Source organism: Thermogemmatispora sp. (assembly GCF_019683635.1).
Taxonomy (GTDB): Bacteria; Chloroflexota; Ktedonobacteria; order Ktedonobacterales; family Ktedonobacteraceae; genus Thermogemmatispora.
Genome location: NZ_JADGIA010000016.1, coordinates 1 through 44,125 on the forward strand (window position 1 = coordinate 1; position 44,125 = coordinate 44,125).

A 44,125-nucleotide genomic window follows, 5' to 3' on the forward strand; every position below is an offset into this window, starting at 1 on the left:
GCCTGGGGCTGAGGGGGGGCGCGCATCTAGCCCCAGCAAATGGGGAGGGATGCCCAGAATCGCGGAGAGCATGCGCCGGCGCCGTGAGGAATCCAGATAGTCGCTGCGGTTCTCCATGCGGCGGATTGCCAGCTCTGACAGGCCGAGGGCCTCCGCCAGGTCAGCCTGGGTCCAGGAGCGCTCGCCACTCTGTTGCCGTTTGACTTGCTGCAGACGGTAATACTTGATGACCGCTCCTGGCAGCGGATAGCCGTCGTCGCCGGCGGGAAAGGCTGGGTAGCCCTCCTGTACCCACCAGGGCGGCGAGCCGATGAGTCGCCGACGCTGGGGATCAAGCCCCAGCAGCTCCGGTGGAATGGCCAGCAGCTCAACCAGTTGGCGCCGCCGCTTGAGCGAGTCAAGTCCCTGTTGCTGCTTCTCCAGATAGTAGATCATGCGCGCGTGAACGCCCAGCCGCCGTGCCAGTTCAGCTTGAGACCACCCCTTTTGTCGACGGTAATGCGCTACAACCTGTCCGGGATGTGGATAGTGACCGTGCTCGTCTTCGGGATCGAAGGCTCCGTAGCTCCGCCACCACTCAGCTGCCATGCTGGTACTGCCCGTCCTTTCTGCTTCTGCTCCTGAAAACCTCTGTGCTCCCGGAAACGTCTCTTCTTGATACACAAGAAGTAGACCGATAATTTGAATATTTCAATCTCAGCATATCATTGTAACTTTTCAGCCATAATTTTGCAAGCGGCCCGCATTCGGCTTGTATACTTCCTTGAGATCTGCCACTGAGCCTGCACTAGGGGAGCAGCAAAAGGCGTCCTTGAGCGACCTGAGCTGAAAGCTAGCACCTCAGCGGAGCGGTGGATGTCCTCTCTCCTGCGCGTGAGCCTTATCCTGCGGCTGATCACCTTCCCCTTGCAGCCATTGGAACAAGCGAGGACCAAGACGACTGGCCCGGGCCGTTGCTGGCAGCGCTGCCAGAGTAGCTGCACCCATACACAGCACAATCAGGCTACCGACCAGGAGTGTCCAGTTGGAGTTAGGGAGCATGGGAGTCCAGGAGTGGGCCAGGATCTCCAGCATGGCCAGGGTGCTGCCCGTTGCGCCCACCATTGTACCTGAGCGCAGCAGCCAGGAAGCTGTAGTTCTTCCTCCCAGGGCCAGCGGTGGCTGCTGATAGGAGAGCAGCGTCATCATATAGAAACAGAAGAAAGCGACGAACAAGCGCAGCAGAGTCATAGTTGCCAGTAGCAGGGCCATAGCTACTGAGAGAAAAGCCGCCTCTGATGGCACTGGGGGAAGTGCCAGTAACAAAACAGCGGCTAGGACACCAGTGAGTAGTGTTTGTGTCACGAAGGCGCGCCACGGAACTCGTTCCCGGTTAAGCAAGGCCAGTCCAGTTGGTAAAAGGCCGTCGAGGCTGGCCACGAACAGCAGGCGCGCGCCAGCGGAAGTATGAATGAGGGCGGCGCACAGATAGAATGCCAGCAAACTGACCAGGGCCATACTGCCGGCGGTGTGCCCCAGGGCCATCTCAAGTGCTAGGGCCGGTCCTCCGTTGGGAGCAACCAGAGCAGAGAGTGCTACCAGCAGATAGCTGCTGCAGATCAGAAAAGCGCTCCCAAGCAAGGGGCGGCCCGGAGCGAGGCCAGGACGCAGCTCGCCAGCCATGCTCAAAGGGGCGCTGTAGCCGAGATAGAGCAAAGCGGCCAGACTGCCAGGCGGGCGTGAAGACCCGTCGACGGGCCAGCCTGGGCTCCAGAAAAGTGGGAGCCGCCACGCTCGCTGCTGCAGCAGTACCAGGCTACAGATCCCGCTGAGGACCACGATGGTCAGTGTCAGTGCGCTGAAGGTGTTCACGATACGTTGCACCGTACGCTGCCGCTGCCAGCCAAGCAGTAGCAACAGCGCCAGCACGATCATGATGACCAGTGCCCGCTGCCACGGTTCAGCTAGCCAGCCTGCTTTCAGGCTCTGCAGCGTCGTCACAAAACTGGCCAGCGCGCTGACGGCAGCCAGCAGGCCGGGCAGCCAGTCGCTGATTCCCACAACCGTACCCCAGTACGGTCCGAGTAAGCGTGCGGTCCAGGTATAGAGCGCTCCCTCAGAGGGAGCCAGTGCCATCAACTGCGAGGTAGCCAGCGTCATGGGGAGCAAGAGGGTCACCGTCCCCAAGACGACGACCAGCAAGGCAAGCGGTCCTTCCCTGGTCAGCTGCAGGAGCGGGCCAGGGGCGAACAGCGCAGTGAAGTGTAGCAAGCAGAGATCAAGCGATCCGATAGGCCGTGGCAAAGCCCGTCTCGTGTAGTAATGGGAGAGCGCTGGCGGGCAGATCGCCCGGGAAACGCGGCCCGGCGGACCGCCGGTCCCGGTTTGAACAGTGGCATCCCTGCCGTTTGGTTGCTGCCCTATCATAATCCTTTCCTCCTTCCTCATTCTCCTTCCACCCTGCGCCTCCGTGTGCCAACAGATGAGGAGATAGGAACCAGACGAGCGGTCATGGCGAGTGAGAGGCCCGCATCATGGCCAGGCTCGCATTTTACACAAGAAACACCTTTATTCATATTGTACCGGAGAAGGTATAAGTAGCAGAAATAAATGGGAGCTGCTCCTCTCTGCCGTGCCTTGACAGAGGGGGAAAAGATGTGTTCTTATAGAAGGAACAAACAGCTGAGAGCGTCGAGCTGACGCCTCACTTAGGTTGTCAGGGAAGGGGCTGGCTGACTGAGGAGGGGGCCAGTCTGACGAAGCAACCGATGCGGAGGGCGGGCAGCAAGAGCACGAGTATCAATCAAAGAATTATTGTAGCTCAAGAAGGACAGGCGTCCTGCTTGCCGTGCTGCTCGAAGGAAGCCAGCGTAATAGCAGGAGCAGGAGACCTGAAGAAGGCGCCCTCTGAAAGAGACGTGAGCGTTTTCTTGCAAGCCAGAGGGAGAAGAGCCAGCGACCTCGCGGCTGCGATAGCGCAATCCTGTAGCGGTCGCACGGACAAGCCAGGCGAAGAGAGAGCAAGCCCGGCAGGAAGGTGTCCCGTACGTATCCGGTGCTCGTCTACCCTGTGCCAGAGGAACGAGTGGCCCGGCACAACAACCGATGGAACTCCACAGTGTGGAGGACGCGGGACCACGTGCCGGGCGTTTGCGTATGTTGAAGGAGGAAAGGAAGGAGAGCTATGGCCGAGGCTCATACAGCAGAGACCATCGACGACCTGCAAGCGCACCCTGTCATTGCACCAGTCGAGTTTGAGCTAGATGGGCGAGAGAAATTTGTCGGCGAAGGGTTGACCTTCGACGACGTCCTGATCATTCCGGCGGCCTCGCGGGTTCTGCCCCGCGACGTCTCGACCAAGGCCCGTCTCACGCGCACCATCAGCGTCAACATTCCTATCGTCAGCGCCGCGATGGACACGGTCACTGAAGCGCGCATGGCCATTGCCCTCGCGCGCGAAGGTGGTATCGGCGTCATCCACCGCAACCTCTCGATTGAGGACCAGGCGCGCGAAGTTGATAAAGTCAAGCGCTCCGAGTCCGGCATGATCACCGACCCTGTCACCCTCGGGCCAGAGGCCTCGCTGCGCGAAGCGTTGCAGGCTATGGAGCACTTCCACATCTCCGGCATCCCAGTGGTCGAGAACGGCAGGCTGGTTGGCATTCTCACCAATCGCGACATCCGCTTTGAGACCAACCTTGACCGGCCCGTCTCAGAGCTAATGACGCGCGAGAACCTGATCACCGTACCGGTAGGCACCACCCTGGAGCAAGCCCGCGACATCCTCCATCGCCACAAGATTGAGAAACTCCCCGTCGTCGACGAGCATGGCATGCTGCGCGGCCTCATTACCATCAAAGACATCCAGAAGAAAATTCTCTATCCCAACGCAGCCAAGGACGAGTACGGGCGCCTGCGGGTTGCCGCCGCTGTCGGCGTCGGACCCGACACCGACGCGCGTGCCGCGGCCCTGGTCGAAGAGGGGGCTGACGTCCTGGTTGTCGATACCTCGCATGCTCATTCCCAGATGGTCCTGGACACCGTGGCCCGTCTCAAGCACCTCTTCGGCGACCGTGTCCAGATTATGGCTGGCAACGTTGTCACCGGCGAAGCCACAGAAGCCCTGATTCAGGCGGGGGCAGATGCCGTCAAGGTGGGTATTGGGGCTGGCTCTATCTGCACCACGCGCGTCATCGCCGGCGTTGGCATGCCGCAGGTCACCGCCATCTATGAGTGTGCGCGGGTGGCCCGCCGCTATGGCGTCCCGATCGTCGGCGATGGCGGCATTCAGTACTCAGGCGATATTGCCAAGGCCATCGCTGCTGGCGCTGACACCGTCATGCTGGGCAGCCTCCTGGCCGGCGTCGATGAAAGCCCTGGTGAGCTGATCATCTCCCACGGCGAGCGCTTCAAAGACTACCGCGGCATGGGTTCGATCGCGGCCATGAAGCAGCGCAGCTATAGCAAGGATCGCTACTTCCAGGGTGATATCGGTGACGAGTCGCAGCTGATCGCCGAAGGGATTGAGGCCCGCGTCCCCTACAAAGGCATGCTGGGGCCGCTCGTGCATCAGCTAGTCGGCGGATTACGTCAGGCTATGGGCTATGCGGGCTGCGCCACTATAGAAGAGATGCAGACGCGTACGCGCTTTGTGCGCATTACCAGCGCCGGCCTGCGTGAGAGCCATCCGCACGATGTGATGATCACCAAAGAGGCGCCCAACTACGGAACCAAGTTCCGCTAGGATCAGCGAGCCTCGCGTAGTGGGTTGCAGTGGTTGCTGGCCAGGGCCATGACAGGGCTGCGACCAGCCACTGCAACCCACTCGTCGCTCCTCCCAGCCTGTCAGCAGCGCCAGGCGCGGAGACAAGACACAAGATGCGCAATCTGCTGCGCTAGCGCTAGCGCTTTGGCAGTCGGCTGCCTGGTGGCCTTTCCTGACCCTGAAGCCGAGCTAGCTCCAGCTCGGCGTTGATCAGCCGGCGCTGAAAATCTGCCGCTACCTCGCGCAACTCTTCCAGCTGCTGCCGCAGTCCAGCACAGACAGAGTCACTGTCGGCAACCGCGCTGGCGTGATCGGGAGGCTGGGAAAGCATCCGAGGCGTGGGCCTAATTTCACCAGCGGCCTGAGACTGGCTGCTACGAGCCAGGTAGGCAAAAAGTTCGTCCCAGGGGTAAGGCCCGGGGCAGTAGCTGCGTCCTTGCGGATCGAGCGAGAAATGACCGGTAATGCCCCCTTGGGCATCGGCTCGCCTCCGCGGAATGCCGTGCCGCTCACAGAGATGGTCAATCAATAAAAAGCTGGCTTGCTTTTGGGCCTCAGTCAGCTCGTCCCCGTTATCGCGCCTCAGCTTGTGATGCTCGATCGAAAGCGTCGCATAGTTGGGATTGCTGATCATTTCCCACCAGCGGTCATGTCCTCGACTCACTGCGCCATTGCCCCAGGCTGCATCGGCCTCGCGTACAAGCTGGAAGATGCGCCCATCGCGCGCAATGAGATAATGCGTGCTCGCCTCCGTCTCGGGACGCTGGAAAAAGGCTACCACCTCTTCGGCAGAGGAGAAACCGGCGGTCCCATGCACAATGATCCAGCGTGGTCGCTCTCCTCGCCGACCGGCGAAGTAATGAGGCGAAGGGCGCCACAGCGCTCCTGGTTCGTCCATAACTCCTCCTGGATTGGCTTGAGCGCGCATGTACCCGACATGGAGCGTGCTGCCTGCCGATGGGCCAGATAACCGCTCACCCTGCTCATCAGCACGGCCTGTCCTGCTCCTGGCCGGGTCAGATTCAAGACCGAGATAGCCGATGGCATTGCTTATCCATCTACATATAACCATTAGCCAAGAAGTCTCACCTGGTTGCGCTCTCAAGCCGTATCGTATACAATACCAGCAGTCCCCGTATGGCAGAGCATAGGCGGGAACAGGCTGGATAATTGGCACCGGCGTTCCCTTCATCCACCTGCCGCGAGGTGCAACCCGTTCATACGTGTGTGGCTTCTTTTGCTCGCTAGCTGATAGGCGAGGCAGAGCAGTTTTCTCTGTACGATCAATCGACCGACCTACCAACCGACCCGTTGCGGTGGTGCGTTCCGTGAGAGACGGAGGAGAGCATGGTTGACCTGAAGCAGGCGCTAGGCCGCTTCCTAACCATCCCAGGCGTGAGGATGGCCATCCTTGTTGGACGCGATGGCCTGCTGATCGAGGGGGTCCCCCGCGATAGCAAGGAGGACCTCGAAGCTGTGGGAGCCATTATGACGAGCGGCCTGAGTGCCGCGGAGGCTCTGGGACGGGAGGTCGCTCGCGGCGGGCTTGTTGGCGCTCTTGTCGAGTTCGAGCATGGCCTGGTGAGCGCTGACCCCCTGGGCGACTTCGCGCTGATCGTGACGGTGTTCGACTCCGCTTCAGCGCTGGGGCGGGTACGCCATCTGGTCAAAAGTAGCCGCGATGAGATCCTCGAAGCGCTCGATATCGCTTGATCAGGCTCCGTCGCTCACCCGCTCGCTCACTGGCTTGCTCGTTCGTTTCTCTTTCTGTTGTTCATTCTTGCTTCGGTTTGTTCATGACGCCCGCTGCTCGCTGGCGCTCATGAAGCTGTGCCTGTGCTGTGCACGCTAAGCTTGTTGTACCGGACCGGAGGCGGCGCGTACATGGAGCAATTATCAAATCTGGTTATTTCGGATCATGAACTTGAGGCTATCCGGGCGACACTGAGCAAGTTGTTGCACGATACCAGCGCGTCCACGGTGATGTTGCTCGATAAGAGCGGCCAGGTGATCTCTAACTTCGGCAATGGGGTGCGCCGCAATGTGACTTCCCTGGGCGCCTTGCTGGCCGGCGCGTTCTCTTCCTCTCGCCAGGTGGCCGAACTCCTCGGTGAAAAGGATTTCCGTACGATCTTCCAGCAGGGCATGCACGAAAATATCTATACTACCCTGGTCGAAGAGCAGTGGCTGCTGGTGATCGTCTTCGATAAACTGACCCATATTGGCCTGGTGAAGGTCTTGTCCAAAAAAGCTACCGATGAGCTGGTGCGCGTGCTCGCGCGCGTCAAGGCCGATACGTCTCGCCGAAAGACGTCGGTCATTAATGTGGAATTCCGTTCCTCTGTCGAGGATACCATCGATTTGCTTTTCCGCGATTAGGGCCTGCTTCCGAGGTAACTGGTTTCTATGGCTCTTATCAATATCGCTACTCACGAGATCCATTGCAAAATTGTTTACTACGGCATTGGATATTGTGGGAAGACTACCAATCTGCAGTACGTGTATAAGAGCATTAACCCCGCTATCCGCGGCGAGATGCTCTCTATCGCGACTGAGACTGAGCGCACGCTCTTTTTCGATTTCCTCCCCCTCGACCTCGGTACTGTGCATGGTTTCCGCACTCGTTTCCATTTGTATACGGTGCCCGGGCAGATTCTCTACGAGCGCACTCGCCTGGCTGTCCTCAATGGTGCCGATGGGATCGTCTTTGTGGTCGATTCTCAGGCGGAAAAGTTTGAGGAGAACGTCCAGAGCATCGCCGAGCTGGAGATGTATATGCGTCGCCTCGGCAAGGATCTCGGCCATTTCCCCTTTGTGATGCAGTGGAATAAGCGTGATCTCCCCTCGGCTTTGCCTGTCCACGTGCTCGACCGCTACCTGAATCGTCGGCGGGTGCCAGCTTTCGAGGCGGTGGCTTCCAGTGGCATCGGGGTCTTCGCGACCCTGCGCGCTATTAGTAAGAGTGTGATCGCGCAGCTCTAGCCTCGCTTGAGTAGGCGGCTGGGCTGCCTGCTCTTCCTTTGGCTGACTCCGGCCAGGTGCAGGCGGTTGAGGCCGTGACCAGGATCGGGCGCGTAATTTCATCTTCTGGTGGCCTTGTGGCGTTATGGGTGAAACGGAGGATGCTGCGCTGGGGTGGGTGGAATAGGATGAGGTGAGTGGCTCCAGGCAACGAGTGGTCTGCTCAGTGGCTGCTTGCTGTGCTCCTGCCTGATCAGGCTTGTTCAAGATGCGCATCTATGGCTGTGACTTCACCAGTGCTCCCTGCCGTCGTAAGCCGATAGTGGTGGCTGTTGGCCAGCTAGAGGGCAGGCGCCTGACCATCCTGGGCCTGGAAGACTGCTCCGACTGGGCTGCCTTCGAAACCTATCTGCGTCTCCCTGGCCCCTGGCTGGCGGCTCTGGATCTCCCCTTTGGTCTACCCGCCGCGGTTGTGAACGCGCTCGGCTGGCCAGCAACCTGGGCAGACTACGTGTCGCTCGTAGCTCGGCTGGAATTACCCGCCTTTCTGGCACTGCTCCAGCGCTATAGCGCCGGACAACCACCAGGTCAGAAGCTGCCACGCCGACCTACCGATGTTCTGGCTCAGGCGTGCAGTCCCCTGATGCGCCAACGCGTGCCTCTGGCCCGCATGTTCTGGCAGGGGGCGCCGCGTCTGCTGGCCAGCGGCGCCTGTCTTCTGCCCTGCCATCCGACGGAGGCCGAGCGCTTTATCCTGGAAGGCTATCCCGCCCTGGTAGCGCGACGCTGGCTGAAGCGCCAGCCCTACAAAGGAGAGGGCCGAGAGCGGAACACCGCCGTCCGTCGTCAGGCGCGAGTCCGTCTGTTGACGGCTCTGATGTCTCCCGAATTGACTCAGAGCTATGGTCTGACGCTCGTCCTCCCGGCAATCTGCCAGTCCGCCTGCCTAGATGATGCGCGTGGTGATCGTCTTGATGCCCTGCTCTGCGCTGTCCAGGCTGCCTGGGCAGCGCAGGCCAGCGGGGACGTGAGCGCTCTCGCTCCCCAACAGCTCCGAGAGCGTCTAAGGGCGCTTCTGCCCGCCGGCTGCAATCCCGATGAGGGCTGGATCTACGACCCCGCGCTTGTCGCCAGTGCTCACGTCAGCGGATCGCTTCCCTCGCAGCCAAGTTGTAGCCCCGCTTCACAGCAGCACACTGATGATCCCGGCCAGGGTCACAATGACGCCAATGATTGCTGTCAAGGAAGGGATCTCATGCAGCCAGAGAATGCCGAGCAAAATGCCTCCAGTCACCTCCTGGGTGGCGATCAGATTGGCATAAGTGGCGTGCAGCGTCCGTAGCGAGGCGTTGTAGAGCGTATGCCCCAAGCCGAGGGGCAAGACGCCCAAGGCAATCACTGCCCCCAGGGCTGGCAGTGGATAAGCATGGCGAAAGGCGAAGTAGAGCATTACTGGCAGCAGCCAAAGCGCTGCCAGGCCATAGACATAGAAGGTATAGCGGAAAAGCGGATGCCGATCTCGTTCGCCGCGCCCGGCGATCGAATAGATCCCGTAGCAGAGAGCCGAGAGCAGGGCCAGGCTATCTCCCAGGATCATGCAATGTCCTTCTTGAGGCTGGCAAGCGGTGTAGTGCGGCTCAAAACCGGCCATGAAGGCTACCCCGATTACTGCCACCACAATGCCGATGTATTTGCGCTTTGGCAGGGCCTCGTGCAGTACCAGGGCGGAGAAGAGCGTCACGAAAATCGGCGAGGTGTAGACGATGGCCAGGGAATGAGCGATAGTCGTAAAGCTCAGAGAGGCGATGTAAAAAATAAAGTGCAGAGCTGTCACCAGCCCATAGAGCAGGAAGCGCGGCAAATCCCGGGGACTCAGCAACAGTGACTGGCGTGTCACCAATCCCAATAGTAACACGAGCAGGGCTGCAATCGCCAGGCGCCAGAAAGCGATTTCAACAGAAGTAAAAGGGGTAGCAAGGCGAATAAAGACGGGACTTGTTGAAAAAAAGAAAACCGCTATACAGGCATAGAACAGACCCTGCCAGGAACGGCGTTCTGTACCGACGCCAGTGGGAACAGCGGCATCGGCATCGATCTCTTGGGGGGAATGGGACTGCATCATGCTCCTCCTAGCGTGGTCCACACCCGGTCAGTCAGGCGGCGTGGAGTGAGGCAGTATCTTCCACGGGGCTGAACGAGTGGGTGAGTGGGGACAAACAATCTGACCGACTGCAGGCAGCCCAGACCGCTTGCAGTCTGTTGACGGTTTGTTTACTGTCTGTTTGTCTAGCTGCCTGTTGCTCGCCAGGCCCATCGGCCATTCTTCAGGACTGAGCTGAGCGAGGCCTGGCAGCGGCTGGAACGGCTCGACCCTCTGCCAGCGCTCGCTCATGCGCTGTCGGTACTCTGAACATGCCAGAGCCGCTGACTCGACTCCAACCGTGCCCTGAGAAGCTAGGGACGGAGGGTAGCAATCAGACGCTTTGGATAGAAGAGGAGGTCGATCCCATCGATGGGGTTGCGTACCAGCACATCGGCGGCTTGCAAAGCCTCACGCGCCACTCCTTCGGGTCCCAGGACCGCCACGCCGATGGCTGCCCGGCGCAGCATTCCGGCATCGTTGACACCGTTACCGAAGGCGATCACATTGGCTGGACCTAGCTCCTCAACATAACGCGTCTTCTCCTCGCCCGTATCGATCACATGCAGCGGCAGGCCCAGGCTGCGCTCCAGGGCAGCGACCTGACCGTGTGTCGCCGCTGTCAGCAGGTGGATAGAGAGGAAGCTGGCCAGACGCTTCAAGCGGCTCACAGCCTCGGGCCAGGGCTTTCCATCGAAGGCCAAAGTACCGTTGATATCAAAGACAGCATGCTTCAGTTCTATAGTCTCTCTTTGTGGAATCTCGATCCTGATCATTTCTGTCAACTAATAAGCATCATACGCTCGGAGAATGATGAGCTGGCCGCTGCCAGCTTTGTCCCCCAGCTAGCGCAGCAACAAAGCCAGCCACGGGGTAGAACTGACGCGGCAGCCAACTGAACCAACCGGCAGGCTCAAGGGAGAGCAGTCCAGGCTCGTCCCATCTTGCCATCAACAGACCAGCACCGCCCACCCAGGCGGTGCGCTCTTTTTCTGGCCTTGTAGATCCCTCCCCCTTCCCACGCTAATCCCCGCTGGTATCGTTGCACCACACCATCAGAGGCGCCTCCATCATCCCTGGCAATTAGGCAGTGGGCCGGCTCCGGTGGACAGCAGATAACTCCCTCCAGCGATCTGGCTGAACAGGCGGGAGAGGTAGTCAGCCTGCTGACCGCTGAGGTCACTGACGCCGGCTTCTCTATCTGACCGCCCGATGGATGCAGCTGGCGGCATCGGCCAGACAAGCCTACTCAGATGCCTCTCTCTGCCTGCAAGGCAGACCATCCAGTAAGAATAAGAAGCAGAAGGGCTGGCAGCCCTTCTTGCCCAGGGAGGCAGAGCGAGGGACAGACGCATTCACCTCTCACAGCCGCTCCCAGCTTATGACCCTATCTCGGCAAATGGCCCCTCACGGCGGGCGACCATCTCCAGCAGTGCTTGTAAGCCCTCCCGAGCACCGCGACGCTGGGTCGCACTCAAATTCGTAGCTGCCTGAAACTCATCCTCGTCCAGCACCTGCACCCTCCCCTGACGGTCAACCCAGACGTCGAGAAAAAGATCGACCTGCTCAATACGATCGTCCTGAATCACCGCTGGCTCGGCGATGTTGCAATACCAACCCTTGCGCTTGCCATCCTTCCCCGCAATGGCGAAGATGTTGAACCAGCGGTCAGTATAATAATACTCTGTAAAGCAGTCGCCCGTTTCGAAGCGCGCGTAGCCAAGATCGCGATCGGGCCAGGTCCAGAAGGCGCGGATGATGCAGGTACGCGAGGTAGCAGCGAGCACTTCACCCTGATAGGAGAAGAGCCTCTCACCTTGCGGATTTTTCTTAATAACGGTGATCATCGTATGCGCTCCCCGCGGCAATCCCACACGGGCCGGATCACGGCCTGCATGACTCATCCGTCCTGGGAGAAGGGTAGCAGCAAGAGTCTGCCTTGTCAAGTGGCGAGAGCCACAGGAGAAAGCCGTCGGAACGCAATGGAGAGCACTCAAATGGCAGAAGATCCTATTCCCATCGGAAAGGTGAGCATGCTGATGAGATTGAACAGCAGTGACCAGAGAAGCAAGGCGCTGGCGTTCTGGCCCGGCTCCGCTTTCCTGGTCAAGAAGCGCGCATTAAGCCAGCGCCTGAACTGTCTTGCTCCACTCGCTTGCTATGCTATACTAACAGCGTATGCTGAGTCTTGATTTACTGCGCCAGCATCCCGATCTAGTACGGAAAGGACTCCAGAAACGCCAGATCTCTGTTGCCCTGGAGGAGATCGTGCGCCTCGCCGAGCAGCGCGATGGCCTTGCCAGGCGCTGCGAGGGACTCTATGGATCGCTCAAGAATCTGCGAGAGCAATGCCGGACAGCTCCAGCCAGCCGACGTGCCGGGCTTGAACAGCAAATCACAAGCATCGAGGAGGAAATTCGAGCGCTGGAATTGCAGATCGCTGATCTGGAGACGCGCCTGCGCCTGTCGCTCTTGCCATTGCCCAATTTGCCCCATTCTGATGTCCCCACCGGCTTCTTGCGTTCGGCCAATCGCGAGCTGCGCCGCTGGGGCGTCCCCATGAGCTTCTATTTTCCTCCGCACTCATATCGCGAGCTGGGTAGTAAGCTGGGCATAATCGACAACGTCGCTGGCAGCCGCCTGAGCGGTAGTCAGTTTATGGTCGTAAGCGGCTCGGGGGCCAGGCTGCTGCGGGCGCTGGTAACCTTTGCCCTCGACTTCTTCACGCACGAGTGGGACTACAGAGAGATCCAGCTGCCCCTTCTGATGAAATACGGTGCCCTGCTGGCCGCCGGACAGTTTCCACCCCTGGAGACCCAGAGCTATAGCTGTCAGGCCGATGAACTCTATCTGAACCCCGGAGGCGCAACATCCCTGGTGAATCTGTACAGCGATATGGTGCTTACTGCCGAGACTATGCCCGTGCGCCTGGTCACCTGGACCCCGGTCTTTCACCGCGATGGTGGCTCGGCCTCGCTTCCTCCAAGTGCGGCTCGCCTGTCCTGGCACCAGCTCAGCGAGGTACAACTGCTATGGTTGATTGCCCCGCACGAATCATACACAGTCTTGCAAACACTGTTGTTTCAAATTGAAACACTGTTGCAGCGTCTGGAGCTGGCCTATCGAGTCGTCATGCTCTGTAGCGGCCTGTTGCCCTTCGCTGCAGCGATGACCCTGACTATTGAAGCCTGGCTACCAGCCCAACGCCGCTTTCTCCCTCTGGCCTCCGTAAGCAATTATGAAAGCTTTCAGACACGCCGCGCCAACATCCGCTATCGAACCCCCAGTGGACAAATCGACTATCCCCACAGTCTAGGCGCCTGTGCCCTGAGCATTGAGCAGACGTTGGCCACCATTCTGGAGGTCTACCAGCAGGCAGATGGCAGTGTGGTAGTGCCCAAGGTGCTCCGCCCCCTGATGGGCCTCTCCTTACTCACTCCACACTGAACGCTATTCTAACAAATGTTTGTTCTCGCCATGACAAAGTGTCCACGATGTTGCCAATCCTTGTTGTGCAATGCATAAGACAATGACCCAAATGGTATGCTCGTAGCGGCCCGAACCTTCCAAATTGAAACCGGTTGTGGTAAACTATCTAGCGGAGGGGTGGCAGAGCGGTCGAATGCAGCCGTCTTGAAAACGGCCGGGCGATGAGCCCCGGGGGTTCGAATCCCCCCCCCTCCGCCCTGCGTTGATAGATAGCGGCTGGCCTGTGTCCATAGCCCGGGGGGTGCTGTGGGGACAGCGCGATTTTGTGTTTATGCGGCTGTGGCCCGTGGATGGATAGGGTCATACTCACGCTATCGAACAAGGTCGTTTGATGCCAACGCTGCTCAACGTTGTTGAATTTGACTCGGGTCGTATTCTGTTTGTAGATATTGCTGATGTCTCTCACGCATGCCGTGCTTGCTAGAGGCGAGAATTGCACTTAGATATACACGCATGCACGCACACGCGCAGCAGGGGCATTGCGACAGGCGGTGAATTGCTGTGTCTACGGTGAGTTTTGCGACGACATTAGATCGGGTCAATCTGGCTGATCTCTTGCGGCGCCTGGAGGCCCATGAGAAGAGCGGGGTGCTGATCGTAAAGCAAGGTGCTCTCTGGGTGGAGCTATATTTTAGCCAGGGGCGCTTGCTCTGTATCGGCCCAGTGCGCGCTCAGCTGACGCTGGGCGACCGCCTGGTACAGGCTGGTGTGATCTCCCAGGCTGCTCTCTCCAGCGCGATGACAGTTCTGCGGGAACGCGGTGAGGAGCCTGGCGAGACTCGCATCGCTCTGATCCTGATGGAGCTGGGCTATGCGACGCGCGAGCAGTTGCGTGCCTGGGCCGCGCGCGAAGCCTCTCGCGTGCTTGAGGTCCTCCTCTCGTGGCGTTCAGGTGAGGTGTATTTCGAAGAGGGGCGCACACCTCCTCCGTCTCGCTTGCTGGTCTCTCTCTCCCCTTCCGCTCTCTTGCCTGCCTCGCCCGCTCACTCTGCCCCTGCGCCGTCGTTGCAGCTTGCCCAGAACCAGGGGTCGTCTTCCGGGTCCGAACCGGTGCCCGCGCCTGCTGCCGCTTACCCTGGTTCGCTGCCTCCCTCTCAGGTGCCCTATGAGCAGCCGTTGCTATCACAACCTCTCCCTCCTTTGTCACAGTCCCAGCCGCCTCAACTAGCCGCCCAGGGGCCGGGGCAGATCTCCCAGCAGCTTGCCCCGACTCCTCAGCCGCGTGTAACTCAGGCGCTGCCTGAGACGGGCGCTGCTCCTCAGCGCCAGGAGCGGGCTCGCCTCGATCTCAGTTCGCTCTTTGACCCCGATGCCCTGGCCCGCCTCTCGGCGGTCGCTTCTGACGCTTCCTCTTCGACTGCACCGGCCAATGCCGCAGAAATGGCCTCTGCCCAGCGACAGCCTGCTGGGCAACAGCAGGCTGCCCCAACCTCCGGGGCCTTGGCTAACCTGCCGGCCCCTCGCCCCATTATGACGCCCTATACGCCGCGGCGCGTTGATGTCTCTTTTATCCATCCCGAGGTCAAGCTGATCCCGCCTGATCTGCAGGCCCTGCGCTCTGGCAGCGTAGAGATTCCGCTGACCCCCGATGAGTGGCGCGTCTTTGGCTGTATTACTGGAGAGACAACGCCGCTGCAGATCGCTCAGCGTCTGGGGATGCCGCTAGAGCAGGTCTATGTCGTGATCGGAGAGTTGATGGCGCTGGGCCTGATCCAGCATCCTTACAGTATGCAGCCGCAGTATCCTGTCCAGGAGTTTTCTCCTGCTGCCCTGCCTCCAATGGCTGATCCCTATGCCGCGCAGTCGCAAATGTCAGGCTCGTCGCCTTGGATGCCAGCCCAGGCGCAGGCGTGGTCAGCTCCGCCTCAGACTCCCCAGGTCACAGGTGCGTTTGCTCCCACTGCCCCCGCGGTCCCCCAGTCGCCGATCTATGTGGAGACTGAATCGCAGTGGGGCAACGGCGGCAATGGCGCCCGCTTCATCGTGGGTCGTGGTTGGGGCGTCCAGCCGACACGACCGCTCTCGCCTGGTAGTCCCGCCCAGCCTCCATATCCTGCCTCGGTGCCCGTTGGAGGCTCCCAGCCCGGCAGATAGCCCGGCTGCATGCAGGTGAGCATGGTGCCGCTGACAGAGGAGACCTCACCAGTAGGGAGGCCGCTCCTGCTCGCCTGGTCATGGCAATTCCATAGGCCGCTGGCTCCCGGACAAGCCGAAATGGCGGCCTCCTGGTGGACTGAATTGGAATGGAAGGGTGGGGGACGATGTCGCAGGGTTCAGGACCTCATTATGGCTCTCAGCCCGCTGCAAGCTCGTCTAAGGCACATGAGGATGAGGCACTGCTGATCGAGTTGGAGCGCTTCGGGCTGGTCATTGGACGTAGCCAGTCAATGCGCCACATCGCGACGCTCATTCGCCAGGTGGCAGCTTTTCCAACCACGACAGTCCTGCTGCAGGGGGAGAGCGGCACTGGTAAAGAGGTCATCGCTTACGCTATCCATGCCCTCAGCGGCGGTTCCGCGCGCCAGTTTGTGGCCATTAATTGTGCGGCCATTCCCGAAACCTTGTTAGAGACAGAGCTGTTCGGCGTGGAGGCTGGGGCCTACACCGATGCTCGGGTGACGCGCGACGGCTACCTGGCGCGGGCCGATGGCGGCACGCTCTTTCTTGATGAGATCGCTTCGATGCCCCTGATGCTCCAATCCAAGCTCTTGCGCTTCTTAGAAACGCGCTCCTTCCGTCGCGTTGGTGGCACCACTGAGATTCAGGTCCGCCTGCGCGTGATCTCAGCCTCGAATGTCGATCTGGCAACGGCAGTCGCCCGGAAGGAGTTCCGTGAGGATCTCTTCTATCGCCTAAAGGTCTTCACCATTCATATTCCCCCTCTGCGCGAACATCCTGAAGATATCGCCCCGCTGGTTGAGTACTTTTTACGTCAGCAGCTGGGGGAAGAAGGCCGAGCGCTCCGCCTCAGTCCCGAGGCTCTGGCCCTATTGGAACGCTACAGCTGGCCTGGTAATGTGCGCGAGCTACGCAGTGTCGTCCAGCATGGCCAGATTATGTGTGAAGGCGATGAGATCCGCGTTGAGCATCTCCCAGCCTATTTGCAGTCTGCCTGCAGCAGTGCTCTCCAGCGCTTGCAGGAACTCAAAGAGCAGCTCCATCTCCCTCCCGAAGGGATTAATTTAGAGGAGTTTCTCGCTGAGATCGAGCAGCGTTTTATCTGTGAGGCCCTGGAACGCTGTAACTATAACCAGGTGCGAGCGGCAGCCCTGCTGGGCCTCTCGCGCGACCGGTTGCGCTATCGCCTGGCCCGAGTTGGCACCGGGAGAGGACGGCAGCGCCGTTAGAGCACGAATGTCCCACGGACAGGCCCATGCCCCGCCGACCGCATAGCGTTCTCTCGATGGCGGCTGCCGTCAGCTCAGTTATTCCTCCGGCCAATCGAGCATGAGGGCTTGGGCCGTCTCTCCTGGCTTGAGAATCTTGCCCCCTTCCGGGACGATCACCAGGGCGTTGGCGTTTAGCAGCGAGGTGGTAATATGTGATCCCTGGTGACCGGTGGTCCGTGCTACAAAGCGGCCCTGCTCCCGGCGTACATGAGCACGTACGTAATGACGGCGTGGCGTGCGCTCGCTGACGCCGTCCTCGACCGTGACCTCTACCTGGGGACGGTGCAGGCGGCGATGCCCCAGCAGCTTGCGGATCAGAGGCCGCCCAAACAGCTCGAAAGTCACAGCGGCTGAGACGGGATTGCCTGGCAGCCCTAGCAGCGGGACCTGTCCAATGCGCCCAAAAGCCAGCGGCTTGCCAGGACGCATGTTGATTTGCCAGAAGTCGATGACCCCCTGCTCATTCATGATGCGCTTGACCAGGTCGAACTCACCAACGGAGACGCCTCCCGAGGTAATGATGAGGTCGTGTTGCATGGCCTGACTGAAGACCTGGCGCAGGCTCTCCTCGGTATCGCGTGCCACTCCCAGGCGCTGAGGCTCGGCCCCGGCGCGGCGCACTGCCGCCTCCAGCAGATAACCGTTGCTGTTGCGAATCTTGCCCGGTTGCAACGGCTCCCCCACGTCGATAATCTCGTCTCCTGTGCTGACAATCGCGACGCGCGGGCGACGAATAACCTTCACACGGGCCTGTCCCACAGTGGCCAGGACACCGATCTCCCACGGGCCGATCTCACTTCCCTGGCTCAGCACGCGCTGCCCGCGGCGGATGTCTTCACCAGCAGCGCGAATATTATTCCCCGGCGCTACTTCCTGGAGGATCTCGACCCAGCTGCTATCGCTGGGATCGCTGCGCGTCAGCTCGATCTGGATCACAGCATCGGCCCCGCGTGGTACCGGAGCACCAGTCATGATGCGCATGGCGGTGCCTGGCTCGATAGCCTGCTCTGCCACATAGCCCGCGGCGATCGTCCCGATGACGCGCAGACGGGCAGGACGACCATTCTCCATGCGCGTGTCTACGCTGCGCAGAGCGTAGCCGTCCATTGCCGAATTGGCGAAGGGCGGAAGATCCTCCTGGGCAATAATATCCTCAGCGAGGACCAGTCCCGCGGCTTCCGCCAGCGCGACGGTTATAGCTGGCAGCGGTTGAATCGCGGCCAGCATACGTTCCTGCGCTTCCTCTACACTGATCATAGGCCCTCTTCCTTTGCTCTGTCTTGGCTCACGCCTGCCAGGGTGGAGGAATGTGGCAGGGCGAGCGGAAAGAACAGTACGGCCAGCCAAAAGCAAAGAGCCTGGCAAACCAGAAACAGAGGCAGGTCTGCCAGGCTCTTCCCACGATTGCGCTGATACCTCGTACGGGATTCGAACCCGTGATCTCCGCCTTGAAAGAGCGGCGTCCTAGTCCGCTAGACGAACGAGGCCCACTGACTGCTGCGCGCCAGCGTCTGGTAAAGCGCTGAGATGCTATCGCGCCTGCGTCATCTGGATTGTACTGTATCTGGCTCGTTTTGTCAAGCGGCTTTTGACGACAGCCTCCTCCGAGCTGCTTAAGACTGACGAGCGCCGACCGCTGACCAGTGCCATTGCTGAGGGCAGGTATAGTCGAGAACCGCAACGTTGCCAGGCTCTGCGATGGCCACCACAACGAACTGGGGAACGCTCGATTCCTGCAGCTGATTCGCTTGATCGGGGAGCTGGACGCTAATGCCATCCAGCTCATGAATATGTGAGATGGTTGCCTCGACGGTGGCCAGCTGGCGCAGAATAACGGTAACACTGAAACTGAGGCTGTGGTCAGAAGCATCGATGGCCACAAAATGCGGAATAATTGTATCCTGTGCCTTACGAAAAGGATCTTGAAAGGTAAAGTCTGTCTTGTAGGGATTGTCAGGGGTGGCGCGCAGATAGGCATAAGCTTCGGCACAAAGATGATACTTGTAGGCACTGTTAGGACTGCGTACCAGTTGGACGTGCGGAGATGGCTGGTGCCTAGACGCAAGGCTGGGGCCTAGCTGGTGGATCAGGACCAGCACACCCACCAGTAGGAGCGCCGCCGCGAGTGGTACGAGCAGAAGCCCCAACTGCCAACGCTGCTTCATGGCTTCTCTCCCCTTCCAGGAACTGGATGGAAAACTGGCTTTGCCTGCCTGACGCCTCCATTCCTGGCAAGGGAGAGACGCTTCTTTTCAGCAGGGGCCAACAACCCTCTTCCGGCGGCGAAACTGGCGCTCACCTTGCCAGTCAGTCAGGAGCCTCCGCTTGGCTAGAGGCTGACTGCTGTCTCTCCTTCTCAGCGGCTCCTGCGGTCAGATACAGAGATATGTATCTATCTAGCGACCAGCCCGAGAAGAGCGCGGGCGTGAGCGAGCAAGCGTTGTGGACGGAGCGGAAGAGGGGGGCTGAGGTGCGCCTGCCTCCATCTCTGGCTCCGGTTCCAGCCACCTGGCCAGGCTGATCAGGAAAGCGATCAGGATCAAGACATGAAGAACGGTACACCAGAGACAAATGGCATGCAGGCGGACTAGCTCGACGTAGACCAGGTAGAGCACAGTGACCATACCGGCCAGCGACCAGAGGAACTGAGCGGGGCGAAGCCAGGCAGGCTCTGTAGGACGCAGCAAGCTCACCAATGCCAGCCCAGCCAGGATCAGGCACCAGCCCAGGCCAGGCAGCGAGATAGGAAGCGTTGTCCCGGGCAGCACCGCGTAGCTGCTGCTGAGCACATGTGCGCAGTCAATGGCACCTGAAGCAGGGCAGACCAGCGGCGCATCTTGATAATGCACGATAGTCAGGTAGATTGCATCCCCCATGCCTACCAGTGCGAGCAGAAGAACCAGGAGCTGCAAGCCTGAACGTCGTAGTAACAGTTCCATCAAGTCAGACTCTTCGATACAAAATCGGTGACAACAGCACTCTCTGTAGAGAGGATACTGCGCGCTTCCCCCTCTGTCAAGGGTCAATCAAGTGCTACAATGGAGACGGCCTTTCGCGGCCCTGGCTGTGAGGGCGCTGCTTGATATGAAGGAGACTGAGATGGGACAGCGCATTGTCCAGGTCGATGCTTTTACTGATCGTCCTTTTGCCGGTAATCCGGCGGCAGTTTGCTTGTTAGCAGAGCCGCGTGACGAGCGCTGGATGCAGCTCGTCGCGCGCGAGATGAATCTCTCGGAAACGGCTTTCCTACTCCCAGAAGGAGATGGCTATCGCCTGCGCTGGTTCACGCCGACAGTAGAAGTCGATCTCTGTGGCCATGCTACCCTGGCCAGTGCTCATATCCTCTGGGAAGAGGGGCTGTTGCGGCCAGATGATCTGGCTCGTTTCTATACGCGCAGCGGCCTGCTGACCGCTCGTTGTCTGGATAGCTGGATCGAGCTGGATTTCCCGGCGACGCCGGCCACAGCTACGACCCCGCCGCCGGGCTTGAGCGAAGCCCTGGGCGTGACACCGCTCCTGGTTGCCAGGAACCAGTTTGATTATCTGGTTGAGCTGGAGAGCGAGGAAGCGGTGCGTACTCTTCAGCCGGACCTGACTCGCCTGCTGACTATTCCCGCGCGTGGCTTCATCGTAACCAGCCGTGCCAGTGGCCAGGACTATGATTTCGTCTCGCGCTTCTTTGGACCCGCCGTCGGGGTTAACGAGGACCCAGTCACTGGTTCTGCTCACTGTACACTGGCGCCTTTCTGGTGTAGCCGCCTCGGACGTCCGGCTTTGACAGGTTACCAGGCTTCCGCTCGCGGCGGTCTGGTGCGCGTGCGTCTGGCGGGAGAGCGGGTCTTTCTCAGCGGCCAGGCGGTCACAGTGCTGCGCGCCGAGTGCTTTTTTTAAGGGAAGCCACCGGGGGTCTGCTCTCCCCTCTGGTCTGGGTAAGGAAGGGGGAGAGCGTTGAGCGTCGACTGCCCGGGCTAGCGGAAGACGTAGCCCACGCCGCGCACGGTCTGAATCAGCTTGGGGGAAGCCGGGTCCTCTTCTAATTTCTCGCGCAACCAGCGGATGTGAACGTCGACGGTGCGGGTGTCGCCGGCGTAGTCGTAACCCCAGACGTGGTGCAGGAGTTGATCGCGGGTCAGCACCGTTCCGCGATTGCGCACAAGATAGACCAGGAGATCGAATTGCTTCGGCTGCATTTCGATCTCCTGATCGCGACACCAGACCCGCCGCCCAGGCAAGTCGATGCGTACGGGGCCGGCGATCAGCTCCCGAGCACTGCGCCGCGACTGGGCAGCGGCCTCTTGGGTCATGCTGCCCCCTTCAGGAGGCGCCTGCGTAACGGGATAGGCGGCACGGCGCAATAAAGCTCGCACGCGCGCCAACAGTTCGCGGCGCCCGAAGGGTTTGGTCACATAATCGTCGGCCCCAACTTCAAGGCCCACAACTCTATCGATCTCTTCCCCTCGCGCTGTCAGAAGCATAATTGGAGTGGTAGCTGTTGCCGGCTCCCGTCGGAGCTGTCGGCAAACCTCCAATCCGTCAATCTCTGGCAGCATGATGTCTAGAATGATCAGCTGCGGTCGCTCGCGCCGCGCCAGCTCCAGGGCGGCTCTGCCGTCGAGGGCCGTGAGCACCTGGTAGCCCTCCTGCTCCAGGCTGTAGGCGATGGCCTCGACAAGCACCTCTTCGTCATCGACCACCAGTATCTTCTCGCGTTGACCTCTGATCATAGTGACGCTCTCATCCTTAACTGAAGCGCCCGCTAATGTAGTCCTCTGTCTCTCGCTGCCGCGGTCGCTTGAACAGCTCGGCGGTCGGCCCATATTCGATCAATCTGCCATTAAGGAAGAAACCGGTATATTGGGAAACGCGTGCAGCTTGTGACATATTATGGGTGACAATGACAATAGTGTATTCCTTGCTGATCGAGAGCAGCAGCTCCTCGATCTTGAGCGTTGCGATGGGGTCGAGCGCCGAGCATGGTTCATCAAGCAAAAGCACCTCGGGGCGCAGAGCCAGGGCACGGGCGATGCAGAGCCGCTGCTGCTGCCCGCCCGAGAGACCGAGAGCGGAAGCTTTCAGGCGGTCCTTGACCTCATCCCAGAGCGCTGCGGCTCGCAGACTGCGCTCGACCTCTTCCTGAATCTGCCGGCGCGGCTTCCTCTGGATGCGCAGGCCATAGGCGATGTTTTCAAAGATCGACTTTGGGAAAGGGTTGGGACGCTGAAAAACCATGCCAATGCGCTGACGGAGGCGGATGACATCGATGGCCGGATCATAGATATTCTCGCCGTCAAAGATCGCTTCTCCCTCGATGCGCGTCTCGGGAATAAGATCGTTCATGCGATTGAGTGTGCGCAGAAAGGTGGATTTCCCGCAGCCCGATGGCCCGATCAGGGCGGTAATCTGTCGCTGGCGAATCGGTAGCGAGATATCGAAAAGAACCTGGCGCATCCCGTAGTAGAAATTAAGGTGCCTGACATCAATCGCAACCCCGGCGTTCTGGTCCAGCGGCTGACCCGGCTCAGCAGCCCCGAGGGCATGGCTCAGCCGGAGATCGACAGGGGGCGTCTCGGATTGCTGACTGGCGAGACGCCCCTCCGTCGCTGGCAGCCGCGAGTATGGCCCACTCATATTGCTCTCCATTGCCTTTCCTCGCAGCCGCATCAGCTAGAGAAGCTGATACTCCTTATGAAGAGGAATAGCGGTATCTACGATCAGACGATTGTTCGTCACGATGAGACGAATGTAGCGCCCGGCGAGGGCTTTGCTGATAAAGTACGGGCGCCCTTCGTAGGAAATGTGACCGCTACGGGCCACTTTCCGTGAGAAGATGCTGACGCCCTCTGGGAAGGTGTTACCCGTGGTGCTCACCGTATTCGTGCTCTCTGCTGCGGTATCCTTCACGGTAATCCCCTCTCTTGTAGTTGAGTTATCTTGACTAACTCGACTAGCCGAAACGTCCACTGATGTAGTCTTCGGTCTCTTTCTTGCGCGGGTGAGTGAAGAGCTGTTGAGTCTCTCCCTCTTCGACAAGGTGGCCCTGCAAGAAGAAGGCCGTGCGGTCCGCGATGCGTGCGGCCTGCTGCATGTTATGGGTGACGACCACAATGGTGTACTGTCGCTTCAGATAGGTGATCAACTCCTCCACCTGGAGGGTGGAGATAGGATCAAGGGCCGAGCATGGCTCGTCCATGAGCAGAACCTCTGGCTCCAGGGCCAGGGCGCGGGCAATGCACAGACGTTGTTGTTGCCCGCCCGAGAGACTGATGGCCGGGCTATGCAGGCGGTCTTTGACCTCCTCCCACAGCGCGGCCTGCTGGAGACTGCGCTCGACCAGTTCCTTAAGCCTCGATCCACGCAGCCCCAGATTGAGCCGTGGCCCGATAGCCACGTTCTCGAAAATACTGCGTGTCGGCAGCGGATTGGGCTGTTGGAAGACCATGCCGATATGGCGCCTGACGTTCATGGGGCGAATGCCGCGCCCATAGATATCGAGGCCATTAGCGATCACCCTGCCCTCAACGCGGGCGCCGGGAATGGTCTCATGGAGACGGTTGAGGCAGCGCACGAGCGTCGATTTGCCGCAGCCGGATGGCCCGATCAGGGCGGTGACACTCAGTGGGGGCACCGTCAGGTTGATATCAAAGAGTGCCTGCTTACGTCCGTACCAGGCATTGAGCTGCTCGATGCTGAGCGACATCCCCATCGGCCTTAACACGCTCCTGTTTGTCTGCTCTACGGTTGCCTGATCCATTGGCGAACTCCCTTCTTGTCCTCCTACCGGCCTGAACCTTGCTGCTCATCGTTGTTTGAAGCCGCCTGTGGCCAGGCGCACGGCCAGGGAGGCGAGGAGGATCAGGACGATGAGCACGAAGGCGCCTGCGTAAGCTTGATTGACCTGTTGTTGGTAAGGGCTGAGCGTGAACTGGAAGATGCGCAGTGGCAGGGCATCCATCGGCTGGGTGACGTCGGTGTTCCAGAATGTTGTTCCGAAGGCGGTCATCAGCAGAGGCGCTGTCTCTCCAGCCACACGTGCCATGGCCAGCACCACGCCTGTGATGATCCCATTGCGCGCCGCGGGGAGCACTACTTGCAAGATGGTGCGTGCCTCCGTGGCTCCCAGCGCTAGTGAGGCCTCGCGTAGCTCGCGTGGTACCAGGCGTAGCACATCCTCCGAGGTACGCGTCACAATGGGAATCATGATCATGCCGAGGGCGAAACCGCCGGCTAGACCCGAGAAGGTTTGCATAGGGATGACGATCAGAACCCAGGCCAGCAGGCCAAAGATGATGGTTGGGATGCCGTTGAGGACGTCGACTAGAAAGCGCACTCCCTGGGCGAAGGGACCGCGCCCGAATTCGGCCAGGTAGATGCCAGTGAACAATCCCAGCGGTACGCCCATCAGCGAGGCCAGGGCGATCAGGATCAGACTACCCTGAAAGGCTTCTCCCATGCCGCCACCCGGCTCGCCGTTCGGGGTTGGGAGTTGCGTAAAGAAGTCGAGGTCGATGTAGCGTAGGCCCTGACTCAACACGTAGTAGAGTAGATAGATCAGTAGTCCGGCGGCGAAAAGAGCCGCCAGGGTGGTGGAAAGAACAACCAGGGCGTTCACCAGGCGCCGCCGTAGATTCAGGGAGGAGCGTGTGGTCAGGAATGGGTGAAGGTGGCTCTCCCCTGACTGCAGGGTTGAGGAAGGAGATGTTGGCATAGGCACGCTCATGGGCGCCCTCCTCTGCTTCCTTGGGCCTGGCGTTGGAGGCTGGCGATCAACCAGCGCGCCAGGATATTGGTGATCAGGGTAATGATGAAGAGGATGAGGCCGGCTTCGATAATGGCCGAGAGGAAGAGGCCGGGCGTCGCTTCGCCGAACTGGTTAGCGATGACGCTGGCCAGGGTATAGCCTGGTGTGAAAAGGCTAAGGCTTGGCTCATTGGCCTGGTTGCCGATGATCATGGTGACTGCCATCGTCTCGCCAAGGGCTCGCCCGAGAGCCAGAATGACACCGCCCAGGATGCCCACGCGCGCAAAGGGTAGCACAGCGTGACGAATGACTTCCCAGCGCGTGGCCCCGAGTGCGAGCAGGGCCTCACGTTGAGCGATGGGGGTCACTAGCATTACTTCGCGTGAGACTGAGATGATGAGGGGCAGGATCATCATTGTCAGGACGATACCGGCCCCAAGGTAGCCGACGCCCTCCGGTTGCCCTGTGAATAGCGGCAGGAAGCCCAAGTGTTGCTGGAGCCAGGGCTCGCCGGCGTTGTGCAGCCAGGGAGCAAGCACGAGGAAGCCCCAGAGGCCGTAGATGACGCTCGGGATGGCGGCCAGCAGGTCAATCAGAAAGGCCAGAATGAGCCGCAGCGGACGCGGACAGAAGTCGACCAGGAAGATGGAGGCTCCCAGGCCCAGCGGTACGGCGAAGATGAGGGCGAACGCTGAGGTCATCAGGGTGCCGAAGATGGCCGGCAGGACCCCGTAGACGTCATGCACTGGATCAAAGGCTTTGTTGGTCAGGAAGCTGAAGCCGAAACGTCTGATGGTGGGCAGTGAATTGCTGATGAGAATCCAGGCTGTGCCCGCAACTAGCCCGAGGACGATCAGAACGAATAGCAGGGTAATGCCGCGAAAGAACAGGTCCCCGGGTCGCTGAACTCGCAGCATCCGTTGCCAGCCTACCCACTGCTGGCGTGCTTTGCTAAGGCTGACTCTCTCCTGGCTCATGCATCCTCCCCTGGCTCTCTACTCCCTAGGTGATGAGGCAGGGGCTGATCTTTGTGAGATACAGCTCCCTGCCTGTGCTGTGCTTGCTTTGCTGGTCTTTTTCGTCAACTCGACGGTGGCTTTTCAGGAGCCGCTGTAGCAGGCGCTACTGCCGCAACGCATGGCCTTGATCTGGGCCTCGTCCTTGCTGACGATCGTGTCTGGCAAGGGCACATAGTTGAGCGGCTGTGCGTACTGCTGCCCGTCATGCACCATCCACCAGAGCAGCCGCGCCAGGGCCTGCCCCTTATCACTGTTGCTCTGGTTCTGGTAGACTACGACCCATGAGAAGCCGGTGATTGGATAGGCGTTGTCGCCGCTGCCGTTGACGATGTAGAAGCGCAGGTCCGCCGGGATGTTACTGAAGCTCTCGGCGTCGGCTTTGGCGCTGTCGAGCGAGGGCGCGACAAACTTGCCGGCGGCGTTCTGGAGCAGGGCGTAGGGGATGTTGTTGGCAAGAACGTAGGACAGCTCAACGTAGCCAATGCCGCCATCGGTATTCTTGACCTGCCCGGCGACGCCGGAGTTTCCTTTGGCTCCGACACCCGTGGGCCAGTTAACAGTGGTACCGGCTCCGACCTTGCTCTGCCAGTCTGAACTAACCGCCGAGAGGTAGTGCGTGAAGATGCTGGTGGTGCCGCTTCCGTCAGAGCGGTGGACGACGGTGATGTTCTTGTGGGGCAGGTTGATGCCGCTGTTGATGGCCTTGATCTGCGGGTCGTCCCAGGTGGTAATCTTGCCTTCGTAAATGGCGGCCAAAATCGGCCCCGTCAGCTTGAGCTGGCTGACTCCGCTGAGGTTATAGGAGATGGCCACCGCTCCAATGGTCACCGGAATGTGCAGAATTGGCCCGCTGGTGCTCTTGTTCAGCTGATCGTTGGTCATAGGTGCATCAGTGGCACCAAAATCGACAATATGCTGTAGCAGGTTATTAATACCAGCTCCACTACCTACCGCCTGATAGTTTACGTTGATACCACACTGGACTTTGGGATACTCCTGGAACATTTTTGAGAATAAAGGATTGTCAAACGTCGATCCAGCGCCCGTAAGCTGCTTGGTCGAAGGGCAGGTACTGCCGCTTCCTGTAGTCGTGCCTCCGCTGGAGCTGTTGCTGTTGCCGCAGGCTGCCAGTAGGGCCAGCAAGCCCAGCAACAGGAGGGCACCGAGATATCTCAGTCGCGGGCGCCCTCGGTGGCTGGTTGAAGGTGTGAATGGTGTCATAGCGCTGGTTTCCCCTCCTCAGTGACGCTGCCGTGGCGCGACGGCAACGGAAAATAGATAAGCTGGTCGGCGGACAGGCCGCGCTGCCGGCCTTAGCCAGGCCACTGTTCCGTTCGGGCGTGCCCTGGCTCTTTTCCGCACCACCCGAATTGTACAGTTATCGCTTTAATAGTCCTTTAACTGGGAGTTAAGGGCCTTTAAGCGGCGGTTAAAGTTTGCCGAAAGGATAGGAAGGCTCTGTTAAGGAGATAGGGGGTCACTCTGCCGGGAACCCCTGGAGTGGCTCCGCAGGAAAGCTCTTGCCGCGAGCGACGAGGAAAGAGTGCAAGAGGGCGCCCGCCGTGGGGACTATAGCGTTTGAGCGGAATGAAGCTGAGTGCTGACCGCCAATGCTCTCTTCCACGGCGGGCCTCTGATGAGGAAGGCTATACTGTTTAGATGTTCAGGCTGCGCTGTGACCAGGTACCTCCGACCAGGATAGGGCTACTGAGCCGCGGGAGCTGTCTGTTGAGGAAGGATGCGGCTCTATCGATGGCGATTGGCCCCTGCTCCTAGCCTGGGGTACTCGTTCCAGACGCAGATGGCTGCTCTCGCTGTCGGGGACCAGGAGAAGGTGGTCGCCCCTTCCGATCTCGCCTCGCAACAGCGCCTCACTGAGGCAGTCTTCCACCTCGTGACGCACAAGCCCTCGCAGAGGACGGGCCCCCTCGATGACGAGCTGCCGCTGACCGCGGATGAGCAGGTAATCGCGTGCGGCTGGGCTGATTTCCAGGTTGATGCCGAGTTGGGCCAGGCGTTGGCAGCTAGCGCCCAGCAATTGATCGACAATCTGGCCTAGATGCTCTCTCTTGAGGGGGTGGAAAGGAATAATGGCATCGAGCCGGTTGAGCAGCTCTGGCCGGAAGCTATGCTGAAGCTGAGCGAGGAGCTGCTTCCACCGGCGTATTGGCGGCAGCCCTCCCTGGGGCAGGCCGCTCCCGAAGCCGGGGAGGGCTGCTTGATCCGAAGAGGTGGGCAGATTGGTGGTGAGGATGATGATGGCCTCGCGGAAATCCACCAACCGGCCCTGGCCATCGCTCAGGTGCCCATCTTCCAGGACCTGCAGGAGCAGGTCAAACAAGGCCGGGTGGGCCTTTTCCAGGCCCTCGAAGAGAACAATACTGGCTGGTCGCTGGCGAAGGGCCTCGCTCAGGAGGCCAGACTCCTTGTAGCCCTGATAGCCCGGTGGGCTGCCGAGCAAGCGCTGTACCTGCTGGCGCTCCGTGAAGGCGGCCATATCCAGCGCAATTAAGGAGCGTTCGTCTCCTGTCAGGACCTCGGCCAGGGCCGTTGCCAAATGGCTCTTGCCGACGCCGCTAGGGCCAACGAAGAGAAATGAAGCCGCGGGTCGTCGCGGATCACGCAGGTTGCTGCGCGCGCGGCGCACGGCTCGGGCGACAGTAGTGATGGCCTCTTCCTGGCCGGCAACTCGTTGCTGGAGCAGGTGCTCAAGGGAAAGCAAATACTGAGCCTCTTCGCCTCCTGGGAAGGTCACCCGCAGTCCTGTCCACTGCGCTACCACCGCGGCCACAGCCTCCTCGTCAACGTGCGGGCGCGCGGCTGAAGTAGCTGAGTCCGAAGCTGCGATATCTGGCAACCTCTGCGTCAGCCACTCACTCTCGATGGCCAGGGCACGGCGCCGGAGCTGCTGCTCTTGTCGGCGCAGCTCTAGAGCCGTGGAGAAGTGCTGTTGAAGTATGGCGGCCTCTCTTTTCGCACGCAGGCTGGCTAACTCCTCGTGAAGCTGGCGCAGAGCTGGTGGCGGCAGGGCCTGGCGCAGGCGCAGCGTGGCGGCAGCTTCGTCGATCAGATCAATAGCCTTGTCGGGCTGGGCGCGTCCGGCAAGGTAGCGTCCTGAGAGGCGCACCGCCGCCTTCAATGCCTCGTCGCTGATGGTGACGCGATGGAAGGCTTCGTAGCGAGGGCGCAAGGCCCGCAGGATCTTCAGCGTCTCGATGGCATCCGGCTCGGCAATGAAGACGGGCTGGAAGCGCCTGGCTAATGCTGCGTCCTGCTCGAAGTGGCGGGTGTACTCCTCAAAGGTGGTGGCTCCGATGCATTGCAGGTGCCCGCGGGCCAGCAGAGGCTTGAGCAGGTTGGCCACGTTCGGGGCGCTGGCTGGCCCTCCAGCGCCGATGAGCATATGAATCTCATCGATAAAGAGGAGAATGTCGCTGGCACCTTTGATTTCCGCCACAATGCCCTGTACACGCTCCTCCAGGTCGCCGCGGTAGCGTGTACCGGCTATCAGCAGGCCGATGTCGAGGGCTACAACCCGTTTGTCTCGCAGACATTCTGGCACGCTGCCGGCGACAATGCGAGCGGCCAATCCCTCAACAATGGCCGTCTTGCCGCTACCAGCTGGCCCAAGAAGCAACGGGTTGTTTTTGGTATAGCGCAGCAGGATCTGGATGGTGCGCGTCAGTTCGACCTCGCGTCCGATCAGGGGGTCCAGGTGCCCCTCTAGTGCCGCCAGCGTCAGATCGTGGCTAACGCTGTTCAGTTCCGGGGTGCGCTCATAGCGCTCACGATAACTCGATTGGAGGTCACTGGCTGGGCTGACTGACAAGCCTGAAGGAAGATCAGGGGTGGAGCTGCCTTGCGCTCCTGACTCACTGGTCTGTGCAGACACGAAGCTGGCCTGGTCGGGCAGTGAGCCAGGTGTGGCCAGGGCCTGCAAGCGAGCACGTACACTGGCGCAGGTGACGCCGAAACCCTCTAGCAGACCCAGCAGTAAAGCGGCTTGGCGATCCTGGACGCTGAGGAGACCCAGGAGCAGATGCTCTGGCGCAATGGAAGGCGCTCCTAGTTTCCTGGCATGGAGAGCAGCGGCATGTAAAGCCGCCCGCGTCGCCGGAGAAAGTATCTGACGGGAGGCATGAGCACGCTTGCGCGGTCTGTCCAACGCCTCAATCATGTGGCGGAGCAGGGCAGGCCGCAGCATGAAGGAGGTCAGGAGTTGCCCGATGAGGGGATCGTTGAGGCGCAAGATGCCTAGCAGGAGTTGCTCATTGCCAATTAACCTGCGATGCCGTTTGCTGGCCTCTTCTCGTGCGTAGTGCAGGGCCAGACGAGCAGCAGGGGTATATGCTTCATACACATGTTTCATTGATCTGGCCTTGTTAACCATCTCCTACAAAAATAAGCTCACCAGGTAGAAGAGACCCACTGCTTCCTCTCCCGGGCCGCTGGTAGGGCGCTGAGGCGGCGGAAGGCAAGCAGGGGCCTGTGGACATCAATCAGCAATAATTGATATGGATACATACCTCTACAATATCTCTTGTCGGCAGGAGGAGCGTCAGTCATAAGGGGGAAAGTAATCCCATCCCCAGATACTGGTATGGCGGACGGGCCATGCTGGGCTGGATGGAGAGGGCGGGAGGAGAGCCAGACTGCTCTGACGTGAAGAAATAAAGGTCGCCTGCTCATAGGTGTGGGCGTCTGGCGTCCCTGGACTCTGTGCCGTGGATATGCTACGATTCTCTCGCAAACTTCATCCGAAGTTGCAGTTCAAGTAGCGTATTGGTCAATAAAGCAGAGCAGGGACAGCCTCGCCTGTCTCTGCTCTCTTCTTGCTCGCGGGCTGTGCCTCAAGCCAGCTCGCTCTGGCCTGCTGACTTTCCTTGTTCTGACTGAAGAATCGGAGGTCGTTCTCATATGAGTGAAGAGCAGCAACAGACGCGTGTGCCGGGACGCTACGGGCTGGATGAGATTGCCGCCAATCGCCTGGAAGCCTGGCCCAATCCGAACCCCGAGCGCGACTACGTCGTTCACCTGGAGATCCCCGAGTTTACCTGTCTCTGCCCGCGCTCGGGCTTCCCGGATTTCGCCACGATCGTCATCGATTATGTCCCTGATCGCTCGGTAGTTGAGCTGAAGAGCCTCAAGCTCTATATCAATGGCTATCGCGATCGACAGATCAGCCATGAGGCCGCCACCAATACCATTTTGAACGATCTGGTGACACTGCTTGGGCCGCGCTGGATGCGCGTAGCCGGGGATTTCAATGTGCGAGGCAATATTAAAACGATTATCTTCGCCGAGCATGTCGCTCCCAACTATAGCGGCCCCCGCCCTGAATATCGGCGTCACATGACAGGGAGTAGCCTGTAAGCGGCTCCGGCTCCGGCGCGAGAGGGACCCGACCAGTTGCCCACCTTCCCGGCTGACCGGTGAACTGCCGAGAGCGCCCGGCGGGCCGGGAAGAGGAGTGGGCAAGATAAAGCCTCTCTCGCCGACCAGAGCCCTGAGCTGATCCTGTCAGTGTTTGCTCAATCAGCGCGAGAGCAGAATAGGACTAAAATTCGTATTGTAATCGAATGTGTCGATCTTTTCATGCTTCTTGAGAAAATTAACGACAGCGTAAGTCAGTGGCGTCGCCACCACCTCGTAGCCGACCTTGAAAAGCCACTGCGTGAGCATTGCCGTCAGCAGCTCAGCGGGTGGAATCACACCCCAGAAGGCGATCGTAATAAAAATCAGCGTATCCAGCCCCTCCCCTACGAGCGTCGAGCCGATGGTCCGCGTCCAGAGCCAGCGCCCTTTCGTCAGAATCTTGAGCTTGGCCAGAACGAAAGAGTTGGCAAACTCGCCGCAGAGATAGGCTACAAAAGAGCCGAGCAGCAAGCGCGGCGTAAAGCCGAGAATAGCATTGTAGGCGGCCTGCTGCTTCCAGAAAGAAGCGGCGGGGGCCAGTCCTCCCACAAAAATAGCGATCACTGCCAGTAAATTGCAGGCGAAGCCAAGCCAGATAACACGCCGCGCAGCCGCATAGCCGTAGACTTCTGTCAAGACATCGCCGAACAGATAACTCAACGGAAAGACGATGATGCCCGCGGGCACGAGCAAGCCCGCCAGGGCGATGATCTTGACAGCGATAATATTAGCAGTAATCAAACAGGTGACAAATAAAGCTGCAATTGTCACGAACCAGAACGATACTCGCAATGCACTCATCCTTTCTTAGCGCTCACTCCACCGACACCTGTCTGTCCGTCTGCCTGTCTTCAGATCTTCACAGGCTGTGCGCGCCTGCGTAGAATATCAAGAGCAAACGCCAGCGCGAATATATCCCGGTGACTTCTGCTCTAGCAGGCAGGTGGCAGCCGGTGTCATCCATCGTTGGTGAGGTCACCCAACAAGCTGCGACCGCGAGCGCCCTGATCACATACCCGACTCACCTGATCAGGCCAGCATGAGGGTGAACAACTGGAAGGAGAAAGCAAGCATGGCTCGTCCCAAAGCGATCGCCGTTGTCAGTGGGGGGCTTGACAGCGTCACTCTGGCCCATCTACTCCATGCCCAAGGGTATCAGCTCCATCTGCTCTCTTTTGACTATGGCCAGCGTCATCGCAAAGAGCTGTTCTTTGCCGAGCGCTGCGCCCAGCGTCTAGAGGCGACTTTTTCTCTCCTCGATCTGCGCCAGCTTGGCCAGCACTTCAAAGGTTCGGCTCTGACCGATGAAAGCGTGGCCGTTCCTGACGGGCACTATGCTGCTGCGAACATGGCCATCACAGTCGTACCCAATCGGAATGCTATCATGCTCTCCATCGCCTATGGAATCGCCGTGGCCGAAGAGGCGGAAGTGGTCGCCTTTGCTGCTCACGCTGGAGATCACTTTATCTATCCTGACTGCCGCCCGGCCTTTATCGAGGCTTTTGGCGCGATGGAGCGTCTGGCTGTCGAAGGGCACGGGCACCCACGCCTGCATCTGGAAGCGCCCTTTGCCCACCTCAAAAAAGAGCAGATTGTCAGCCTCGGCGCGGCTCTCGGTGTCCCCTTCGTTGAAACCTGGAGCTGCTACAAGGGGGGCGAGAAACATTGCGGTACCTGCGGTACCTGTAACGAGCGCAAAGAAGCCTTCCAACTGGCTGGCATCCCTGATCCCACCGACTATCTCCAGTAACCTGGCCCTGGGTGAGGAAGAAGGAGGCTTCACCCAGGGCTTGCTTAGCAGGCGCAGCTCAGGTCAAGCGCGGGAACTGCCTCTTCGACGGCCTCCTCCTCAGGACTATACCCTGAGAAGGCTTGCGGATTCTCCAGGGCCTGGTAGATGATAGCCTCCACCTCCGCCAGGCTATTGACACGCACCAGGGCATTGCGGACATACTTGGCGCCTGGGAAATGGCCCAGGTACCAGCCCATGTGCTTGCGCAGCTCGACGAAATGATCCTCGCCCTTGAGTCGCGTATAGACGCGCGCGTGCTCCAGGGCCATCAGCAGGCGCTCCTCTCGGCTCGGATTGGGGGGAGGCAGGTCGGCCTCTGTTGGCTCAACACCTGCATTGAGCAGGCTCTTCATGCGCTCACGATCGCGGAAGATCCAAGGATTGCCCAGGGTGGCGCGCCCGATCAGCACCCCATGTACGCCCGTCTCGCGGATGCGCTTGGCCGCCTCGTAGAGCGAGTGGATGTCACCATTGCCGAGAATCAGGGTATCCGTCTGGCGCACGATCTCTGCGGCAGTAGCGATCGCCTCCCAGTTGGCCTCACCCTTGTAATGTTGCACCAGCGTCCGCCCGTGCAGCGAGATAGCAAACGGCTCGGTCTCTAGCAGATGCTGCACCCAGTCCTTAATAACGATTGAATCGTAGCCCAGGCGCGTCTTCACCGAGACCGGAATCAGACGTCGCTCGCTGCGCGGCTGGTCTCCCCACAGACGGATGCGCTCCTCATTCATCTGCCGGATGCGCTGGATGCGCTCCGGCTCCATTCCCAGATCCTCTAGCGTCTGGCCATTGGCCCAGTCGCGCACCCCGCGCTGGGTGGCACGGATGATCTCTTTCGCCAAGTCGGGCGTGCGGATCAGGGCCGCTCCGCCACCACGACTGGCCACGCTCTTGGCCGGGCAACCCATATTGATGTCGACGCCGTCGAAGCCCAGCTCGCAGACCACGTGAGCGGCGCGGTAGAAGGACTCCGGGTTATTGCCGAAGATCTGCGCGACCACGGGCCGCTCGGCGGGCGTGTAGAGAAAATCGCGAAAGATACGGTCACTGCCTCGCCACAGACCCTCGACGTTGGTAAACTCGGTAATCACAAGATCGGGCCGCCCATAGAGGCCATGCATGGTCCGGCATGGCGCGTCTGTTACTCCATCCATCGGGGCTAGCCCGACAATCGGTTGTGGTATCTTCTCCCAGAACGATGGGTACCTCGTCATATCTCCCTCTGGTGCCACCTTCCCCTAATGGGTTGGCTAGGTGCTGAATATCCAGGTACCAGGCACTGAGGACTGGATACCAGGCGCATGGCAGGGCAGCACCTGTCAAGCCCTTCTCTCTACCGACCTTATCATTGGGATTATAGCCTTGCTGCGCCCAATCTGGCAAGTCGGCCCTCTGTTTCTCTGGCCGTCTGGCACCCGGCGGCGGCCTTGGGATATAATGGGCCGCAGGAGCAGTGGCGCTCGTTGCCGCTTCGGAACAGCAGAGTCCCTTGCTCTGCTCATCCTGTCTGGATCTCCGGCTGCAGTAAAGGAGTCTACGCGCGATGAATTTCTACTTGACTGAAGAGCAGCAATTAATTCGCGACACCGCTAGACGCATCGCCAGGGAAGTCGTTGCGCCTCGCGCCCCCGAGCTTGATGATACCGGGATCTACCCCGAAGATATTTTCCAGGTCTATAAGGAAACCGGCCTGCTGGGCCTGGGCTTCCCCGAAGAATTAGGAGGCAGTGGCGCCGGCATCTTTGGGCTAGCGCTGGCGATAGAGGAGATTGCCAAGGCCGACAATGCCTGTGCCCTCATCCTTCTCCTGACGCGCCTCTCCACCAGCGCCATTCTCAAAGCGGGCACTGAGGAACAGAAGCGAAAATACTGTGCTGGAACAGCACGCGGAGAGTTGCGCGGCGCCTTCGGCCTGACCGAGCCAGGGGCCGGCTCCGACTCGGCCAATATTGCCACTCGCGCAGTAAGGAAGGGAGACGAATATATCCTTACCGGCACCAAATGCTATATCTCAGGTGCCAGCGTTGCCGATTTCTTCCTCGTTGCCGCCAAGACCGATCCCCAGGCTGGCTCTCGTGGCTTCAGCGTCTTCATCGTCGATCGTGACACACCCGGTTTCCGCGTTGGTAGAGAAGACCGTAAGATGGGCGTGCATGGGGTCCCTACCTGTGAGCTGATCTTTGAGGAGGCGCGGGTGCCAGCCCGCAACCTGGTAGGCCGTGAGAACGAGGGCTTCAAGCTCATCATGTGGAATCTCAATTCGGTGCGCCCTTGCGTTGCGGCGCGCGGTGTTGGCACTGCCGAAGGCGCTATTCAATATGCCGTTGACTACGCGCGTCAGCGTCAGACCTTCGGTCAGCCGCTGATCGAGCATCAGGCCATTCAAATGATGATTGCCGAGGTGGCGATGCGCATCGAAGCCTCACGCCTCCTTACCTACCAGGCTGCACTGCTGGTCGATGAAGGAAAAGCCGATCGTGAGCACGCACACTTTCTCTCGATGGCCAAGGCCTTTGCCACAGAGACCGCGGTTGAAGCTTGCGATAAAGCTCTCCAGATCATGGGGGGCCTGGGCTACATGCATGAGTCACTGACCGAGCGCTTCTATCGCGATGCGCGCCAGCTGACGATCGTTGAAGGGACAAGCCAGGTTCAGCGGCTGATCATCGCGCGCGCAGTCAAAGATAATCTGCTGAACTGGTACTAGGGGAACCAGCCACTTTCCCTCACAGCTCCGTAGCATCTACCCTGATCTCAGCGAGCTGGTTGCTGGCCTGGTCGTGGGTCGCCTGAGAGACAAAGGCTGCTGGTATCCCAGCCCAGCTCAGGTCAGGCCCTGGTAATAGGAAGAGACACATCCTGGCAGCGGCAGGCAAGAAAGAGTAGCGCCGGCTCCTCACCCGCATGGGTGAAGCCAGTTCTCTCTTGCCTGCTGTTACCTCCTTAGCCTGATCAGGCTGCTCTATCAGGCGGCTCGCGCCTGGGTGGCAAGCTGGCGCTGGATAAAAGCACCAATATGCTGGATAGCGCGGGTAGCCTCGGGCATCCAGGGGGCGCCGATTTGCCAGACATGCCACATGCCTTCCCAGACCTCCAGCTCTACGGCTACACCGGCCTGGCGTGCCCGCTCAGCGAAAGCGATCACATCGCTGAGCAGAATCTCATCGCTCCCTACCTGCAGAAACAATGGTGGCAGGCCGTGTAAATCAGCGTAGAGCGGGGAAAGCAACGGCTCCGTCGGATCGTGGTTCCCCACGTAGGCAGCGACCAGGGGGCCAACGGTCTCGACACGCAGAACTGGATCGCGCTCGGCATGGGTGCGCAGCGACTCGCCCTTGCCATCGAGGGCTGTCGCGGGCGATAGGCAGACCGCCGCAGCTGGCAGAGCTTCGCCAGCTGCTCGCAGGGCTAGCAGGGCCGCCAGGACAAGGTTGCCGCCGGCGGAATCGCCGACCAGAACAGCCTCTGAAGCCTGGCAATGCTCCCTGAGCAACCAGCGATAGGCAGTCAGCGTATCCTCAAGCGCTGCCGGAAAGGGATGTTCAGGGGCCAATCGATAGTCAATGACAAGGGCCTGCAGCTGCGCTGCTGCCGCAATGCGGGTTGCCAGGCCACGGTGGCTGCGCGGTGAACCCATAACAAAGGCCCCTCCATGAACGAACAAGACCGTACCGCGGCGGCGCTTTCCCGGTGGCAAGACCCACTCTGCTGGAACTCCACCTGCCGAAACCGGCTTGGCCACTGTGCCACAGGGAACCGAGAGAGAAAGAAACCAGTCCCCTTTCTCCATACTTGCTCGTAGCTGGGCGACGCTCACGTCTTCTCGATTGCTGAGCGAGCCAAGGCGCACAAGGTGACGAAACAGGACGCTTCGCAGGCTGGGCATAACGCGCTCTTTTCCAGAAGTCTTTCGCTTGTATCATAAGCCAGCCGACCACTTATTGGCAGGCCGGCTGGGAGGGGGCCAGAGCATTATCGGCTCCCTCGCTTTGATAGTCTACAATTCTCCACTGATGATTGCTATCCTCCTGCAGCGTTAGCGTCAGGCGATAGCTATGCTGGAGCTTGCTACGAGTGATCTCGTAGGTAGAAGTCCAGGTATTGTCCTGGATAACGGTTGTGCCCTCGACCTGCTTATAGTCCACCACAGTGCCAAAGCAGGCGTCGTAGCGTTGAGCTTGAGCAATAAAGTTGCTCTGGGAGCCTGGTTGGAGTGTCATCGGGGGACCAAGATAGTGATAGGCCTGAGCGTAATCCTGGGTCCCCAGAGCGGCAAGAAAGTTGCTGGCGGTGACTGCAGCATCCTTGCTGAGGCTCACGCCGATACCCAAATTGACGGCGGCGAAGGTTCCCATGAAGCCACAGATTCCGCAGATGACCAAGAAGGCCACAGCCAGCCACCACCAGTGCCATTTCCGTCTGCGAGGAGGCTCTGGCTCGACATCCACATCATCAGGAGGTGGCCAGGCGGCAGGTGATCGCGACGCTGCCGACCGACGGCGGTGGCGGCGGTGGTGACCATTGACCCCATCGGCCATCTCAAACTCAGCAAAATCCTCTTTGTTGCGCTCCTGAGACTCTTCATCCCAGTCCCTGCGTCCTGGCATGCGATCCTCCTGCCATGTGCTATTGCATCACGATAGCTCTATCCACATGTCTTGCTCTTTGGCTGCGTGCAGCAGGCCGCGCTGTGCTGTCACAGGCGACACCTGTTCCCGAGCTTACTCGCTTTCAACTCGCTTCTCTGTAATGACATTATGAATGGAGAACCACCTGAGAGGCAAGCCAGGCTGACCCGCTTGCAAGAAGCGAAGCAGGGAAAAGCGCCACCAACTTATCCCTGGGTGAGAATGACCCCGCTCAGGCGGGCGCGGGCGCGTTGGAGCTGCTCACTTGCCTTCTTCGTGGCCATCCGTGTACTGCGCCCCAGGACAACTATCAGGAAGGTCTGATCAACGCAAGCACCCAGCAGCGAAGCATCGGCGCCTTCCAGAGCGGGGGCTCCATGCACCACCAGCAAGCCAGGCTGGCCCTGGCCCTCCTCTAGAAAGCGGCGCAGACTCTGGAGCAGCTCGGGTAAACGAGCTGCATAAGGAGCCAGCCCGTGCGGCATCTCTCCTGTACCGCTGCTCAGCAGCCAGAGGTGAGGTATAAACGTTGGCAGCAGGTAGCGGCTCACCTGTTGTGGAGTCAAAGCCTGGTCCTGCAACAGCATATCCGAGAGACCCGGGCCCTGACTCAGACCAAAACGCTGGCTCAGTCCGGGGTGGCGCATATAGGCTTCAATCAACACCGTCGGCAGACCGCTTTGAGCCGAAGCGATGGCCAAATTAGCTGCCACTGTCGCCTGTTCCTCTGGATGAGACGGACTGGTCAACAGTAGCGCCAGAGAACGCTGCTGGCTCTCCCAGTTCAGGCGGATGGTAGCGAATAGCGAGAAGACCGCCTCCACATAGGCTGAACCAGGATCATAATCCGATAACAAAGGCTGCATCTGTGTATGTGATTCACCCACGATACAATCTCCCGAGCTGCCAGAAGGTCAAGCTGCCAGGCTGCCAGGCTCGCTTGCCAGCGAACCCTAAACGACCCGCCTGCCAGCCATTCATCGTCGTCGCTCTCACCTCGCATCCTCCCCCTTATCCGTCCTCTCGATCGTTAGAGCAATCGCAATTTGCCAAAGCATGGTTGCTCACACACTTACTGAGGGATTGCCTGCCTTCAGGCGCTAGCTTGAGTGAGCAGCTCAGGCCACCGGGGCGGGCGGGACCCGCCGTCGCTCTCGCTGCTCTCCAGCGCGTGGCGCCCGGGGCAGCTCGCCATATACCGGCAACTGTAGCAGCTCAACGACCTCCTCGGCGCTGCGCAGGCGATCATCCAGGTAGTCTACCAGGAAAGCCAGCGCCAGACCAATAATCAGAGCCACGAGCATGATCGCGGCCAGAAGCGTCAAACGGTTCCCCGCTGAACCGGCGCCAAGGGCGGGATCGGAAGCAGGACTGACCAGGCGCCCAATGGCTGCCGGCTGCAGCTGCTGGGCAGCGGGACTGGCTCCTGGCGTTCCCTCAATGATGTAGTCAAGATAGGTATTCAGATGGCTCGTCAGAACCTCGCCCACAGCATTGGCAATGGCCCAGGCGCCGGGGGCAGTAGGCCAACTGACGTCGATGGTCACCAGGTTATGCGACCGGCTGGCCGAAAGCGCCCCTCCAATTGTGCTCGGATCCTGCCAGTTGCCCAGATCAGGGTTATTCCCGTAACGCGCCTGGATCGTCTGCATATCCTGGCCGATCTGGTCCGAGACGGCCTTGTCGAAGCCAGGCATAGTAACCACGCTCGGCACAGCGTCGGCCAGCGACTCGGCCACCTGCATATCTTCGATATAGCTAGGTATCATGCTGCGAGGCTCCGGTTGCAAGCCCACCTGAATCGTCACCGTCGAGTGGTAAGCTTTCAGCGCTCCGGGCGTCTTCCAGAGGTGATAGCCCTGGTAAGCAACATAGAGAGCGGCGATAACGACCACCAATATAACGAGCCAGAGACGGCGCCTGACGACACCCCAATAAGCTCGCAATTCCACGATTAACTATCCTTCCTCTCTTCTTGGCTTGGCATATGTAAGAGAAGCCAGCAGTTGCGGACTGCTGAGCTGCCAGGCTATGGCGCTCTAGGAGTCCCTGCCTCACCCCGTGATTTGCCCTTCACTGTGACCGAAGGGAGAGCAAGAGTCTGCTCGTGTGACTGGCGCTCTGCCAGTTTCGCCTCGATGAATTGCAGCATGCGGCGCTGGAAACGTGGCTTATCGAACTCCAGTGCGTGCTCACGAATCCTATAAGGATCGAAGACCCGTTCATCGAAAGTAGCCAGCACGGCGGCCAGGCTCTCCACCGTCTGCTCGTGGAAAAAGACCCCGGTCACGCCCTCAATCACGGAAGCCAGAGCGCCGCCGGCTCCATAGGCGATGACCGGGCGGCCCGAGGCCTGGGCCTCAAGCGGCGTGATACCGAAATCCTCCTCGCCCGGAAAAATCAGGGCCCGGCAGTGAGCAAAATAGTCCAACACCTCCGCATCGCTAAGTTGGCCAGCGAAGCGGATCGTTGGGCCGGCCAGCCGCTTCAAGCGAGGCAGATCGCGCCCTTTTCCAATAATGACCAGGGGCAGGCGTAAAGCATTGCAAGCCTCGATGGCCAGATCAATGCGCTTGTAAGGAACCAGGCGGCTCACAATCAAAAAATAGTCGCCACTGGCTTGCGGCTCAAACTTGAAGCGGCTGGCCTCGACTGGCGGCGGAATGACCACCGCCTCGCGGCGATAATACTTGCGGATGCGCTCCGCTACCACGGGGGAATTGGCGATAAAGTAGTCAACGCGGGCAGCCGTCACCTGGTCCCAGAGGCGGAGCCTGCTGATCAAAAACGGCAGGAGGCTGCGAGCCAGGCGACCTAGCTGCTCACGCTCGACGTATTCCTCATAGTTCCAGCACCAGCGCATTGGCGTATGGCAATAACAGATATGCAGCGTCTCCGGGCGTGTAATCACCCCTTTGGCGAAAGCACTAGAACTGCTCAGCACTAAATCGTAGCCGCGTAGATCCAGACTTTCCATTGCATAGGGGTAGAAGGGCAAATAGGGCTGGTGATGGCTCGTCACCAGAGGGAATTTCTGCATAAAAGAGGTGCGGATATCCATCCGCCGAAATGCGGGATCAACCCGTTTCGGATCGTAAATAGAGGTATAGAGGGGGGCGTTGGGAAACAGTTCATGTAGCGCCAGAACAACGCGCTCCGCACCCCCCATCTGATTCAGATAGTCATGGACGAGCGCCACTCTCATCGTTTTTAGTATGCACCCCGCCTGAAAATGACCGCTGGAATCGTACTCAACAGGATCTGGAAGTAGAGGCGCAGCGACCAGTTCTCAATGTAGTAGAGGTCGAGCAAGACGCCCTCGTCAAAGCTCAAATCGCTCCGTCCGCGCACCTGCCAGAGGCCGGAGATCCCCGGTTTAATAGCCAGTCTACCCTTCTGCCATTCCTCGTACTGAGCGACTTCGCGGGGCAGCGCCGGGCGGGGGCCGACCAGGCTCATCTCGCCTTTGAGGACATTGATGAACTGGGGGATCTCATCCAGGCTCAGCTTACGCAGAAGGCGCCCAACGCGTGTTATGCGTGGATCAGAGCGCATCTTGAAGAGTGGTCCCTGCGCCTCATTGCGATCGAGCAGAGCCGCCAGCATCTGGTCAGCGTTCTGATACATCGAGCGAAACTTATACATCTGGAAAGGCTTACCATTCAGCCCGATGCGCGTCGACTTATAGATCACGCTGCCGGGCGAATCCAGGCGGATGGCCAGGGCAATGCACAGCCAGAGCGGGGCGCCCAGAAGCAGAATCAGGCTGGACACCACGATATCGACCGCGCGTGTGACGGCCCGCTGCCAGCGGTTGAGCGAAGACTGCTTGATGCCGATGAGGGGAATACCCTCGATCGACTCCATATCGATGCGCGAGAGACTCAGCTCATAGAGATCGGGGATGAGTTTAAAAGAGGTACCTAGCCGCTCGCAGAGGCGCACGGTCCTGATCACCTGCTCATGCAAGTGAGAGGGCAAAGCAATGATCACCTCATCGACCTGCATCGAGCGGATGGCCATGCCCAGGTCATCCAGCGTACCCAGCATCTTGAAACGACCGAAATCGCCGGGGGCGTTCTCCAGGTCGTGGAGAAAGCCCACAATGGAGTAGCCCAGGCTGGGGTTGGCCGCGATGTGCTGCATAATCATCTTGGCCAGGCGACCTGAGCCGACCACCAGCACGCGGGTCTCCCCCAGACCGAGCTGGTAGAGCGTGCCCATAATGGCCGAGGCGATCAGGCGCCCGAGACAGAGCAGCACGATCGAGGTGGCCCAGACAAAAGGTACCAGCAAACGCGAATTAGCGGTCGGCTGAAAGACGAAGTAGTAGGTGATCAAGAAAGCCATGCCGATCGTGGCCGAGCTGATAATCGTCCACATCTGGCGGAACCAGGTACCGGTCAGGCGCAGCCGATAGAGGCCGCGGACGGCGAAAATGGCAATGGCTCCGATCACGATGCCAACCTGCATCTCGGTCAGCTTATCGAGAGGGATAAATGTGGCATGGCTAGGACCGGCATCGGTCAGGGCACGACGCAGACGATCGAGCCAGGGACTTTCAAACAGCAGCTGGAAACGGATAAGGTAAGCGAGATAGAACGAAATTGCGACCAGGATGGCATCCAGCAGCACCATCACGAGGCACTCAAGAATGCGCCACTGGCGGCGGTGGGAGCGCCGCTGTGAGATAATACGAGTCAGCTGGCCGGTAGCTCCCGTCACACCCATGACCCCTGTATTGCCTGCCATCATACTAGCGCCTGCCGCCGAAGCTGTGGCCTCTGCCGGGGACTTCGGGGTTGCGCTCACCGGACCCGCTGCTGGCGTTCTGGAGAGCTGTGCTTGTGAGAGTTCGCTACCTTTCACGGCCATATTCCTGCTTTTTTGAACGTTTTGTCACTCCAGTGAAGAAACATGTCGCTCCTTGCGTTGCGACCACGGCTCAAGTTGCTGTGGCTCCGGCTTCGGTGGCTTCTCGCTGAGGGCCTCTTCATAGACAGCCCGCATCTGGCGAGCCATTGTGCGCAGCGAGAAGCGTTCTGCCACCGCGCTGGCCATTGCGCGGCAGTGCTGCCGATAAGCCTCGTCGCTGAGTGCCCGGTACAGGGCGTTCGCCAGGGCGTCCACGTCGCGCGGCTCTACCGTCAGAGCCACGCCGGAACCTGCTTCGGGCAAGCTGGAGACAGTAGAGGTGACCACCGGCAGCCCGCAGGCCAGCGCTTCCGCTACCGGCAGTCCGAACCCTTCATAGAGGGAGGGATAAGCAAAGGCCGTGGCTGCATGATACCATAAAACCTGCTCGCTGTCCGCGATGAAACCCGGGAATAGGACTTCTGACTCAAGCCCCAGGCTGCGAACGCGGGCAAAGATCGAGTCATAGAGCCAGCCCTTGCTCCCCGCCAGCACGAGCTTCTCCCGGATACTCTGCTGGCGCTTCAAGCGAGCAAAAGCCTCAATCAATGTATCAAGATTTTTGCGTGGTTCTAGCGTCCCAAGATAGAGAATAAAGCCACTCTCAAGTCCATAACGGGCGCGCAGTGCCCGTACTGCCTGCTCATCCTGCTGGCTGGCGGTAAAGCGAGCGTCGATGCAGGGGTAGACAGTGCGCAGACGCTCTGCCGGCAGAGAGAGCAGGTCGATGGCATCGCGTCGCGTGCTTTCTGAGACCGCGATGATCAGCGTTGCGCGGCGCAGACTATGTAACGTAAAGGTGCGTTGGTAGAGCCGTTTTGGGCCTGTCAGAACCTCCGGGAAGCGGAGAAACGCCAGGTCGTGGAGAGTCACTACGCCGTGGCAGTCCGCTGGCAACCGGAAAGGGAGTACGTTCACCGGAGAGTGCAGCAGCTGGATGCGCCGCTGGCGTAGCTCGCCCGGCAGCTTCAGCTGCTCCCAGGCCACGCGCCTCACAGGCTGCTCTTCCGGCCAGGGAGCGCTGACATAGGTCAGCTGCGGATGGCGTGCCACTGCAGCTAGCTGCTCCTCTACCTGATGACCATTGACAAAGATAGTATAGCAATGCTCGCCAGGTTCCTGGGCCAGTCCTTCCAGCAACCGGCGGATGTAGCGGCTCACTCCACTATTACGATAGCTCTGACTGTAAGATAAGAGCTGGGCATTGATCCCAATATGCATAACAACTGCTGCCCCTCCCAGAACGGCGTATTCCCTATTCTATGCTATAGCAGCCGCTATAACCTGCCAGAAGAACGGCTTGTAGGCTGACCTGGTAACAGCTCTGGGCCTTTTCACCCGCCCTTTGTCTGCTCTTGCCTCCCGAGAACAATAGCTCAGCTTACCAGCACTAACTTGACTTGCCTTTGTACCACCTGCTTCCACCACCCTATTACGGATAAACGCATGGCTCTGTCCTTTAGACACAGGGAATCCTCTCCGTCTCTGACCAGCCAGCCCGGGCGGATAGAAGGATCAGCCCCTGGCTCTGGGCGCTCGTGGGCTGGCCGGATTGTCTCTTCTCTCTCATTGGTCTGAGCCTGGTTTCACCCTGACCCCCAGAACCACTCAGGCCAGCTTTCTTGACCAGAGCCCCTTGCCTGTATACAATGCAAAAAAGGAGGCATTCCTCCTGGTCGACTCTACCACAAGTGAGCTGGCCGCTCGCAGAGCGAGGCAGCCGGGGGGAGGGGAAGAGCAGCGGAGGCGGCAGGGAGTCAGGCAGGCGATTGTCGTGAGAGAGAGGGAAGGGCAGTGCCAGCAGCGCCTGAAGAAGGCACGCGCGGGCCGTGATCAGCAAGGCTGTCTGCTTCCTCATGCTGAGGAGGAGCCGACCAGAGCGGATGGGGCTGGGCC

At 59.8% G+C, this 44,125-nt stretch carries 37 protein-coding genes, 2 tRNA genes and 1 pseudogene; 13 read left to right on the forward strand and 27 right to left on the reverse strand.

Translation table 11 applies throughout. The features are described 5' to 3' along the window. Together IRZ31_RS03450 and IRZ31_RS03455 are read right to left on the reverse strand one after the other, a co-directional pair. Positions 1 to 588 (reverse strand): helix-turn-helix transcriptional regulator (locus tag IRZ31_RS03450; protein ID WP_297149568.1); only part of this gene is annotated, 588 nt, incomplete at its 3' end. Between the two features lie 252 nt (positions 589 to 840). Further along, positions 841 to 2,406 (reverse strand): APC family permease, encoded by a 1,566-nt coding sequence (locus tag IRZ31_RS03455; protein WP_297149570.1) that lies wholly within the window; start codon positions 2,404 to 2,406, stop codon positions 841 to 843. 757 nt (positions 2,407 to 3,163) lie between these two features. Here IRZ31_RS03455 and guaB point away from each other — a divergent pair. Next, positions 3,164 to 4,723: an IMP dehydrogenase gene (gene guaB, locus IRZ31_RS03460; RefSeq protein WP_297149572.1), complete on the forward strand. Its 1,560-nt coding sequence runs from the start codon at positions 3,164 to 3,166 to the stop codon at positions 4,721 to 4,723. 157 nt (positions 4,724 to 4,880) lie between these two features. Here guaB and IRZ31_RS03465 read toward each other — a convergent pair whose 3' ends face one another. Continuing rightward, the gene (locus IRZ31_RS03465; RefSeq protein WP_297149574.1) at positions 4,881 to 5,642 is read right to left on the reverse strand and encodes a peptidoglycan recognition family protein; all 762 of its coding nucleotides are present in this window, start codon (positions 5,640 to 5,642) and stop codon (positions 4,881 to 4,883) included. A 449-nt stretch (positions 5,643 to 6,091) separates the two neighbouring features. Here IRZ31_RS03465 and IRZ31_RS03470 point away from each other — a divergent pair, with 449 nt between their 5' ends. The 4 genes and pseudogenes from IRZ31_RS03470 to IRZ31_RS03485 form a co-directional block, all read left to right on the forward strand. Next, positions 6,092 to 6,457, forward strand: coding sequence for a roadblock/LC7 domain-containing protein (locus IRZ31_RS03470; RefSeq protein WP_112428463.1), 366 nt, complete (start codon positions 6,092 to 6,094; stop codon positions 6,455 to 6,457). A 171-nt stretch (positions 6,458 to 6,628) separates the two neighbouring features. Continuing rightward, positions 6,629 to 7,123, forward strand: coding sequence for a roadblock/LC7 domain-containing protein (locus IRZ31_RS03475; protein WP_052888162.1), 495 nt, complete (start codon positions 6,629 to 6,631; stop codon positions 7,121 to 7,123). A 27-nt stretch (positions 7,124 to 7,150) separates the two neighbouring features. Beyond that, positions 7,151 to 7,726 carry a GTPase domain-containing protein gene (locus tag IRZ31_RS03480; protein ID WP_069801542.1) on the forward strand — a complete coding sequence of 192 codons (576 nt, stop codon included), beginning with the start codon at positions 7,151 to 7,153 and terminating at the stop codon, positions 7,724 to 7,726. Between the two features lie 247 nt (positions 7,727 to 7,973). Further along, a pseudogene (locus IRZ31_RS03485) lies at positions 7,974 to 8,720 on the forward strand (DUF429 domain-containing protein); the annotation flags it as partial. Between the two features lie 168 nt (positions 8,721 to 8,888). On the opposite strand, the gene IRZ31_RS03490 reads toward IRZ31_RS03485, so the two are convergent. From IRZ31_RS03490 to IRZ31_RS03500, 3 genes are all read right to left on the reverse strand, one after another. After that, complete coding sequence (locus IRZ31_RS03490; RefSeq protein ID WP_297149582.1) at positions 8,889 to 9,827, reverse strand: DMT family transporter; 939 nt, start codon at positions 9,825 to 9,827, stop codon at positions 8,889 to 8,891. A gap of 332 nt (positions 9,828 to 10,159) precedes the next feature. After that, positions 10,160 to 10,621 carry an HAD hydrolase family protein gene (locus tag IRZ31_RS03495; RefSeq protein ID WP_112428457.1) on the reverse strand — a complete coding sequence of 154 codons (462 nt, stop codon included), beginning with the start codon at positions 10,619 to 10,621 and terminating at the stop codon, positions 10,160 to 10,162. 603 nt (positions 10,622 to 11,224) lie between these two features. Then, positions 11,225 to 11,749 (reverse strand): DUF402 domain-containing protein, encoded by a 525-nt coding sequence (locus tag IRZ31_RS03500; RefSeq protein ID WP_297149583.1) that lies wholly within the window; start codon positions 11,747 to 11,749, stop codon positions 11,225 to 11,227. A gap of 274 nt (positions 11,750 to 12,023) precedes the next feature. Between IRZ31_RS03500 and IRZ31_RS03505 the strand changes: the two genes are divergently transcribed. From IRZ31_RS03505 to IRZ31_RS03520, 4 genes are all read left to right on the forward strand, one after another. Further along, a complete protein-coding gene (locus tag IRZ31_RS03505) occupies positions 12,024 to 13,292 on the forward strand; it encodes an aminoacyl--tRNA ligase-related protein (RefSeq protein WP_297149585.1) in 1,269 nt (422 codons plus the stop codon). Positions 13,293 to 13,445: 153 nt separating this feature from the next. Next, positions 13,446 to 13,529 (forward strand) — tRNA-Ser (locus IRZ31_RS03510). A gap of 306 nt (positions 13,530 to 13,835) precedes the next feature. Further along, positions 13,836 to 15,428 (forward strand): DUF4388 domain-containing protein, encoded by a 1,593-nt coding sequence (locus IRZ31_RS03515; RefSeq protein ID WP_297149587.1) that lies wholly within the window; start codon positions 13,836 to 13,838, stop codon positions 15,426 to 15,428. Between the two features lie 167 nt (positions 15,429 to 15,595). Further along, entirely contained in the window at positions 15,596 to 16,681 is a 1,086-nt protein-coding gene (locus IRZ31_RS03520) for a sigma-54 dependent transcriptional regulator (protein ID WP_297149589.1), read from the forward strand. 78 nt (positions 16,682 to 16,759) lie between these two features. Here the strand turns inward: IRZ31_RS03520 and glp are convergent, their stop codons facing one another. The 4 genes from glp to IRZ31_RS03540 all read right to left on the reverse strand — a co-directional run bounded on the left by glp (position 16,760) and on the right by IRZ31_RS03540 (position 19,662). Beyond that, a complete protein-coding gene (gene glp, locus IRZ31_RS03525; RefSeq protein WP_297149591.1) occupies positions 16,760 to 17,980 on the reverse strand; it encodes a gephyrin-like molybdotransferase Glp in 1,221 nt (406 codons plus the stop codon). 156 nt (positions 17,981 to 18,136) lie between these two features. Then, positions 18,137 to 18,210, reverse strand: a tRNA-Glu gene (locus tag IRZ31_RS03530). A 126-nt stretch (positions 18,211 to 18,336) separates the two neighbouring features. Continuing rightward, complete coding sequence (locus tag IRZ31_RS03535; protein WP_297149592.1) at positions 18,337 to 18,888, reverse strand: hypothetical protein; 552 nt, start codon at positions 18,886 to 18,888, stop codon at positions 18,337 to 18,339. A 231-nt stretch (positions 18,889 to 19,119) separates the two neighbouring features. Continuing rightward, positions 19,120 to 19,662 (reverse strand): vitamin K epoxide reductase family protein, encoded by a 543-nt coding sequence (locus IRZ31_RS03540; protein ID WP_297149594.1) that lies wholly within the window; start codon positions 19,660 to 19,662, stop codon positions 19,120 to 19,122. Positions 19,663 to 19,822: 160 nt separating this feature from the next. Here IRZ31_RS03540 and IRZ31_RS03545 point away from each other — a divergent pair, with 160 nt between their 5' ends. Beyond that, on the forward strand, positions 19,823 to 20,614 hold the full coding sequence (locus IRZ31_RS03545) for a PhzF family phenazine biosynthesis protein (RefSeq protein ID WP_297149596.1): 792 nt from the start codon (positions 19,823 to 19,825) through the stop codon (positions 20,612 to 20,614). Between the two features lie 77 nt (positions 20,615 to 20,691). On the opposite strand, the gene IRZ31_RS03550 is transcribed toward IRZ31_RS03545, so the two are convergent. The 8 genes from IRZ31_RS03550 to IRZ31_RS03585 all read right to left on the reverse strand — a co-directional run bounded on the left by IRZ31_RS03550 (position 20,692) and on the right by IRZ31_RS03585 (position 29,849). Further along, positions 20,692 to 21,447, reverse strand: a complete 756-nt coding sequence (locus IRZ31_RS03550; RefSeq protein WP_297149598.1) for a response regulator transcription factor — start codon at positions 21,445 to 21,447, stop codon at positions 20,692 to 20,694. A gap of 16 nt (positions 21,448 to 21,463) precedes the next feature. Continuing rightward, on the reverse strand, positions 21,464 to 22,363 hold the full coding sequence (gene pstB, locus IRZ31_RS03555) for a phosphate ABC transporter ATP-binding protein PstB (RefSeq protein ID WP_297149600.1): 900 nt from the start codon (positions 22,361 to 22,363) through the stop codon (positions 21,464 to 21,466). A gap of 24 nt (positions 22,364 to 22,387) precedes the next feature. After that, a complete protein-coding gene (locus IRZ31_RS03560) occupies positions 22,388 to 22,624 on the reverse strand; it encodes a hypothetical protein (protein ID WP_297149602.1) in 237 nt (78 codons plus the stop codon). A gap of 43 nt (positions 22,625 to 22,667) precedes the next feature. Beyond that, positions 22,668 to 23,426, reverse strand: a complete 759-nt coding sequence (gene pstB / locus IRZ31_RS03565) for a phosphate ABC transporter ATP-binding protein PstB (RefSeq protein WP_297149633.1) — start codon at positions 23,424 to 23,426, stop codon at positions 22,668 to 22,670. A gap of 93 nt (positions 23,427 to 23,519) precedes the next feature. Further along, positions 23,520 to 24,440, reverse strand: coding sequence for a phosphate ABC transporter permease PstA (gene pstA / locus IRZ31_RS03570; RefSeq protein ID WP_297149604.1), 921 nt, complete (start codon positions 24,438 to 24,440; stop codon positions 23,520 to 23,522). Next, positions 24,437 to 25,438: a phosphate ABC transporter permease subunit PstC gene (pstC, locus tag IRZ31_RS03575; protein ID WP_297149606.1), complete on the reverse strand. Its 1,002-nt coding sequence runs from the start codon at positions 25,436 to 25,438 to the stop codon at positions 24,437 to 24,439. The genes pstA and pstC overlap by 4 nt, the downstream gene beginning before the upstream one ends. A gap of 123 nt (positions 25,439 to 25,561) precedes the next feature. Next, a complete protein-coding gene (gene pstS / locus IRZ31_RS03580; protein ID WP_297149608.1) occupies positions 25,562 to 26,701 on the reverse strand; it encodes a phosphate ABC transporter substrate-binding protein PstS in 1,140 nt (379 codons plus the stop codon). Between the two features lie 442 nt (positions 26,702 to 27,143). Further along, the gene (locus tag IRZ31_RS03585) at positions 27,144 to 29,849 is read right to left on the reverse strand and encodes an ATP-dependent Clp protease ATP-binding subunit (RefSeq protein WP_297149610.1); all 2,706 of its coding nucleotides are present in this window, start codon (positions 29,847 to 29,849) and stop codon (positions 27,144 to 27,146) included. 548 nt (positions 29,850 to 30,397) lie between these two features. Between IRZ31_RS03585 and queF the strand changes: the two genes are divergently transcribed. Next, entirely contained in the window at positions 30,398 to 30,853 is a 456-nt protein-coding gene (queF, locus tag IRZ31_RS03590) for a preQ(1) synthase (RefSeq protein WP_297149612.1), read from the forward strand. Between the two features lie 162 nt (positions 30,854 to 31,015). Here queF and IRZ31_RS03595 read toward each other — a convergent pair whose 3' ends face one another. Beyond that, a complete protein-coding gene (locus IRZ31_RS03595; protein ID WP_297149614.1) occupies positions 31,016 to 31,687 on the reverse strand; it encodes a queuosine precursor transporter in 672 nt (223 codons plus the stop codon). Between the two features lie 280 nt (positions 31,688 to 31,967). Here IRZ31_RS03595 and queC point away from each other — a divergent pair, with 280 nt between their 5' ends. Beyond that, positions 31,968 to 32,645, forward strand: a complete 678-nt coding sequence (queC, locus tag IRZ31_RS03600; protein ID WP_297149615.1) for a 7-cyano-7-deazaguanine synthase QueC — start codon at positions 31,968 to 31,970, stop codon at positions 32,643 to 32,645. Positions 32,646 to 32,689: 44 nt separating this feature from the next. Here the strand turns inward: queC and IRZ31_RS03605 are convergent, their stop codons facing one another. After that, positions 32,690 to 33,901, reverse strand: a complete 1,212-nt coding sequence (locus IRZ31_RS03605) for a tRNA-dihydrouridine synthase (RefSeq protein ID WP_297149616.1) — start codon at positions 33,899 to 33,901, stop codon at positions 32,690 to 32,692. A gap of 329 nt (positions 33,902 to 34,230) precedes the next feature. Here IRZ31_RS03605 and IRZ31_RS03610 point away from each other — a divergent pair, with 329 nt between their 5' ends. After that, positions 34,231 to 35,394 carry an acyl-CoA dehydrogenase family protein gene (locus IRZ31_RS03610; RefSeq protein ID WP_297149618.1) on the forward strand — a complete coding sequence of 388 codons (1,164 nt, stop codon included), beginning with the start codon at positions 34,231 to 34,233 and terminating at the stop codon, positions 35,392 to 35,394. A 258-nt stretch (positions 35,395 to 35,652) separates the two neighbouring features. Here IRZ31_RS03610 and IRZ31_RS03615 read toward each other — a convergent pair whose 3' ends face one another. The 7 genes from IRZ31_RS03615 to IRZ31_RS03645 all read right to left on the reverse strand — a co-directional run bounded on the left by IRZ31_RS03615 (position 35,653) and on the right by IRZ31_RS03645 (position 43,450). Further along, a complete protein-coding gene (locus tag IRZ31_RS03615) occupies positions 35,653 to 36,573 on the reverse strand; it encodes an alpha/beta hydrolase (protein ID WP_297149619.1) in 921 nt (306 codons plus the stop codon). Between the two features lie 52 nt (positions 36,574 to 36,625). Beyond that, the gene (locus tag IRZ31_RS03620) at positions 36,626 to 37,294 is read right to left on the reverse strand and encodes a hypothetical protein (RefSeq protein ID WP_297149621.1); all 669 of its coding nucleotides are present in this window, start codon (positions 37,292 to 37,294) and stop codon (positions 36,626 to 36,628) included. A gap of 227 nt (positions 37,295 to 37,521) precedes the next feature. Beyond that, positions 37,522 to 38,202, reverse strand: coding sequence for a CpsD/CapB family tyrosine-protein kinase (locus IRZ31_RS03625; protein WP_297149622.1), 681 nt, complete (start codon positions 38,200 to 38,202; stop codon positions 37,522 to 37,524). Positions 38,203 to 38,433: 231 nt separating this feature from the next. After that, positions 38,434 to 39,267: a hypothetical protein gene (locus IRZ31_RS03630; RefSeq protein WP_297149624.1), complete on the reverse strand. Its 834-nt coding sequence runs from the start codon at positions 39,265 to 39,267 to the stop codon at positions 38,434 to 38,436. A 77-nt stretch (positions 39,268 to 39,344) separates the two neighbouring features. Further along, positions 39,345 to 40,520 (reverse strand): glycosyltransferase, encoded by a 1,176-nt coding sequence (locus IRZ31_RS03635; protein ID WP_297149626.1) that lies wholly within the window; start codon positions 40,518 to 40,520, stop codon positions 39,345 to 39,347. A gap of 5 nt (positions 40,521 to 40,525) precedes the next feature. Next, positions 40,526 to 42,070 (reverse strand): sugar transferase, encoded by a 1,545-nt coding sequence (locus IRZ31_RS03640; RefSeq protein ID WP_297149628.1) that lies wholly within the window; start codon positions 42,068 to 42,070, stop codon positions 40,526 to 40,528. Between the two features lie 144 nt (positions 42,071 to 42,214). Then, positions 42,215 to 43,450: a glycosyltransferase family 1 protein gene (locus IRZ31_RS03645; RefSeq protein ID WP_297149630.1), complete on the reverse strand. Its 1,236-nt coding sequence runs from the start codon at positions 43,448 to 43,450 to the stop codon at positions 42,215 to 42,217. Between the last annotated feature and the right edge of the window lie 675 nt (positions 43,451 to 44,125).

Bases quoted from the DNA above. Each gene is read 5' to 3' on its own strand.
- IRZ31_RS03495 (WP_112428457.1), bottom strand. From the start codon at position 10,621: ATGATCAGGATCGAGATTCCACAAAGAGAGACTATAGAACTGAAGCAT.
- IRZ31_RS03645 (WP_297149630.1), bottom strand. From the start codon at position 43,450: ATGCATATTGGGATCAATGCCCAGCTCTTATCTTACAGTCAGAGCTAT.
- IRZ31_RS03585 (WP_297149610.1), bottom strand. From the start codon at position 29,849: ATGAAACATGTGTATGAAGCATATACCCCTGCTGCTCGTCTGGCCCTG.
- pstB (WP_297149600.1), bottom strand. From the start codon at position 22,363: ATGGAGAGCAATATGAGTGGGCCATACTCGCGGCTGCCAGCGACGGAG.
- queC (WP_297149615.1), top strand. From the start codon at position 31,968: ATGGCTCGTCCCAAAGCGATCGCCGTTGTCAGTGGGGGGCTTGACAGC.
- IRZ31_RS03635 (WP_297149626.1), bottom strand. From the start codon at position 40,520: ATGAGAGTGGCGCTCGTCCATGACTATCTGAATCAGATGGGGGGTGCG.
- pstB (WP_297149633.1), bottom strand. From the start codon at position 23,426: ATGGGGATGTCGCTCAGCATCGAGCAGCTCAATGCCTGGTACGGACGT.
- queF (WP_297149612.1), top strand. From the start codon at position 30,398: ATGAGTGAAGAGCAGCAACAGACGCGTGTGCCGGGACGCTACGGGCTG.
- IRZ31_RS03480 (WP_069801542.1), top strand. From the start codon at position 7,151: ATGGCTCTTATCAATATCGCTACTCACGAGATCCATTGCAAAATTGTT.
- IRZ31_RS03520 (WP_297149589.1), top strand. From the start codon at position 15,596: ATGTCGCAGGGTTCAGGACCTCATTATGGCTCTCAGCCCGCTGCAAGC.
- pstA (WP_297149604.1), bottom strand. From the start codon at position 24,440: ATGAGCGTGCCTATGCCAACATCTCCTTCCTCAACCCTGCAGTCAGGG.
- IRZ31_RS03535 (WP_297149592.1), bottom strand. From the start codon at position 18,888: ATGAAGCAGCGTTGGCAGTTGGGGCTTCTGCTCGTACCACTCGCGGCG.
- IRZ31_RS03540 (WP_297149594.1), bottom strand. From the start codon at position 19,662: ATGGAACTGTTACTACGACGTTCAGGCTTGCAGCTCCTGGTTCTTCTG.
- IRZ31_RS03465 (WP_297149574.1), bottom strand. From the start codon at position 5,642: ATGGACGAACCAGGAGCGCTGTGGCGCCCTTCGCCTCATTACTTCGCC.
- pstS (WP_297149608.1), bottom strand. From the start codon at position 26,701: ATGACACCATTCACACCTTCAACCAGCCACCGAGGGCGCCCGCGACTG.
- IRZ31_RS03610 (WP_297149618.1), top strand. From the start codon at position 34,231: ATGAATTTCTACTTGACTGAAGAGCAGCAATTAATTCGCGACACCGCT.
- IRZ31_RS03550 (WP_297149598.1), bottom strand. From the start codon at position 21,447: ATGATCAGAGGTCAACGCGAGAAGATACTGGTGGTCGATGACGAAGAG.
- IRZ31_RS03490 (WP_297149582.1), bottom strand. From the start codon at position 9,827: ATGATGCAGTCCCATTCCCCCCAAGAGATCGATGCCGATGCCGCTGTT.
- IRZ31_RS03640 (WP_297149628.1), bottom strand. From the start codon at position 42,070: ATGATGGCAGGCAATACAGGGGTCATGGGTGTGACGGGAGCTACCGGC.
- IRZ31_RS03455 (WP_297149570.1), bottom strand. From the start codon at position 2,406: ATGATAGGGCAGCAACCAAACGGCAGGGATGCCACTGTTCAAACCGGG.
- IRZ31_RS03545 (WP_297149596.1), top strand. From the start codon at position 19,823: ATGGGACAGCGCATTGTCCAGGTCGATGCTTTTACTGATCGTCCTTTT.
- IRZ31_RS03505 (WP_297149585.1), top strand. From the start codon at position 12,024: ATGCTGAGTCTTGATTTACTGCGCCAGCATCCCGATCTAGTACGGAAA.
- IRZ31_RS03470 (WP_112428463.1), top strand. From the start codon at position 6,092: ATGGTTGACCTGAAGCAGGCGCTAGGCCGCTTCCTAACCATCCCAGGC.
- IRZ31_RS03605 (WP_297149616.1), bottom strand. From the start codon at position 33,901: ATGACGAGGTACCCATCGTTCTGGGAGAAGATACCACAACCGATTGTC.
- IRZ31_RS03620 (WP_297149621.1), bottom strand. From the start codon at position 37,294: ATGCCAGGACGCAGGGACTGGGATGAAGAGTCTCAGGAGCGCAACAAA.
- guaB (WP_297149572.1), top strand. From the start codon at position 3,164: ATGGCCGAGGCTCATACAGCAGAGACCATCGACGACCTGCAAGCGCAC.
- IRZ31_RS03615 (WP_297149619.1), bottom strand. From the start codon at position 36,573: ATGCCCAGCCTGCGAAGCGTCCTGTTTCGTCACCTTGTGCGCCTTGGC.
- IRZ31_RS03500 (WP_297149583.1), bottom strand. From the start codon at position 11,749: ATGAGTCATGCAGGCCGTGATCCGGCCCGTGTGGGATTGCCGCGGGGA.
- IRZ31_RS03475 (WP_052888162.1), top strand. From the start codon at position 6,629: ATGGAGCAATTATCAAATCTGGTTATTTCGGATCATGAACTTGAGGCT.
- glp (WP_297149591.1), bottom strand. From the start codon at position 17,980: ATGATCAGTGTAGAGGAAGCGCAGGAACGTATGCTGGCCGCGATTCAA.
- pstC (WP_297149606.1), bottom strand. From the start codon at position 25,438: ATGAGCCAGGAGAGAGTCAGCCTTAGCAAAGCACGCCAGCAGTGGGTA.